This window comes from Gemmatimonas sp. UBA7669, assembly GCF_002483225.1.
Classification (GTDB): Bacteria; Gemmatimonadota; Gemmatimonadetes; order Gemmatimonadales; family Gemmatimonadaceae; genus Gemmatimonas.
This window is the reverse complement of sequence record NZ_DLHL01000027.1, coordinates 56,571-114,241: the sequence shown is the minus strand read 5'-3', so window position 1 is coordinate 114,241 and position 57,671 is coordinate 56,571. Positions and strand designations below refer to the sequence as shown.

At 66.0% G+C, this 57,671-nt stretch carries 48 protein-coding genes and 1 pseudogene (2 of these 49 cut by a window edge); 28 read left to right on the top strand and 21 right to left on the bottom strand.

From position 1 onward, the window contains the following. Positions 1-124 carry the beginning of an FKBP-type peptidyl-prolyl cis-trans isomerase gene (locus tag B2747_RS08000; protein WP_291158890.1) on the bottom strand. 359 nt of this gene lie to the left of the window's left edge, so the window shows 124 of its 483 coding nt (coding positions 1-124); it begins with the start codon at positions 122-124; its stop codon lies beyond the left edge, outside the window. Between the two features lie 55 nt (positions 125-179). On the opposite strand from B2747_RS08000, the gene B2747_RS07995 reads away from it, so the two are divergent. Continuing rightward, positions 180-1,472: a threonine/serine ThrE exporter family protein gene (locus tag B2747_RS07995; RefSeq protein ID WP_291158888.1), complete on the top strand. Its 1,293-nt coding sequence runs from the start codon at positions 180-182 to the stop codon at positions 1,470-1,472. 155 nt (positions 1,473-1,627) lie between these two features. Here the strand turns inward: B2747_RS07995 and B2747_RS07990 are convergent, their stop codons facing one another. Continuing rightward, a complete protein-coding gene (locus B2747_RS07990) occupies positions 1,628-3,061 on the bottom strand; it encodes an MFS transporter (RefSeq protein WP_291158885.1) in 1,434 nt (477 codons plus the stop codon). Positions 3,062-3,119: 58 nt separating this feature from the next. Here B2747_RS07990 and B2747_RS07985 point away from each other — a divergent pair, with 58 nt between their 5' ends. After that, positions 3,120-3,884 (top strand): 4'-phosphopantetheinyl transferase family protein, encoded by a 765-nt coding sequence (locus B2747_RS07985; protein WP_291158882.1) that lies wholly within the window; start codon positions 3,120-3,122, stop codon positions 3,882-3,884. A gap of 5 nt (positions 3,885-3,889) precedes the next feature. After that, positions 3,890-4,420 carry a TlpA family protein disulfide reductase gene (locus B2747_RS07980; RefSeq protein ID WP_291158880.1) on the top strand — a complete coding sequence of 177 codons (531 nt, stop codon included), beginning with the start codon at positions 3,890-3,892 and terminating at the stop codon, positions 4,418-4,420. On the opposite strand, the gene B2747_RS07975 is transcribed toward B2747_RS07980, so the two are convergent. Then, positions 4,392-4,838, bottom strand: a complete 447-nt coding sequence (locus tag B2747_RS07975) for a vitamin K epoxide reductase family protein (protein ID WP_291158877.1) — start codon at positions 4,836-4,838, stop codon at positions 4,392-4,394. The genes B2747_RS07980 and B2747_RS07975 overlap by 29 nt on opposite strands. A 177-nt stretch (positions 4,839-5,015) precedes the next feature. On the opposite strand from B2747_RS07975, the gene B2747_RS07970 reads away from it, so the two are divergent. From B2747_RS07970 to B2747_RS07960, 3 genes are all read left to right on the top strand, one after another. Next, on the top strand, positions 5,016-5,378 hold the full coding sequence (locus B2747_RS07970; RefSeq protein WP_343125883.1) for a DUF485 domain-containing protein: 363 nt from the start codon (positions 5,016-5,018) through the stop codon (positions 5,376-5,378). Next, complete coding sequence (locus B2747_RS07965) at positions 5,375-6,931, top strand: solute symporter family protein (protein ID WP_291158874.1); 1,557 nt, start codon at positions 5,375-5,377, stop codon at positions 6,929-6,931. The genes B2747_RS07970 and B2747_RS07965 overlap by 4 nt, the downstream gene beginning before the upstream one ends. A 348-nt stretch (positions 6,932-7,279) precedes the next feature. Beyond that, positions 7,280-8,653 (top strand): GGDEF domain-containing protein, encoded by a 1,374-nt coding sequence (locus B2747_RS07960; RefSeq protein ID WP_291158871.1) that lies wholly within the window; start codon positions 7,280-7,282, stop codon positions 8,651-8,653. A 59-nt stretch (positions 8,654-8,712) separates the two neighbouring features. Here B2747_RS07960 and B2747_RS07955 read toward each other — a convergent pair whose 3' ends face one another. After that, the gene (locus tag B2747_RS07955) at positions 8,713-10,494 is read right to left on the bottom strand and encodes a protein kinase domain-containing protein (RefSeq protein WP_291158847.1); all 1,782 of its coding nucleotides are present in this window, start codon (positions 10,492-10,494) and stop codon (positions 8,713-8,715) included. A 9-nt stretch (positions 10,495-10,503) separates the two neighbouring features. After that, complete coding sequence (locus B2747_RS07950) at positions 10,504-14,667, bottom strand: ATP-binding protein (protein WP_291158843.1); 4,164 nt, start codon at positions 14,665-14,667, stop codon at positions 10,504-10,506. A 91-nt stretch (positions 14,668-14,758) separates the two neighbouring features. Here B2747_RS07950 and B2747_RS07945 point away from each other — a divergent pair, with 91 nt between their 5' ends. From B2747_RS07945 to B2747_RS07895, 11 genes are all read left to right on the top strand, one after another. Further along, the gene (locus B2747_RS07945) at positions 14,759-15,550 is read left to right on the top strand and encodes a hypothetical protein (RefSeq protein WP_291158840.1); all 792 of its coding nucleotides are present in this window, start codon (positions 14,759-14,761) and stop codon (positions 15,548-15,550) included. 127 nt (positions 15,551-15,677) lie between these two features. Continuing rightward, positions 15,678-17,168: a TolC family protein gene (locus tag B2747_RS07940; protein WP_291158837.1), complete on the top strand. Its 1,491-nt coding sequence runs from the start codon at positions 15,678-15,680 to the stop codon at positions 17,166-17,168. 12 nt (positions 17,169-17,180) lie between these two features. Beyond that, positions 17,181-18,476, top strand: a complete 1,296-nt coding sequence (locus B2747_RS07935; protein WP_291158835.1) for an efflux RND transporter periplasmic adaptor subunit — start codon at positions 17,181-17,183, stop codon at positions 18,474-18,476. Positions 18,477-18,496: 20 nt separating this feature from the next. After that, positions 18,497-19,279: an ABC transporter ATP-binding protein gene (locus B2747_RS07930; RefSeq protein ID WP_414652190.1), complete on the top strand. Its 783-nt coding sequence runs from the start codon at positions 18,497-18,499 to the stop codon at positions 19,277-19,279. A gap of 14 nt (positions 19,280-19,293) precedes the next feature. Further along, positions 19,294-20,541, top strand: a complete 1,248-nt coding sequence (locus B2747_RS07925; protein ID WP_291158828.1) for an ABC transporter permease — start codon at positions 19,294-19,296, stop codon at positions 20,539-20,541. A 3-nt stretch (positions 20,542-20,544) separates the two neighbouring features. Then, the gene (locus B2747_RS07920) at positions 20,545-21,798 is read left to right on the top strand and encodes an ABC transporter permease (protein WP_291158825.1); all 1,254 of its coding nucleotides are present in this window, start codon (positions 20,545-20,547) and stop codon (positions 21,796-21,798) included. Between the two features lie 20 nt (positions 21,799-21,818). Next, positions 21,819-23,060, top strand: a complete 1,242-nt coding sequence (locus B2747_RS07915) for an ABC transporter permease (RefSeq protein WP_291158822.1) — start codon at positions 21,819-21,821, stop codon at positions 23,058-23,060. A gap of 4 nt (positions 23,061-23,064) precedes the next feature. Continuing rightward, on the top strand, positions 23,065-24,321 hold the full coding sequence (locus B2747_RS07910) for an ABC transporter permease (RefSeq protein WP_291158819.1): 1,257 nt from the start codon (positions 23,065-23,067) through the stop codon (positions 24,319-24,321). A gap of 21 nt (positions 24,322-24,342) precedes the next feature. Continuing rightward, positions 24,343-25,584, top strand: a complete 1,242-nt coding sequence (locus tag B2747_RS07905) for an ABC transporter permease (RefSeq protein ID WP_291158815.1) — start codon at positions 24,343-24,345, stop codon at positions 25,582-25,584. A 5-nt stretch (positions 25,585-25,589) separates the two neighbouring features. Further along, positions 25,590-26,837, top strand: a complete 1,248-nt coding sequence (locus B2747_RS07900) for an ABC transporter permease (protein WP_291158812.1) — start codon at positions 25,590-25,592, stop codon at positions 26,835-26,837. 202 nt (positions 26,838-27,039) lie between these two features. After that, the gene (locus B2747_RS07895; protein WP_291158809.1) at positions 27,040-28,596 is read left to right on the top strand and encodes a methyl-accepting chemotaxis protein; all 1,557 of its coding nucleotides are present in this window, start codon (positions 27,040-27,042) and stop codon (positions 28,594-28,596) included. Positions 28,597-28,945: 349 nt separating this feature from the next. Here the strand turns inward: B2747_RS07895 and B2747_RS07890 are convergent, their stop codons facing one another. The 3 genes from B2747_RS07890 to bchI are packed head-to-tail and all read right to left on the bottom strand — an operon-like array spanning position 28,946 to position 32,857. Next, positions 28,946-29,878: a DUF3623 family protein gene (locus B2747_RS07890; RefSeq protein ID WP_291158806.1), complete on the bottom strand. Its 933-nt coding sequence runs from the start codon at positions 29,876-29,878 to the stop codon at positions 28,946-28,948. Beyond that, the gene (locus B2747_RS07885) at positions 29,875-31,764 is read right to left on the bottom strand and encodes a magnesium chelatase subunit D (protein WP_291158803.1); all 1,890 of its coding nucleotides are present in this window, start codon (positions 31,762-31,764) and stop codon (positions 29,875-29,877) included. Before B2747_RS07885 ends, B2747_RS07890 begins: the two co-directional genes overlap by 4 nt. A gap of 49 nt (positions 31,765-31,813) precedes the next feature. Next, positions 31,814-32,857, bottom strand: a complete 1,044-nt coding sequence (gene bchI, locus B2747_RS07880) for a magnesium chelatase ATPase subunit I (protein WP_291158800.1) — start codon at positions 32,855-32,857, stop codon at positions 31,814-31,816. A gap of 191 nt (positions 32,858-33,048) precedes the next feature. Here bchI and B2747_RS07875 point away from each other — a divergent pair, with 191 nt between their 5' ends. From B2747_RS07875 to bchZ, 5 genes are all read left to right on the top strand, one after another. Next, positions 33,049-34,263, top strand: coding sequence for a methyltransferase (locus tag B2747_RS07875; protein WP_291158797.1), 1,215 nt, complete (start codon positions 33,049-33,051; stop codon positions 34,261-34,263). After that, entirely contained in the window at positions 34,263-35,252 is a 990-nt protein-coding gene (bchC, locus tag B2747_RS07870) for a chlorophyll synthesis pathway protein BchC (RefSeq protein ID WP_291158794.1), read from the top strand. The genes B2747_RS07875 and bchC overlap by 1 nt, the downstream gene beginning before the upstream one ends. Next, entirely contained in the window at positions 35,249-36,253 is a 1,005-nt protein-coding gene (locus B2747_RS07865) for a chlorophyllide a reductase iron protein subunit X (RefSeq protein WP_291158791.1), read from the top strand. Before bchC ends, B2747_RS07865 begins: the two co-directional genes overlap by 4 nt. A 65-nt stretch (positions 36,254-36,318) precedes the next feature. Continuing rightward, the gene (gene bchY / locus B2747_RS07860) at positions 36,319-37,818 is read left to right on the top strand and encodes a chlorophyllide a reductase subunit Y (RefSeq protein ID WP_343125882.1); all 1,500 of its coding nucleotides are present in this window, start codon (positions 36,319-36,321) and stop codon (positions 37,816-37,818) included. A gap of 12 nt (positions 37,819-37,830) precedes the next feature. Continuing rightward, the gene (gene bchZ, locus B2747_RS07855) at positions 37,831-39,288 is read left to right on the top strand and encodes a chlorophyllide a reductase subunit Z (protein ID WP_291158785.1); all 1,458 of its coding nucleotides are present in this window, start codon (positions 37,831-37,833) and stop codon (positions 39,286-39,288) included. Between the two features lie 373 nt (positions 39,289-39,661). Here the strand turns inward: bchZ and B2747_RS07850 are convergent, their stop codons facing one another. Further along, the gene (locus B2747_RS07850; protein ID WP_291158782.1) at positions 39,662-40,732 is read right to left on the bottom strand and encodes an alpha/beta fold hydrolase; all 1,071 of its coding nucleotides are present in this window, start codon (positions 40,730-40,732) and stop codon (positions 39,662-39,664) included. A gap of 190 nt (positions 40,733-40,922) precedes the next feature. Here B2747_RS07850 and pufB point away from each other — a divergent pair, with 190 nt between their 5' ends. The 6 genes and pseudogenes from pufB (at position 40,923) to pufC (ending at position 44,763) form a co-directional block, all read left to right on the top strand. Next, positions 40,923-41,057, top strand: coding sequence for a light-harvesting antenna LH1, beta subunit (pufB, locus tag B2747_RS07845; RefSeq protein WP_291158779.1), 135 nt, complete (start codon positions 40,923-40,925; stop codon positions 41,055-41,057). 27 nt (positions 41,058-41,084) lie between these two features. After that, entirely contained in the window at positions 41,085-41,255 is a 171-nt protein-coding gene (locus B2747_RS07840) for a light-harvesting protein (protein WP_291158776.1), read from the top strand. Positions 41,256-41,341: 86 nt separating this feature from the next. Then, on the top strand, positions 41,342-41,557 hold the full coding sequence (pufA, locus tag B2747_RS07835) for a light-harvesting antenna LH1, alpha subunit (RefSeq protein ID WP_291158773.1): 216 nt from the start codon (positions 41,342-41,344) through the stop codon (positions 41,555-41,557). Between the two features lie 147 nt (positions 41,558-41,704). Next, complete coding sequence (pufL, locus tag B2747_RS07830; protein ID WP_291158770.1) at positions 41,705-42,529, top strand: photosynthetic reaction center subunit L; 825 nt, start codon at positions 41,705-41,707, stop codon at positions 42,527-42,529. A 12-nt stretch (positions 42,530-42,541) separates the two neighbouring features. Further along, positions 42,542-43,462 (top strand): annotated as a pseudogene (gene pufM, locus B2747_RS07825) (photosynthetic reaction center subunit M); the annotation flags it as partial. 224 nt (positions 43,463-43,686) lie between these two features. Further along, the gene (gene pufC, locus B2747_RS07820) at positions 43,687-44,763 is read left to right on the top strand and encodes a photosynthetic reaction center cytochrome PufC (protein WP_291158764.1); all 1,077 of its coding nucleotides are present in this window, start codon (positions 43,687-43,689) and stop codon (positions 44,761-44,763) included. Between the two features lie 184 nt (positions 44,764-44,947). Here pufC and puhC read toward each other — a convergent pair whose 3' ends face one another. The 12 genes from puhC to B2747_RS07760 all read right to left on the bottom strand — a co-directional run. Further along, positions 44,948-45,505: a photosynthetic complex assembly protein PuhC gene (gene puhC / locus B2747_RS07815; protein WP_291158761.1), complete on the bottom strand. Its 558-nt coding sequence runs from the start codon at positions 45,503-45,505 to the stop codon at positions 44,948-44,950. Between the two features lie 2 nt (positions 45,506-45,507). Next, entirely contained in the window at positions 45,508-46,203 is a 696-nt protein-coding gene (puhB, locus tag B2747_RS07810; protein WP_291158758.1) for a photosynthetic complex putative assembly protein PuhB, read from the bottom strand. Continuing rightward, positions 46,200-46,745 carry a photosynthetic reaction center subunit H gene (gene puhA, locus B2747_RS07805; protein WP_291158755.1) on the bottom strand — a complete coding sequence of 182 codons (546 nt, stop codon included), beginning with the start codon at positions 46,743-46,745 and terminating at the stop codon, positions 46,200-46,202. The genes puhB and puhA overlap by 4 nt, the downstream gene beginning before the upstream one ends. Then, positions 46,745-46,948 carry a hypothetical protein gene (locus B2747_RS07800; protein WP_291158752.1) on the bottom strand — a complete coding sequence of 68 codons (204 nt, stop codon included), beginning with the start codon at positions 46,946-46,948 and terminating at the stop codon, positions 46,745-46,747. Before B2747_RS07800 ends, puhA begins: the two co-directional genes overlap by 1 nt. Before the next feature lie 28 nt (positions 46,949-46,976). Continuing rightward, on the bottom strand, positions 46,977-48,437 hold the full coding sequence (locus tag B2747_RS07795) for a BCD family MFS transporter (protein ID WP_291158749.1): 1,461 nt from the start codon (positions 48,435-48,437) through the stop codon (positions 46,977-46,979). 18 nt (positions 48,438-48,455) lie between these two features. Continuing rightward, positions 48,456-49,541, bottom strand: a complete 1,086-nt coding sequence (gene acsF, locus B2747_RS07790) for a magnesium-protoporphyrin IX monomethyl ester (oxidative) cyclase (protein ID WP_291158746.1) — start codon at positions 49,539-49,541, stop codon at positions 48,456-48,458. 5 nt (positions 49,542-49,546) lie between these two features. After that, a complete protein-coding gene (locus B2747_RS07785) occupies positions 49,547-49,816 on the bottom strand; it encodes a hypothetical protein (RefSeq protein WP_291158741.1) in 270 nt (89 codons plus the stop codon). A 91-nt stretch (positions 49,817-49,907) separates the two neighbouring features. Next, positions 49,908-50,714, bottom strand: coding sequence for a magnesium protoporphyrin IX methyltransferase (bchM, locus tag B2747_RS07780; RefSeq protein ID WP_291158737.1), 807 nt, complete (start codon positions 50,712-50,714; stop codon positions 49,908-49,910). Continuing rightward, positions 50,714-51,610 carry a ferredoxin:protochlorophyllide reductase (ATP-dependent) iron-sulfur ATP-binding protein gene (bchL, locus tag B2747_RS07775; RefSeq protein WP_291158734.1) on the bottom strand — a complete coding sequence of 299 codons (897 nt, stop codon included), beginning with the start codon at positions 51,608-51,610 and terminating at the stop codon, positions 50,714-50,716. Before bchL ends, bchM begins: the two co-directional genes overlap by 1 nt. Further along, positions 51,607-55,449 (bottom strand): magnesium chelatase subunit H, encoded by a 3,843-nt coding sequence (gene bchH / locus B2747_RS07770; protein WP_291158730.1) that lies wholly within the window; start codon positions 55,447-55,449, stop codon positions 51,607-51,609. Before bchH ends, bchL begins: the two co-directional genes overlap by 4 nt. After that, positions 55,439-57,172, bottom strand: coding sequence for a ferredoxin:protochlorophyllide reductase (ATP-dependent) subunit B (gene bchB, locus B2747_RS07765; protein ID WP_291158727.1), 1,734 nt, complete (start codon positions 57,170-57,172; stop codon positions 55,439-55,441). The genes bchH and bchB overlap by 11 nt, the downstream gene beginning before the upstream one ends. 3 nt (positions 57,173-57,175) lie before the next feature. Beyond that, positions 57,176-57,671, bottom strand: partial view of a ferredoxin:protochlorophyllide reductase (ATP-dependent) subunit N gene (locus B2747_RS07760; RefSeq protein ID WP_291158725.1) — the 3' portion only. The gene runs 758 nt beyond the window's last position; the window shows 496 of its 1,254 coding nt (coding positions 759-1,254); the start codon falls outside the window, past its right edge — the gene reads right to left on this strand; the stop codon is at positions 57,176-57,178.

Here is a 57,671-nt window from a genome sequence, read left to right as displayed (position 1 = left end):
TCTCGACCGCCGGGTTGGACGGCACGTCGGTGGGGCCACTGTCGCCACCACAGGCGGCAAGACCAGCGGCAACGACACACGCCGGCACGACGCGGCGGGCGATGCGAAAAAACGTCGGGATCATGGAAACACGAGCAGGGGGGCTGGGCGTCCGACCCATCCGGCCGCCCGATTCCTGAATGATACCCATTTCCCCGTTGCGCGGTGCCCTTGCCGGCCGTACGCTGCCAGATATGGCCGATTCGCTCGCCGCCCGGCGGTTCATCCTGCAGCTCGCCCGCGCCCTGCACCAGCACGGCACGCCGGCCAATCGACTCGAGGCCGCACTCACCGCCGCGGCCCGTCAGCTCGGCCTCAAGGCCGAGTTCTTCTCCACACCCACCAGCATCATGGTGGGTATCGGCGACGTGGAACAGCAGCATGTCCACCTGCTGCGCGTGGAACCCGGTGAGCCCAACCTCGGCCAGCTGGCCCGTCTCGGGGAAGTCACGCGACGCGTGGTGGAAGGCGAGATCGCGCCAACCGAAGGATTGGCACTGATCGACGCCATGGACCGTGAGCCACCGGTGTATAAGCCTTGGCTCGTGGTACTGGCCTTCGTGCTCGCATCGGCCGCCGTGGCCTGCTTCCTCCGCGTACGGGCCGGCGACGTGGTGATCGCGTCGTTTCTCGGACTCATCACGGCCGCCGTGTCGCTCAGCACCAGCCGCTTCGAAAGCACTCGGCACATCACCGAGCCGCTGGCTGCCTTTGTGGTCACCACCATGGCCTTCGCGTTCGACGGCGTGATGCGTTCGGGCAACGGCTTTCTGACGTCACTGGCCGGTCTCGTGATTCTCATGCCGGGTCTCACGTTCACCGTGGCACTGTCGGAGCTTTCCACGCGCCATCTCGCGTCGGGCACGGCACGCATGTCCGGTGCTCTTGTGACCTTTCTTGGCTTGGGTTTTGGTTTGGCGCTCGGTGCCAAGACCGGCGTGGTGCTGGAACACATTCTGCGCGAGCAGGTCCCGGGCGCTGCACAGTTCAGCTGGACGACGCCGCTTCCCGCATGGACCGAGTGGGCGGCGCTGCTGGTTGCGCCGCTGGCCTTCACCGTGCTGCTCAACGGTCCACCGCGCGATGCGCCGCTGATCGTGCTGGCCTGCGCGGCGGCCTATCTGACCTCCAAGTTCGCCGGCGCCACGTATGGCGAAGAACTCGGTGCGTTCCTCGGCGCACTGGTGGTCAGCGCGGGCAGCAACGTGTTTGCGCGCGTCAAACGCCGCGTGGCCATGGTGACGCAGGTGCCGGGCCTGCTCATTCTCGTTCCGGGCAGCGTGGGGTTCCGCAGCGTGCAATCGCTGCTGGGTCAGGAAATCGAGACGGGCATCCAGACGGGGTTTCGTGTGGCCATCATCGGCATTTCACTCGCCGCCGGCATGCTGGCGGGCAATGTGGTGACGAGGGCGACGAATCGGATCAGGGTATGAGCCCGTTTGAACTGCGGCTGGCCACCCACAGTTGTGGGATGTGAGCCGTGGGCTGTGAGTGTGGGTGGTGCATGTGGCCGGATCGCGGCGGTCCGCGGGGGCGCTGGTGCGGAACCGCTCAAACCCACAGCGCGGAGCGCACAACCCAGGGCTGCTTAGGCATGCTCGGCACGTACTGCAGTCACGGTCGCTACGTACGCCGCCCTCGCATATAGCATCAGCGCGGAGGCGAGCATCATGCCGCCAATGCTGGCAATGACGAGACTCCAGCGCAGCATGCTTTCGTCACCGAACACACGATCAGTCAGCAGCGCCACCGCCGTGGGTCCCAGCACACCGGACACCAGGTTCACGACCAGCTGATAGATCGCGCTGCCTTGGCCGCGCAGACGCGCCGGCATGGCTTCGGCGATGGCCGCGTTGGCCGCGCCCCAGGGCATGGCCGCAAACAGGTTTACCGGCACCAGCAGCACGGCGGCCACCATGGCCGACGGCACCGCCGGGTACAGTCCGGCAAACACCGCCATGCCAAGGGCGCCAAGCAAGCCCACACGCAGCGGCGCATCCACATGGCCGCGTCGCGCCAGCCAGTCGTTCAGGCGTCCACCGGCCATCACGCCAATGGGGCCGATGGTGAAGGTCAGCACGCCCTGCAGCGTACCGGCCTGCTCAATGCTCCATGCGTGCGTACGCACGAAGAACGCCGCCATCCACGCACCCACGCCGTAGTTCACGCTGGCCGAAAACGCGAAGCCCAGCGACAGCGCACCGATGGTGCGCAGATTGCTGCGCACATACTGCCAGACATCAGCAAAACCCACGGCCGACGCGGACGATGATGCCGACGTTCCGCTCGACAGGCGCGCAGCGGCCGCGGCGGCGGCGGCGGCCTCACGCCGCGGCTCACGAATGGACAGCGCCAGCAACGCGATCAGCAGTCCCGGCGCGCCAATCCAGAAGAAGACCGTCTGCCACGGGAAGATCTCGCCCACCAGCGGCAGCGTAATCATGCCCGGCTGATCCACGCGTCCCACGATGTAGGCACCGAGCGCGTACGCCACGCCCGAACCGGCAAAGGTGCCGACCATGTAGGTGCTCATGGCCGTGCCCAACTTCTCGCGCGGAAATTGATCGGCAATGATGGACACCGCCGCCGGCCCCAGTGTGGCCTCACCCACGCCAACGCCAACACGCGCGAGAAACAACTGTCCGTAGCCGCGTGTGATGCCGGTCAGCAGCGTCATCACGCTCCACAGCGCGGCGCCCAGCGCGACAATGCGCGGCCGCATGCCGCGGTCCACCCAGCGACCGATTGGCAGACCCAGCACCGAGTAGAACACGGCAAAGCCCAAACCGATGAGCAGACTCACTTGCGTGTCGCTGAGCTGCAGGTCGCGCTTGAGCGGGACCGTCAGCAGCGACAGGATCTGGCGATCCACAAAGCCCGACACATTGGCGAGCGTGAGCACCAGCACCGCATACCACGCGTGCGTGGAGGACACAACAGGCGCCGTGCCGATAGGCGGTGCGCCGATAGGCGCCGTGCCGGCAGAAAGCGGGGCGTCGGGGGATGACGAGGGTCTGGTCACGCCTCAAAGCTGGCAGACGACTCACACATTTGCACTGGTTCCTCGTAGTTTTCAGGGTATGGCGTCGTCTCTTGCCTCTCCGTTCGTCACGGCCACGGCGCAGGCCGCGGTTCCGGTCGTGCCCGATGAGGACGCGTGGAATGCGGTCCTCAACCAGCTGGTAGCCGACGGCACGCTGCACCCCATCGAAGCGGCCATGGCGCGCGGCCTGCCCGCGCCGCGGCGCGCCACCTTCGTGGCGGGTCGTCAGGCCATGCGTGACGCGCTGCGTGCCCTGCCCGACGTGGCGCCCCTGGCCGGCGAGGCCATTCGGCGCACCCCGCGCGGCGCCCCCGCCTTGCCCGAGCACGTGACCGGGTCCATTACCCACAAGCGGACGCGGGCGATGGCCGCCGTGGCGCCGCGTGTGCCGGGCCTGCATCACCTGGGACTGGATCTCGAACGCCGCCCCCAGCCGGCCGATCTCGACCGGCCGTCCATCGCGCGCAAGATCCTCACGGCGCGGGAGTACGCGGCCATCGAGTCCCTGAGCCACGATCCGCTACATCAGCGCGAACAGGTCCTGGTGCACTTCGCACTCAAGGAAGCGGTGTACAAGGCCATCGATCCCTTTGTCGAGCGCTACGTGCGCTTCACCGAAGTGGAGCTTGAGGTCACGCACCCCGGCGACACGCAGGTTACGCTGTTGCTGCCTGAAATGGCCAACGGCCCCACATCGGTACGGGCCACCTGGCAGCTCGACGAGGACTGGATCGTGGCCACGGCCTACAGCGTGGATCGCAACGTCGATCGCGGCCTCGATCGCGCCAACGCCGGCGCCTAGGCATCATGTCGCGGCGCGTCTCACGCAGCACCTTGGCCCTTGTGGCCGTCGCACTGGCCTGCACCGGCCTCGTGGCACAACGTGCGCTGTCTGAACCACGCGCGCCACAGGTGAAGGATCAACTGGGGGTGACTCAGGTGCGCGATCTCAGAGGGCGCGTGGTCCCGCTGCTTGCCGACAAGACGCCCACCATCATCATGATCAACTCGCGCACCTGCCCCTGGTGCAAGAAGTCGCTGCGCGATATTGGTCAGATTGCCGCCGGTCAGCCCCTGCCCAGGCTCACCGTGCTCACGCTGGAAGGCGCACCATTCGGCAAGCCGATGCTCGAGAGCGAAGGCATTGCCGGCGCGCGTCTCGTTGGGCCGGTGGGCTCCGCTGCGGACCTCAAGGCCTCACTGCGTCAGGTTGGCACGCCGGTGTTCATTGCCGTGGACGACACGGGGCGCGTCCTGGCCACCGTGCCGGGCTATCTCATTTACGACGAAATGAAACGCTGGGTGGCCGTCATGTCAGGTGCGGCGAATTCGCCCTGAGCACCCGCCGCGCATCGAGCGTGACCAGCACCGCAAACACCGTAATGCTGACCGCAGAAATGGCGCACCACGAGCAGAAGCTCTTGAGCACAATGAACTCACCGTACTTGAGGCGCAGCGTGAAGAGCACCGCAGCCCAAATGAGTCCCTGCATGACGCGGGTCACCCACGGCGTGTCTTCGAACCTTGGCAGCGACCCGACAATGGCCACGACGAACAGCACGCTGTAGCCCACCGCGCCAATGAGCGCGACATCCACGCCGAGAAACCAACTCCATGGACTGCCCTGCACATAGGCGCAGCCGCCGCCGCTGCTGCAGGCGAGACTGCCCATGAGGCCGAGCTTCCAGAGATGCAGGTACAGCGCCACGAGGGCGTTGACCAGACTGCCGAGGGCGATGAACTGGCGAATGGACACCGGCACAGGGGCGAAAGGACGACAGGACCAACCGATCAGAGCGGAGCGCCGCCACATGGGACAACGGCGCCCTCTATCGTGGAAGCTAGCCGCGCTCTACTTTCGCGCGCCATGTCATCCGATCGTCATTCCGCTCATCGTCACTCCGACCGCAACAGCCAGACGGGCCCACGGGACATCCCGCGGGACATCCCGAGGGACATCCCACCGGATGTCCCAGCCGTCGTACCACCGGCCGTACTGAGCAGCGCCCGCGCCCTCTCCGCTAGGCGGTGGCGCGTGGCCGCCAGCCTCACGCTGGCCATGGTGACCGTGTACTTCGGCTTCATTCTGCTGGTGGCTTTCCAACCCGCCACCCTCGCCACCGCCCTCGGTGATGGTCTGTCGCTGGGCATCGTGTTGGGAGCACTGGTCATCGTGGCGGCCTGGCTGCTCACGTTGGTCTATGTGCGCTGGGCCAACACGCAGTACGACCCGGCGCTGGCCGCCCTGCGCGCCCAGGTGGCTGCCCATCATGACAGCGCGCGGACGGAATCATGAGCGACACGCCGCGTTTCGGCACACCGGATCCGGTGGCCATCGCGTTTTTCGGCGTGTTCATCGCCATCACGCTCGGCATCACCTGGTGGGCCGCACGACGCACGCGAACGGCTGAACACTTTTATGCGGCCGGCCGCTCGGTGACTGCCGGCCAGAACGGCTTTGCGCTCGCCGGCGACTACATGAGCGCGGCATCGTTTCTGGGCATTGCGGGTCTCGTCTCCACCAGTGGCTTCGACGGCCTCATATACTCCACGGGCTGGCTCGTGGGATGGCCGGTGGTGGTGTTTCTCATTGCCGAGCCGCTGCGCAATCTTGGGCGCTACACCTTTGCCGATGTGGTGGCCGCTCGACTCGACCCCACACCGGTGCGCGTGAGTGCGGCTCTTGGCACGCTCGCCACCATTGCGTTCTATCTCATCGCACAAATGGTGGGCGCCGGCAGTCTCATTCGCCTGCTCTTTGGTATTCCGTACGAGAGTGCGGTGATCATTGTAGGCCTGGCCATGATGGCCTACGTGCTCTTTGGTGGCATGCTCGCCACCACCTGGGTGCAGATCGTGAAGGCCGTGCTGCTGCTGGGTGGGGCGGCGCTGCTGGCCGCATTGGTACTCTCTCGCTTCGGCTTCGACCCGCGCGCGCTTTTCGCGGCGGCCGCCGCCAAACACGGCGCCGGTGTGCTGGCCCCCGGCAAGCTGGTGAGCAATCCCTGGGACGCCGTGTCACTGGGGCTCGCGCTGATGTTCGGCACGGCGGGCCTGCCACACATTCTCATGCGCTTCTACACGGTGCCCGATGCACGGGCGGCGCGGCAATCGGTGTTCATTGCCACCGGGCTCATTGGTCTGTTCTACCTCATGACCTTTGTGCTCGGCTTCGGGGCCATGGTATTGGTGGGCCCCGACACCATTCGCAGCATCGACGCCGGTGGCAATATGGCCGCGCCGATGCTGGCGGAACTGCTCGGTGGTCGCGCCTTCCTCGGTTTCATCGCCGCAGTGGCCTTCGCCACCATTCTTGCCGTTGTCGCGGGACTCGCGCTGTCGGGCGCGGCCGCCATCTCGCACGACCTCTGGGCCAGTGTGATTCGGCGAGGACATCCCAGGCCGGGTGAAGAAATCCGCGTGGCGCGCCTCGCGACGGTGGGCCTGGCCCTCGTGGCCATTGTGCTCGGCGTGGCCTTCAAGGGGCAGAACGTGGCGTTCATGGTGGGCCTCGCCTTTGCCATCGCAGCCAGCGCCAACTTCCCCGCTCTGGTGCTGAGTGTGTTCTGGCGACGCACCAGCACGGCTGGCGCCGCCGCCAGCATGATCGTGGGCACCCTGTCCACGCTGAGCTTCATTGCGCTCTCGCCAGCGGTGCAGGTGGACCTGCTCGGGAAGCCGGACGCCTGGTTTCCGCTCAAGAATCCGGCGCTCGTGACCATTCCCCTGTCCTTCCTTACCGGCATCGTGGTTTCGCTGCTGCGCCCGACAGTGGCAGGCACGCCGGAACAGGCCCAACGCCAGCAGCAGCGCGATCACGAACTGGAAACCAAGGTCCTGCTCGGCTGACCCCGCTCGCGTCGTCGCAAATCCGGACACGAATCCGGACATTTCTGCCGAGTGGTGAAACGGAAGAGACCGGCATGAACGTCCGGTCCCAGCACGCCGTTCCGTGGGCCTTGGGCTCCGTCTTCGGCCCGAACTCAAATCAGGTCAGACACGTCCGAATTGGTACGTAAACCATTCCCCGACAACAACGTGCGGGGTTTGTCCACATGCACTTTCTCAAGTTGGGGAACAAAGCTCAGCCGTGGCACGACGGTTGCACCGTCTACCTCCACACGGCCAGGCAGCCGGGCGTTCTATTGTTCCAGCCGACGACGGTATGGAACCGCCATCTGCCCTGCACCCTCCTTCATGCTCGACCGCATCGCCCTGCGCAGCACATTCTGGGGAGCGCTGACGCTCTCGATCCTCTTCGTCTTCGCCCTGTCACAGGGCGTGGTGCAGCTTCCGGCGTTGTCCCTGTTGGTTCCCCTGCTGTCGGCGGCCGCCCTGTGCTGCGCCATCATCGGCTGGCGCCTGCTGCATCACGAGCTGCTGCGTCGCATGCAGGACGACACCGAGTTGCGCCGGCGCATGCAGCGTCTCGAGGACGCCATGCAGCACAGCGTGGACGGGGTGATGTTGCTGCGGGCAGTGCGAAACCGCGACGGCAGCGTCCACGATCTCGAAATCACCGAGGTCAACGCCACCGCCGCCACACTGTTTCGTTCTGCCACCACTGAGCTGACCGGACGCCGGTTGCGCCGCGACCTGCCGTCTCCGCTCGGCGAAACGCTGTTCGCACGCTACGCCGCGGTACTCACACTGGGCTCGCCCATCGTGGAAGAGGTGCGTGCGGACCGCCGCCAGTTCGCTGCCGGCTGGCTCATGCATCAGGTCACGCCCACGTCGGAAGGCGTGGCGGTGACCGTACGCGACATCACGCGCCGCAAGCGCGAGGAAGTGCGTCTGCGCCGCGCCTCGCTCACCGACGATCTCACGCGGCTCTACAATCGCCGCGGATTTCTCGCGCTGGCCGAGCAGCAATTGCGGGTGGCGCGTCGTCAGGGCAAGGACGCGGTCGTGATGTACGCCGACATGGACGGCTTCAAGCAACTCAACGACACCTACGGCCACGCGGTCGGTGATCGTGCGCTGCAGGCGGTGTCGCGCCTCCTGCAGTCCACCGTGCGTGATTGTGATGTGGTCGCGCGCCTGGGCGGCGACGAGTTCACCATTCTGGCGCTCGCCGCCGACGGCGTTGGGGCACGCATTATCCAGAAGCGCATCGAAGAGCGACTGGCCTTGCTGAATGCCAGCGGCGCGTTTCCCGCGACCATCGCACTCACCATTGGGCACACCCGTGTCCGTCCCGGTGACACGGCCAGCGTTCCTGAGCTGCTCGCGCGCGCGGATCAGTTGCTGTATGCCCGCAAGCGCCGCCGTCAACTCACCGCCATGTCCGCGGCGATTGCAAACGCGAACGCAAACACGAACACGAACACGAACACGAGCGCGGATTCACAGGCTGGCCGCAGCGGCGGCGCGCGCAAGCGTATGCGCACAGCACTACCGACCGCAGTGCCCGCCGAGGTGGCGGCGGTGGCCAACGCCATGGCCACGGCCCGTGGGCTGATACCTGCCGGCACTGCCGCGGCCGCACCCACCACCAGCGGCGTACCGTCCTCGCTCACGGCGCCGTCAAAGTCCGTCAGCCTACCACTACCGCCAACTCACGCGGCGTAGCAAACGCGCACCACGCGCTACGCACAACGCACAACGCAGAAAACACCACGGCGCCCGACCTACCAGTCGGGCGCCGTTTCTGCTGGCGTTTCGTCCTGCAGCCCCTCGAACAGACGTCGCCACCACGGGCGGGCGTCCTCACCGCGACGGGTCTGCCGCACCACTTCGCGCCAGGCGACGCGCATCTCCTGCGCGTCGTCGAAGCGATCTTCCACGCGCTGCGCGAGACCGCGCGCCAGCCATGCCCCCACCACGTCATCAAATCCGTCGGCCTGCAACTGCTCACCGATGCCATCCGACAACTGCCGTGCCAGAATCTGCTCGGCCGGCCCGTCACCAAACGGCGGACGTCCCGTGAGCACGTAGTACACGATGCTTGCCAGCGCGTAGCAGTCCGTCGCCGGTCCCTGCGCCTCGCCCAGCAACTGTTCGGGCGCAGCAAACGACGGGGTGCCCGAGGTGCCGGCGTTTTCGTCGCCGAGCGCGTAGGCAATACCGAAGTCACCGATGCGCCAGCGCCGATACCGATCGATGAGGATGTTCTCGGGCTTGAGATCGCGGTGGATGATGCCACTGGTGTGTGCGGCGTGCAGCGCCTCCAGCACTTCGTCCACCTGCGGCGCGATCTCATCGAACGGCCGCTTGCCGGAGCGCGCCACCAGATTGGCCACCGAGCCACCTTCGGCCAGCTCCATGGTGTACCACACCACCCCACCGCGACTGTCGCTGTCGTAAATGGGGACGATGGCGGCGTGCGCCAGCTGCGCGGCCAGACGCGCCTCGCGCTGAAAACGCGCCACGGCCACGTCGTCACGCGCGATGTGCGGATGCAGCACCTTGATGGCCACTTCGCGCGACAATGACAGATCGCGTGCGCGCCACACCGAGCCGAACATGCCCTGACCCAGTGGCGCGAGAATCTCGTAATCGTCGGCCGTCGCCCAGCGCAGTCGCGACTCCGCCGAATCGAGTGCCGGCGGCAACTCATCGCCTTCGGGCGCGATGAGCACCGGCCGCACCGACACATGCCGATCGAGCTCACGCAGCATGGTTGCGATACTGGGATAGCGATCGGCCGGATCAAACGCCAGCGCGCGTTCGAGCACGTTCCAGAGAATCTGCGGACAGTCCGACCGCAGCAACGACAGCGGCGGCACGTCACGCTCAGGCGGCGTTTCGCCGGTGAGCATGAGGAAGAGCATGGCCGCCAATTGCCACTGGTCCGACAGCGGCGTCGGCTTCCACTGCCCCTCGCCCCACTCCGGCGCCCAGGGCGTGAAGTTGGGATCCGGCAGCACACCTGCCGGTCGCTGATCGGCGGGCAACACCCACTCCCACCCCAGCAGCCACAAGCGGCCACCGGGCGTCAGCCACACCGTGCTGGCCGACACGGCACCATGCGCCGCCGCCGTGTCGTGCAGGTAGGCCAGTGTGCTGCCGGCTTCGCGCAGCACCTGAAACGCAAACTGAATGGAGTCGGGCCCGAGCCGCGCCACGCGCGAATGCACGGTTTCCCCACTGATCCAGCGGCGCAGGTAGCCGGGGCCACGGCGACTCTGTTCGTAGGACGCCCAGTAGTGGTACGTGGTGGGTATGGACGGATGATTGCGATGCGCGAGCGCACGCGCCTCGTTGTGCAACCACTCGCCGTGCTCCGCATTGGGCACACTCACCAGCGACAGGGAGCGCCCCAAGGCGTCCATCACTTCCTGGTAGTGACGATGCTCCCGCTGGATGGCGTCCGTGCCCCAAGCCCACCCCGGCGGCAAGGTCCACGCCTCAAGGTGCGGCGGTGGGGATGCCGTGACACGCTGATCGCTGGGCGGGAGGGCGGAGGACATGCGGATAGTTTAATCGCCGCCAGTCACTTCCGCGCTGGCTTGCTGTGCCACGGCCCGTTGAGCCGGGGCGTCGGCCTGACGCAGACGGATCTGCACCGTCGTGCCCTGCCCCGGCGTGCTGGAGAGCCCGATGGCCCCGCCCCACCCTTCAATGAGGCGCCGACTGATGGCCAGCCCAAGCCCGCTGCCACTGGTGCGCGTGGAGAAGTGCGGCTCAAAGACATGCGGCAGCACATCGGCCGGAATGCCACTGCCGTCGTCCACCACATCGAGCCGCACCTGCCCCGGTTCTGTTGCGAGTCGCACCCGCACGGTGCGCGCGCTGGCCAGACGCGCATTCTCCAGCAGGTTGAACAGCACTTCGCGCATTTCGTCCCGCTGCCCGACGGCCCACACGGGTGACGGCGCCTCGTCGCCATGGACCGGATGTGTTTCGCCGCCCGGTCCCTCGAACACCCACTGTACCGGGCCCTGTTCATCCGCGTCACCCAGACGCTCGAGCGCGAGCACATCCCAGGTCACCGCCGCCACGTCGATGGCCACGCCGGGCTCGCGCTCCGAGGGCGCGGTGCCATAGCGACTGAAGGCGCGCGCAATCTCGTCGAGATGATCGATCTCCTCCAGCACGCGCGACACATTGCGATCGAGAATCTCGCCAAAGTCACCACGCCCGTCGCGCCAGGCACGCCGCAAGTGCTGCACCCCCAACCGAATGGGAGTCAGCGGATTCTTGATTTCGTGCGCCACCTGACGCGCCATCTCGCCCCAGGCCAATACGCGCTGCGCCGACGCGAGCTGCGTGATGTCATCAATGGTGAGCACGGCACCCGATGGCAGACGCGTCAAACGCGCCTGCAGTTGCCGTCCCTGTACCGTGAGATCAAAGGCTTCGTCTTCGCGGCTGTCACGCAGAAAATCGCGACACCGCGCCACGAGGTCGTGCAGTGAGGGCGGCAAGGTATCGAGCGTGGCACCCGCCCACAGCACATCACCGCCAAGCAGCGCCCCCGCGCGCGGATTGGCCAGCATGATGTCACCGGCGTAGCGGAACGCCACGACGCCCGAGGCCACATGCTGCAGCACGGCCGCCGTGCGGCGCTGCGCGGCTTCAAGCGCCGCGCGGCTCGTGGCCAGATCGGCCGACATGCGTCCGAAGGCGCGATACACGGGCGCAAACTCCGTGGCCGGTGCCTTGCCAAGCGACGGGGCCTCGCGGCCGGCCGCGATGGCCAGCGCCGCCTCACGCAGCGCACCCACCGGGCGGGCCAGCGAGCGCGCGGCAACTCCGCTCATCCACAGCGCCGACATCGCCCCCAGCATGGTGGCAAAGAGCAGCAGCACGCCCAGGTCTTCACGCCTTGCATCGAGCGCGAACTCATCGCCGCGCGCCGGGGTGGCCAACACGCCACTCAGCGACACATCGCCCGCCACCGCCGCGAGATGTCGAAAGCCCACGAGCGTGGTGGCCCGGGCAATGGGCACGCGCTGCGTCGCGAACACCGATTCGCCGGCATCGGCATCCACGGACACGTTACCGGGCAACAGACGCCCCAAGGGCGCCAGCGCATCGAGCAGCGGGTCGCTGGCAATGGTCAGCATGCCGCGTCGATAGAAGAACAGCGGTGCACCCGTACTGGAGGGCGAGGTACCCAACAGGCGCTGATCCTGCTCGGCCGCGGCAACACGCAGCGTTTCACGCACCAGCAGCTCACGCGCGGCGCGATCGTCGTCCTGCAGACGGTACCATGCCCAGGCACCGAACATCGCGGCGGGCACCGTGAAGAACGCCAGCAGCGCGCCACTCAATCGCACACGATACGAACGTGACCAGCGCGTCCGGCGCACCCGCACCAGACGGCCCAGCGACCCGTCAGCCAGAGCCGTGGCCGACCACAGCCCCAACACCACCAACACGTCCAGCATGACCAGCAGCGCGCCGCGTGGCACCAGACGATCCAGACCGCCCAGATCGATTTCCGCCCGCACACGCTGCGCCACATCGCGCTCCTGCCGAATGCCGTCAGCCACCAGCAAATCTCCACGTCGACGCCAACTCAGCGCCGTCGCGGTGGCATTGGCATCGTCCACCGCGCTCATGGTGAGACGATACGGCGCGGCCTGTCCGCGCGATCCGGTCACACCGGTGAACGTGGCAAACGGATCGGCCGGCAGGAGCCGCGTGCGCGGCGGCACCGCGATGGTGGTCACGATGCCATCGGGTGCGGGAATGGCCGCAAGCAGCAGCGTCGTGACACCGTCGTCCACCGTGCGCAACTCCACCTGCCCGCTGTTGCGCGCCAGCAATGCGAGATAGGCCTGCGCGCCAATGGAGTCGACTATCGGCACGAGTTCGAGCACCGACACCGCGCTGTCGAGATTGGTCGGTGACCAGCGTGCGAGCCGCGCCGGATAGCCGGCCTGCGCCAGTTCACTGGCCGCGTAACGCCGAAGCAAGGCATCACTGCGTGGTGCCGGTCGCACTTCCTCGCGCATCGTCGCTGCAAGACGATCGAGCAAGCGCAGCGCGTTGTCATCCACGACCGCCGTGCGCTGGAGGTCGTACTCCACGAGCGCCATGCGGGCGCGTGCGGTGGCGCCCCAGGTCAGTGTGGCCGCGCCGGCGCCGGCCACCACCGCCGCCGCCACCACCTGCGGCAGCCCGCGTCGTGTAAGGGCCAGTGAACCAATGGCCACCACCCAAAGGGCCGGATACCACACGGGCCAGGCGCCGGGGGCCTGCCAGAGTGGCCCGGCCATGAGCGCGGCCGCTCCGGCCACAAGCGGCGCCACCAGCGGTGGCAGGCCGCGGCTCGGACCAAGCGCCGTTTGCCCGGCAGCAGCGCCAGCCAGCAGAACGGCCGCGCCAATGAGGGCCAGTGCCAATTGCCACGCCACCCAGAGTTCAAAGCCCGCACCCGCCACCGGCAGCGAAATGCCGCGCGCGAGATCGCGCAGCAGGAACGGCCCGCCGGCCGCAAGCAACAGCACCACCGTTGTGGCAATGAGACGGGACCGCGGGTGCAGTGGCTGCGCCGGCGCCGTGCGCAGCGCAAACAGCAACACCGCCAGCGCCAGCATCGCCGTCACCAGCAGGGCGGCAATCGTGGACGTGAGCGGCCCACCCATGGGCGCGAAATAGCTGGTCGGGTCGAACAGCGTGGACACGTTCGACAAACCCGAAAGCGGCGCCAGGGCCACCACGGCCAGCGCGCCCGCCGCACCCAGCGCGCGCTCCATGGTGCGGGCCGGCCGGTGCCAGGCTACCACCAGAAAGCAGGCCACGGCCAGGGCCAGCGCCACTGACGTGCGCGAACGCGCCCGCTGCTCGAGCTTGAGCAGCATTTCGCCTTCAGTGAACGTGGTGGCCCGCACACGCGCCAGCCGATTGGCGCCGTACGGCACGAGCATCACCGTAGACCCGGGATCGACCAGTGCACTGTCCGGCGACTCGATGCGCGTATGTGCCACATCGATGTTGCCGGGCAGCGACTGCAGCAGCGGCCGAGCGAAGCGATCGGCCGGCGGCGCCGACGACACCAGTGCCGTGGCCACCACTTCCACCCGCCCGTCTGCCGACCGCTCCCGTGCCACGAGCGAGGTGTGAAAGGCCCCTTCTTCGAGACGCACTCCCGGGCTGCCCAGCGGGCCAATGCGCGTGTGCAACTGACCGGCGTGGGCCACCAGGGTATCGCGGCGGTACACCAGCAGGGCCGACTCCACCGTGCGCGGCAGGGGCGGCACCAGCGTCGGCGCGGTTCCACCCAACACCTGGGCGACAAACTGTGTGTCCGCAGCGCGACTGGTGACGGCCACGCGCAATACCTCCGTCACATCACTCAGGCTTTCGGCCACCCGCTGCGCCCGCGCTTCCCGCTCGGCCTTGGACCACGCCTCCCAGTTGCGACGCAGCGAGGTAAGGGTCGCCGTATCCAGGACCGCGAGCAGCAGACCGGCCGAGAGCGCCACCACCGTGGCGACGGCAAAACCACCCGCGCGCCGCACCGTAGCCAGCAGCCAGGCCGCCGCGGCCGTCGCGCCCATGGCCAGCACCAGGCGCGGCCAATTGGGCGCCTGCTGCCACCAGGCCAGCGCCATCATGGCCGCCACCACGCTGGCAATCCAGCTGAGGGGCCAGCGGTCATACGCCTTGAGATAGCGGAAGCGCGATGTCATCGCCCCACAATACCCCACGGAGTTCCATGAAGCGACGGGGCCGGGCTTCAACGCCCCGAGTTGGACCGCGTGAATTGATTATCTTTTGAGGATGGCCTTTTCCGCATACAGGCAGCGCCGACGCGGTCCGCTGGGGCCGCTGCTTGTGGTCGCCGGCCTGCTCGTTTGTGCCACATCACTCGCGGCGGCCGGGCGCACACCCCAGAGCCCGTCCCTGCGCGCCTTCCGGCACGCGACGGCAAAGCAACCTGCGCGCCTCGACGCCGGCAGCTTCACGGTGTTGCTCAATGGGCAGCGAGTAGGCCGGGAGCAGTTCTCGGTGCAACGCCTGGCGCCGGTAGACGGCGCCACGCTCGAGGTGCGCTCTGAATCGGCCGTCGGTGACAAGCGCACCGCCATGCGTCTGGAGGCCGACTCTGCCGGCACCCCCGTGCGTTACTCTGTCGAGGAGCGACAGGGCACCGAGGTCACGCTGCGTCTGGGCGGTCAACGGGTGCGCGGACGCTTCGCCACGTTGGCGCGCTCGGTGACGGGCGAATCCGCGCGTGAGTACCTCCTGCGTCCGCTCGCCGTTGTGGTGGAAGACGAAGGCTTTGTGCAGCACGCCCTGCTGCTCTGGGGTCGGCGACTGGCGCCGGGCGATGGTGTGACTCTGCCATCCCTCACACCAGTCGCCAATGCGCAGGGGGCGGTCCGCATCGTGCTCGAAGCCGAGGCCGACCCGGTGGTCATTGCGGGGGCACGCCGCGTCGCACGGCGCTGGCGCGTGGTCACCGCCAGCGGCGAGCTCCGTCTGGTGTGGACCGAGCCCGAAGGGCCCCTGCTTCGCGTGCAGATCCCCTCGCGTGGCCTCGAGGCGGTTCGGGACGACGTCCCCCGCTGAGGCCACCACAGGTCCCAAGACAGGTGGTCCGAACTGATGGAACTCCGCTGAAACCATACATCGGACCGTCCCGTACGCCCTCCTGTCCTCGTCCTATCCCACTTGTAACACCGCCATGAGACTACCCGTGCGATTCCACGTGTATGCGCTTGCCCTCGTCGCTGCGGCGACGGCCGCTCTGCCGGAGCGTGTCGCTGCCCAGGGCGGCGCGCCGGCCCCGGGGAGTGTGCTTTCGCTCGACGACGCGCTGGCCCTGGCGCGTCGCAACAACCCGACGCTGCAAAACGCCACAAACGCGCGGCGCACTGCCGCCGCCGCCGTGCGAAGCGCCACGGGCGCGTTCCTGCCCAATGTGAACACCAGCTTCGGCGGTGGCTACCGCGAAGGCCGTCAGACGTTCTTTCAGGGTCAGGCCTTCGGTTCCACCAATGACCAGTTGTCCACCGACGTGGGCGGCAGCGCCAGCATGAATCTCTCGCTGGCCACGCTCAATGACCGCCGCGGCGCCAAGGCGGAGCAGGACGCCACCGAGGCCGACATCACGGCCGCCGAGCAGAACCTGCGCAACACGATCATCACGCAGTATCTCACGGCACTCCAGGCGCAGGCGCGCGCCGCACTGCAGGACACGCTGCAGGCCACGACTACTGCGCAGCTTGAACTGGCGCGGGCCCGCCTGCAGGTGGGCTCCGGTACGCAGCTTGATGTGCAGCGCGCCGAAGTGGCCGACGGTCAGCAGCGCGTGGCCTCACTCAACGCGCGCAATCAGGCCGCCATTGAAGTGGTGCGGCTGTTCCAGCAGATCGGCATTGCGCCGGTGCAGAACGTGGCGCTCAACCCGGCCCTGCCGGCCACGCCGCAGCTGGATCTGCAGACCGTGATGGATAACGCCCGGCGCTCCAACCCCGCGTTGGCCGCGCTGCAGGCCCGTGAGGAGTCGGCCAAGCGCGGCGTGGCGTCGGCCCGCGCGGCCTACTATCCCTCGCTCAGCCTGAACGCCAACGTTTCGGCCTTCACCAATCGCTTCACCAACACCGACCTGCTCATCCAGCAGGGGCAGGCCTCGGCCGTTGGTCAGCGCAACTCCTGCATTCGCTCGGAAGAAGTGCGCGCGCGTCTTGGCTTGTCCAACCAGCTGGCCGCCTGCTCCGCCATCAGCTTCACGCCTGAAGCCGAGCAATCCATTCGTGATCAGCAGGGCAAGTACCCCTTCGATTTCACGCGCAACCCCTACAGCCTCAGCGCCTCATTCTCGCTGCCCATCTTCAACGGCTTCCGCCGTGAGCAGCAGGTGGAGCAGGCACAGGTGCAGCGTCGCAACGCGGAAAACAACACGCGGGCTCAGGCCATCCGCATTGAAGCCGATGTCACGGCGGCCTTCCTGTCGCTCAACACCGCACAGCAGACCGTGACTCTGCAGGAACAGAACGTGCGCACGGCGCGCACGGCCCTCTCGCTGGCGCAGGAACGCTATCGCGTCGGCGCCATCAGCATCGTGGACCTCGTGCAGGCGCGAGGCGACTACGAACGCGCGGAGACTGATCGCATCTCCGCGGTATACGATGTGCAACGGGCGTTCGCGGCGTTGGAGAACGCCGTCGGTCGTCCCCTCCGTTAACAGAGATCCGTCATGACGAAGACTGCGAAGTTCGGGATTGCCGGCGTGGTGGTGGTGGGTGTCGCCGCCCTCGCGGTGGTAGCCGCCAAGAAGAATTCCACCAAGCCGGTCGAGGTGCGGGTGGAGGCGGTGGAAGCCCGGGACCTGGTGGCCTCGGTGACGGCCAGTGGCCAGATCCAGCCACGTACCAAGGTGGATGTCTCCGCCGACGTCACAGGCAAGATCGTGCGCCTGTCGGTGAAGGAAGGCGACATCGTCAAGAAGGGACAGTTCCTGCTCCAGATCGACCCCGAGCAGCCCACGGCCGCCCTGCAGCGCGCCGAAGCCGCACTGGCGTCGGCTCGCGCGCAGGCCGCCCAGTCGCGTGCCAACCTCATTCAGGCGCAGCGCAATTTCGAGCGCTCCGAGCAGATCAAGAAGACCCAGCCGGCGCTGGTGTCGGAAGAGCAGCTCGAGCAGTTGCGCACGCAGATGGACGTGAACAAGGCGCTCAACGAAGCCGCCAACTACTCGGTCGAGCAGGCCGTGGCCTCGGTGCGCGATGCACGCCAGGCCCTCAACCGCACCACCATCATCGCGCCCATGAGCGGCAAGGTCACGCGCCTCAACGTTGAAGAGGGCGAAACGGCCATCATGGGTACGCTCAACAAGGACGCGGCCACGCTGCTGACGATCTCCGACATGAGCGTGCTGGAGACCAAGGTCAAGGTGGACGAAACCGACGTGGCCCGCATCAACGTGGGTGACTCGGCCGTCGTGCAGATTGACGCCTTCCCCGACACGACGTTCATCGGTCAGGTGGTGGAGATTTCCAACAGCTCGGTGGTGCGTGCCGGTGCCACGGCCACGGGCGACCAGGCCATCGACTACGAAGTGCGCGTCGAGCTCAAGAACCCGCCGGTGGATACACGCCCCGACTTCTCGGCCACGGCCAAGATCGTCACGGCGACCCGCAAGCAGGTGTTGAGCATCCCGATCATCGCGCTGACCGTGCGTGAGAACGAGTCCCTGCCCAGCGGCGACTCGGCGGTGACCGTGGGTCGTACGCCGGCCAAGGAAGTGGGCAAGCGCGATGTGGAAGGCGTGTTCATCGTGGGCACCGACAACAAGGTCACCTTCCGTCCGGTCAAGGTCGGCATTGCCGGCGAGCGGCACTTCGAAGTGCTGACGGGCCTGCAGTCGGGCGAGAAGATCGTGTCGGGTACGTATCAGGCCATCCGTGAACTCAAGGACGGCGCGCTGGTGAAGGTGGCGACGCCGACACCGGCGGCCGGTGCCGCCAAGCCCGCGACCGAGAAGAAGTCATGAGCACCAGCTACGAAGTGGGCATGAGCACCACGGCGGAGCGGCAGGCGGTCACGTCGGCTGCCGGCGCGGCGCCTGGCAAGGAATGGGTCATCGTCAGCCGCGGCCTCAAGCGCGAGTATGACATGGGTGGCGAAATCGTGCGTGCGCTGCGTGGCGTGGACCTCGCCATCCGCCGCAACGAGTACGTGGCCATCATGGGCCCGTCCGGCTCCGGCAAGTCCACGCTCATGAACCTCATCGGCTGCCTCGACACGCCGAACGCCGGCGAGTACTGGCTCAACGGCACGCTGGTGAGTGAGATGAGCGACGACCAGCTGGCGCGCGTGCGCAACAAGGAAATCGGCTTCGTCTTCCAGACCTTCAACCTGCTGCCGCGCGCATCGGCGCTGCAGAACGTGGAGCTGCCGCTCGTTTATGCCGGCATGTCGGCCGACGAGCGCAAGCGCCGCGCCATGGAGGCACTGGACAAGGTGCAGTTGGCCCAGCGCGTGCATCACCGACCCAACGAGTTGTCCGGTGGTCAGCGTCAGCGCGTGGCCATCGCACGCGCACTCGTGAACTCGCCGTCCATTCTTCTGGCCGACGAACCCACGGGTAACCTCGACTCGCAGACCTCCGAAGAGATCATGCGCGTGTTTGAAGATCTGGCCCGCCATGGCCAGACCGTCGTCATGGTGACTCACGAACCCGACATTGCCGCCCACGCACGACGTGTCGTCGTGCTGCGTGACGGTGTCATTGCCAGCGACGAAACGCGCGAGCAGTTCATCGAGCGGGTCGGCCTGACGCACAGCAGTCACTGAGCCTCATCCAGTCCATGCCCTTCTTCGACGCCATCCGACTCGCGCTGCGCACCATCCGCACACAGAAGCTCAAGAGTGCGTTCACGCTCCTGGGTGTCTGCATCGGCGTGATGTTCCTCATCTCGGTGGTGTCCATCGTGGAGGGCATGGGCAAGTACATGGAAGAGGATCTCATCGGGAAGCTGATCTCGGTGAACACCTTCGAGCTGCGCCATCGCCCCAACATCAACATCGGGGATGTGGATGCAGCCACGTGGGAGGAATACCGGCGGCGCCCGCGTCTGGAGATCGTTGATGTCGGACCCGCCACCCGCGACCTGCCGGATGACACCAAGTGGTACGTGTACGCCGACAATCAGGTCGATGTCTCGTCATCCGTGAGCGCCAAGCCGCGCCGGGTGCAGGTGGTGGCGGTGGACGGCGACTACTTCGACGTCAAGAAGCTTGGCGTCACCGATGGTCGCATCCTCTCCGAGCAGGAGCTGGCGCGCGGCGAGAAGGTGGTCGTCATTGGCCCGGATGCGGCGGAGCGACTGTTCCCGGGCCTCGACCCGATCGGCCGCGAGGTCAAGATCGGCGGCGTGCCCTATCGCGTCGTGGGCCTCGCGGAATCGCAGGGCAAGGCCTTCGGCATGTCGTTCGACAACTTCCTGGTCACGTCGTATCGCTCACCGGCGCGCCGCTTCCTCAATGCGCGCGCCACCATGATCGATGCCGTGGTCATTCAGTCGCCGAACGTGCAGGCCATGACGGAGAACATGGAAATCGTGCGCTCCGCCATGCGCGGTCAGCGCAAGCTTCGTCCGTCGCAGAAGGACAACTTCTCGCTGCAAACCGCGGACTCGGCCCTCGAGTTCTGGAACAAGATCAAGAAGTACCTCGTGCTGGCAGGCATCGCCCTGCCCGCCATCGGTCTTGTCGTCGGCTCCATCGTCATCATGAACATCATGCTGGTGGCGGTGGCCGAGCGCACGCGCGAAATCGGCATCCGCAAGGCGCTCGGCGCCAAGCGGCGTGACATTCTGCTGCAGTTCCTCATCGAGGCCTCCACACTGGGTACCCTGGGCTCGGCGGTGGGTGTGGCGCTGGGTATTGGTCTCGCGCAGTTCATCGCGGCTGTCTCGCCGCTGCCCGCAAGCGTGGCCCCCTGGTCCATTGTGGTAGGCGTGGCACTCGGCGCCGGTGTCGGCATCATCTCCGGTGTGTATCCGGCCAGCCGCGCCTCGCGTCTTGATCCCATTCTTGCCCTGCGGCAGGAGTAGTTCATGTCGGCATTCACGACTCGACTGTCCGCAGTCTCCGAAGGGGTGCGCATCGCCATTGACGCGGTGCGCGCCAACAAGGTCCGTGCCGGGCTCACCATTCTTGGCATCGCCGTTGGTGTGTTCGTGGTGGTGGCCATCTCGGCCGCCGTGCACGGCATCAACCAGTCGGTAGCCAAGGACTTCGCGAGCACGGGTCCGACCACGTTTTTTGTCTCGCGCTACCCCATTTCGTTCGAAGCCTGCGACGGCAGCGACAACACCTGCGCCTGGCTGCGCAATCCGCCCATCCGTCGCAACGAGGTGGACGCGCTGCGCCGCCTGAGCAACATCGAAGCGGTGGGCGAGCGCATCGACTGGAGCGCCAAGGTGCGCTACCGCAACGTGGAGCTGCCTTCGGCCGGCATCGAGGGCTACTCCGCGGAGTGGACCACCATCAGTGCCCCCGAAGTGTACCCGGGCCGTGCCTTCACGGCCGCCGAGGCGCGGACTGGCGCCCGTGTGGCGGTCATCACCACGACCATGGTGGAGCGTGTCTTCGGCGACTCCGACCCCATCGGCAAGACGCTCACGCTCAATGGCGTGCCGTTCGAGGTCATTGGCGTCTACAAGGACAACAGCAGCTTCCTGTCTGGTGGCGATCGGCCCAAGGCCGTCGTGCCCATCGATGCGCTGGTGCGCTACATCGGTGCCCGCGCCAGCAATACCGGACTGGCGGTCAAGCCGCGTGCCGACGTGCCGCGGGATGTGGCCATCGATGACGTCACGGCCGCTCTGCGCGGACTGCGGGGCTCCCGGCCCGCCGATGAGTCGAGCTTTGCGATCATCACGCAGGACAAGCTGATGGACACCTACAACAGCATCTTCGGCATGTTCTTCCTCGTGATGATTGCCCTCTCGGGCGTCGGCCTCATTGTGGGCGGCGTGGGCGTGGTGGCCATCATGATGATCTCGGTTACCGAGCGCACCCGCGAGATCGGTGTGCGCAAGGCCCTGGGAGCCACAAAGGCTACCATCCTGTGGCAATTTTTGGTGGAAGCGGCCACGCTCACGGGCATCGGCGGCGCCATCGGGCTGTTCGTAGGCTGGCTCGGGGCTCTGCTTATTCGGAACTTCACCCCCATTGAGGCCAGCATTCCGCCGCTGGCCGTCGTGGCCGCCCTGGGAGCCAGTGCCGTCACGGGCATCCTCTTTGGCATGCTGCCCGCCAGCCGGGCCGCTCGACTCGATCCGGTTGAGGCGCTGCGCTACGAGTAAGGACGCGATATGCTTCATGGGTGAGAACCCGTGACGCTGTCCTGCTGGCTCTGACCCAGATCCGGGTCCAGAAGCTCAAGAGTGCCTTCACCCTGCTTGGGGTGACCATTGGGGTGATGTTCCTCATCGCCGTCGTGTCCATCGTGGAAGGGATGGGCAAGTACGTCGAAGAGGACTTCGCCTCCCGCCTCATCGGCACCAACACCTTCACGCTGCGCCGATTCGACAATGTGGGCCCCGGTGGCAACCGGGGCTTTTCTGCGCGCGAGTTGCAGCGCAGGCCGCTGCTTCGCATGACCGACGTGGACGTCGTGCGCGGTGCCCTGCCCGCCACCATGCGCAGCACGGTGGCCAGCGAAACGTTCAAGTATGCCAGCGCCATTGGCGCGCGGCCGCGACAGGTCCAGGCGGTAGCCACCGACGCCGAGTACTTCGCCATCAAGAAGTTTGCGGTTACGGCTGGCCGCGCCTTCACCGATCAGGAAGTGCGTGCCGGCTCGCCGGTGGTGGTCATCGGTGTGGAGGTGGCGGAGCACTTCTTTCCGGGTCTCGACCCCGAGGGCCGACAGCTCCGCGTGGCCGGTATCCCCTTCACCGTCATTGGCGTGATCGAGAAGCAGGGGTCGGTGTTCGGTTTCTCGCTCGATCGCCTCGCCATTGCGCCCTACACCTCGCCCATGGGGCGCATCATTCGCCCGCAGCGCGATGTGTCGTCGCTCATCGTGCAGGCGCCCAATCAGGCCGATCTGGCCGAAGGCATTGAAATCGCGCGCGGTGCGCTGCGCGCCTTCCGTGGTTTGCGCGCGGCGGAGCCTGACAACTTTGGTCTCGTCACCCAGGACGCGGCCTTCGGCTTCATCAAGCAGCTCAAGGGGCGCCTGGTCCTCTTCGGAACGGCGCTGCCCGCCATCAGCCTCGTGGTGGGCGCGATGGTCATCATGAACATCATGCTCGTGGCGGTGGCCGAGCGCACGCGGGAGATCGGCGTGCGCAAAGCCCTGGGTGCCAAGCGGCGCGACATCATGAGTCAGTTCCTCGTGGAAGCCGCCACCCTCAGCACCCTGGGGGCAGCCATCGGCATCGGACTCGGCATCGGATTGGCCGAAATCATTGCCGCCCTCACCCCACTGCCGGCCGCTGTGGCGCCGTGGTCCATTGTGGCGGCGCTCGTGACCGGCGCTGGCGTGGGGATTGGCGCGGGACTGTATCCGGCGAGTCGCGCCTCGCAGCTCGATCCCATCGCCGCCCTGCGCTCGGAGTAAGCCCATGCGATCGATCTTTCTGGCCTTTGAAGGCGTGGGCATGGCGCTCGACGCCATTCGCTCCAACAAGGTGCGCGCGGCGCTCACCATTGCCGGTGTGGCCATCGGGGTGTTCGTCGTGGTGGCCATGGGTGCTGTCGTCACCGGCATTCGTCGCTCCTTCGAGCAGGATCTCGAACAGATCGGCGCCACCACCTTCATCGTGCAGCGCCGCGGCACGGGCATTCAGGCCTGCGATGGCACGGACGAAAATTGTCCCGACCGGCGCAATCCGCCCATCTCGTTCAACGAGTGGGACATGATTCGCCGACTGTCCACCGTGCAGGATGCCATCGGCGTGCTGGGCGGCTCGGGCAACTTCGGTTATCGCGACGCGCGCGTGGACGGCGTGGGCTACGACGCCTACAGCCTGGAGTGGCCGCTGGTGAATGCGTCGGATATCTCGCCAGGCCGCAACTTCACGCGCGCCGAATACGAGGCCGGCCAGCCCGTGGTGCTCGTGAACGACACGCTCAAGGCGCAACTCTTCGGTGACTCCGAGCCCATTGGCAAGCAGATCACCATCAACGGCCGGCAGTTCACGGTCATTGGCGTGTTCAATCCCAAGGCGGGCTTTCTGCGCTCACTGGAAGGGCGAGGGCCGGAAACACCCCGCGCCATCATCCCGCTGCAGGCGGCGGTGCGTGTGCTCGATGTATGGCGCAACAGTCTCACGCTGCTCGTCAGGCCGCGCGCCGGCGTGGGTCAGGATGTGGTGATGGACGACGTGATGGCCGCCATGCGTGCTCGGCGTGGTCTGCGTCCCGGTGATCGCAATACGTTCTATCTCATTGAGCAGGACCGCATCATGGACACTTTCAACCAGCTCTTCGGCGCCATCTTCGCCGTGGGTCTGGCCCTGTCTGCGGTGGCCCTGCTCGTGGGCGGCGTGGGCGTGGTGGCCATCATGATGATCTCCGTGACCGAGCGCACCCGCGAGATCGGTGTGCGCAAGGCTCTGGGCGCCACGGCCGGCACGATTCGCTGGCAGTTTCTGGTGGAAGCCGCCACGCTCACCAGCATCGGGGCGTTCATCGGTCTCGCGGTGGGCGCGTTACTGGCGTGGATCATTCGCAGCAACACCAGCATCCCGGCATCGCTGCCCACGAGCATTGTGGTCACGGCGCTGGTGGCCAGTGCGGTAACGGGGGTGGCATTCGGCATGTTGCCGGCCATCAAGGCCTCGCGACTCGATCCGGTGGAGGCGCTGCGGTACGAGTAGGGCCCGGACCAGCTGCCACTCATGCTATTCATCGACAGTCTTCGATTGGCCTTCGGGCAATTGCGCGTGAACCCGCTGCGAACGGCGTTCACGCTGCTTGGCATCGTGGTGTCGGTGGGGTTTCTGGTGGCGGTGGTGGCCATCATCCAGGGCATGAATGCCTATGTGAAGGAAAACATCGCCGACGCCATGATCGGCATGAACACCTTCCAGGTGCGACGTGTCCCCATCAGCCTGGGCATGTTCACCGACGATGAGTTCCGCACCATGCAGCGGCGGCCGCGCATCAATGAGCGTGACGCCGAGGCGGTGCAGGCGGCGCTGCCTGATGCCGAGGCCATCAGCCTGCAAAGTGGATGGCCCACACCGCGTGCGGATGTGGTGTGGCGCAATCGCACCCTGGGCAGTGTGCTGATCTTCGGCGTCACGCCGGGCTATCAGGTGGTGCAGGATTACCGCTTCACCAGCGGCCGACCCATGAACGACATCGACATCCGCGAGCGGCGACGCGTCGTGGTCATCGGCGCCGATGTGGCCAAGGATCTCTTCGACGGCGGGCAGGCGGTGGATCAGGAGGTGCGCATCATGGGCACACGATTCACCGTCATTGGTGTGGTGGCGCCCAAGGGGCGTGTGCTGGGTCAATCCTTCGACGCCTTTGCCCTCGTACCGCTCAATGCCTTCGAGGCCATGTTCGGCAGGCGGCAAACCACCGTGGTTTCGGTGAAGATGCGTGAGGCCGAGGAAGTGGGGCCGGCCATGGCGCGTGCGCAGGAAGCCATGCGTGTGGCGCGTCAGCTCCGCCCCTCCGAGGTCGACAACTTCGACATTGGCACCGGCGAAGCCTTTGTGGCCTTCTGGAAGCAGCTCACGCGCGTGTTGTTTGCCGTGGTCCCCGCCGTGGTGGCCATTGGCGTGGTGGTGGGCGGCATCGTGATCATGAACATCATGCTCATGGCCGTCACCGAGCGCACGCACGAAATCGGTCTGCGCAAGGCGGTGGGCGCCAGTGCGGCTGATGTCCGGCGGCAGTTTCTCGTGGAAGCCGTGGCCCTGGCCATGCTGGGCGGTGTGCTGGGTGTGCTCGGCGGTTGGGGGCTCGCGTTGCTTATCAGCACGCTCACGCCGCTTCCCGCGCGGGTATCGCCGTGGAGTGTGGGAGTGGCGCTGACGCTCGGCGCGGGCATTGGTGTGCTGTTCGGCGTCTACCCGGCGGCGCGCGCCGCCCGACTCGATCCCATCACCGCCATGCGCGCGGAATAGCCGTCATGAGCGCCCGCATCGACGCCCTCGGCGAGAATGTACGCATGGCCATCGAGGCCCTGCGCGTGAGCAAGATGCGATCGGCACTCACCATTCTCGGTGTGGTCATTGGCGTGGCCACCGTCATGGCCATGGCAGCCATCGTTCAGGGTATTCGCGACCAGATCGTGAACACCATCGAGGTGGCGGGCCCCAGCACGTTCTACGTGCTCAAGAAGTTTTCGCAGACGCCGCTCAATCCCGACGACCTGCCCAAGGATGTGCGCATCCGGCCCGATCTCGTCGAGCGCGAAGCGGAGCGCATCAAGGCGTTGCCGGAGATTGCCTATGCGTCGCTGTGGGCGCAGACGCTGGCGCGCATCGAGTCGCCTGGTGTGCGCTCGCAGGGCATGGCCATTTTTGGCGCGGATGATGGCTTCACCCAGATTCAGGGTGGCGAGTTGGTGGAGGGGCGCTGGTTCACCAAGGCCGAGATCACGGCGGGAGCGCCGGTGGTGGTGCTGCAGGAGGAAACCGCGCGTCGTCTCTACGGTCAGGAGCGCCTCATTGGACGTTCGGTGCAGATCGGCGGACGTCCGTTGGAGGTTATCGGCCTCTGGGCCGAACCGGGCAATATCTTTGCGCCGCCGGGCCAGGCCGTCGGCGCCATCGTGCCCTATCGCTTCATGGACCGCGCCTATCCCATCGATCGCACGAATGCCCTGTTCATTCCCGTGAAACCGCGCGCCGGGGTGCGCGTGAGCGATGCGCAGAGTGCGGTGGAGATGACCCTGCGCGAATCACGCCGACTCAGGCCCGGTGACGGCAACACCTTTGACCTCGTGTCACAGGACCAGATTCTCGACACCTTCAACAGCATCACGGGTGTGTTCTTTCTGGTCATGATCGTGCTGTCGGGCGTGGCGCTGCTGGTGGGCGGCATTGGCGTGATGGCCATCATGACCGTGTCGGTCACCAGTCGCACACGCGAGATCGGTGTGCGCAAGGCTTTGGGCGCCACCAAACGCGACATTCTGGTGCAGTTTCTCGTAGAAGCCTCCACGCTTACCGGAATTGGTGGGGCCATTGGCATTCTGGTCGGGCTGGCGCTTGGGCGGGTGGTCTCGCTGGCCATGGACATCGACGCGCCAGTGCCCGTCACGCTTACGCTCATTGCGGTGGTCGTTTCGGTCAGCATTGGCATTGTCTTCGGCATGATCCCCGCACGCCGGGCCGCCCGCCTCGACCCCATTGAGGCGCTGCGGTACGAGTAGGAGCCGGTCTCGGCCGATCGGACTTCAGACAGTCTCGACCGTACGCTGAGCCTTGTAGCGCGCCTCGGGTGCCGGTTTGCACCGTGTTTCGTACAGGAACTGCACAGTGCCGACAGCGAAACTGCGCGACAGCCGGTGTAACGGTCGACACCTGAAAACGTGCACCTTATGCACCAGTTGACCTCCCCCGACCGGCCCCCTCATGTCCTTCTTCACGCGCAAACCGACCAACACCGAGCGGCAGTATCCCCAAGGTGAAATCGCCATCACGGACGGTGACGTGCGGCGACGCCTCGACTTCCTGCAGGTGACGCCAAACGACCTCGGAGTCATCCGGGTATGGGAAGACGCGTGCAAGGCGGCCTGCGACCCAATGATCGATGAGTTCTACAAGCACATTGCCGGCACGCGGGAAACCCAGGCCATCATCGACAAGCACACCTCGGTGGATCGGCAGCGCCCGCTCATCACGCGCTATGTGCTGGCCATGTTCTCCGGCAGACTGGATGACAAGTACGTGGAGTATCGCCGGCACGTGGGGCAGGTGCACGAGCGCATCGACCTGGATTCCAACTGGTACGTGGCCATGTACGAGGTGATCCGCGAGCACATGCTCATCGCCGTGGAGAAGGGCGGTGCCACGCCGGCTGAGTATCGCCGCTTCCAGCGGGCCTTCGATCGACTGCTGCAGGCCGACATCGCCATCGTCATCACCGCGCTGACCAACGCGCGGCAGGAGCGTGTGGAAACGTTGCTCAAGGGTGAAGCCATGCGCTTCCTCGGCGAGATCAGCGACGCCCTCGGTCGCCTGGCCCGCGGTGATCTCACGGTACGCATCACCGGTCAGTACAACGACCGCAATGCCGAGGTGGCTGCCAGCTTCAATGCGGCCATGGAGGAGCTCGGGCAGACCATGCGGCTCGTGACGCAATCGTCAGAAGAGATGCTGGAGACTTCGGTGGCGTTGCGCGAAAGCAGCGAGACGCTGTCAGATGGTGCATCGAGTCAGGCCGCGTCTCTGGAAGAAGTCGCCGCCAGCCTCCAGGAACTCACCAGCATGACGCAGACCAGTGCCTCGCATGCTCGCGATGCACGGCGTTCGGCCGAAGAAGCACGCGCCACGGCGGCCGATGGTGTGAACGGCATGCGCCAACTGAGCGAGGCCATTGGTCAGATCAAGGCCGGCGCCGACGCCACGGCGCGTATCGTGAAGACCATCGACGAGATTGCCTTCCAGACCAACCTGCTGGCACTCAACGCCGCGGTGGAAGCGGCGCGAGCCGGTGATGCGGGTCGTGGCTTCGCCGTGGTGGCCGAAGAAGTGCGCAGTCTCGCGCTGCGCAGCGCCGACGCCGCCAAGAACACCGCGCAGCTCATCGAGACCAGTGTGAGCAGCGCGGACGCCGGCGTGCGACTCAACCAGACGGTGCTGGACCGTCTGTCGCTGATTGCCCGTCAGGCCGATCAGGTCAGCGAGTCAATTGGCGAAGTGGCCGCGGCCACCACGCAGCAGGAGCAGGGCGTGGCGCAAATTGCCGTGGCCATCGAGCACATCAACACGGTCACGCAGGCGGTGGCGGCCAACGCCGAAGAAAGCAGCGCAGCCAGTGTCGAACTGCGGGAAAAGGCCGAAGGGCTCACGCAGGCCGTCTCCACCTTTGTCACCGACGAGCAAACGAGCGGTGGCACGCGGGGCCAGAGCAACACCAGACCGGCGGGCCGGTCAGCCCCCGTGCGGCATCTGCGCCGCGCAAGCTGAAGCACTTTCTGCACTCGTTTCTTCTGCGTGCGCTGACATCGTGAACAGCCCACGCAGAGGAAAAGAGGGCGCAAAGGCCGCAGAGGGGCAATGGAGTCCCTCGACCTTCTTGTTGACTGCTGTCGAATCCGTGTTGTTTCCGCCACATCCGCGAAATCCGCGTCAAGGCTGTTCAGCCATGACCGCGGTTCTCTGCGGGCTCTGCGCTCTCCGTCCCTTTGCGTGAGCGGTTGACGATTTCACCGTCGCCGCGAGGGCCGGTGTGTCGGCACATTCGTAAAGGCTTCTCGCGGATATCACGGATGCAGCGGAATCCACTACAAACCCCGAAAAGGCCGATCCGTAACGATCAGTAGCCGCGCACCGCGAGGAAGGCTTCCCAGAGCGGCATGTTGATGGGCGCCCCCAGCACCGCCAACTCCAGCACCGACAGGGCGCCAATGACCGTGAGCAGCATCATGCTCTGGCGCAGCGCTGGGGTGCGCCCGCGCAGGGCATGGAGCGCCACGCCAAGCGTGAAGCACAATACGGCGGCCAGCGACAGCAGCAGGAACAGGCTGTTGCGCTGCGGTCCGAAGTAGCTCTCGAGAAACACCAGCGCCTCGGGGAAGAAGCCGCGCCCCGGATTCTCCACGCCGACGAAGATGTTGATGCTCGCGAGCTGATGGACCACCCAGAACAGCATCAGCGTCCATGCCCCCACACGATTCACGCGACCTCGCACCAGCATGGCGCCCACAGCCAGAACGGCCAGCATGGCCAACTGATACCAGAACATGGCGCCGATGGCCTGCAGGGCAAAGCCGAAAGACGGGGCCTGCGCGGGCACGGCCGCGCGCAGCGCTTCGGGGCCGATAAGCCACCCGCCGTAAAACAAGACCTGCACCCAGGTCCAGAGAAAGGCACCACCCAGAAAACTGCGACGTGCCGCGGACGGCGTTTCGCGGTCGCGTTCGAGCAGCATGAGCGATACGCCCCAGAGGGCCAGCACCGTCGCCAGCGCCAGCCCCAGAGACCGCGTGGCGAGGGTGCGCTCGAGCGCAAAGATCGCACCGGTCGCGCTCCACCAGAACGCCACCACCACGAAGAACGAGCGCAGCGCCACACGCAGCGTCGTCTCGCGGGTGGCAATGTCCGTGGTATCGAGCGTGGCCGTTTGGCGCGCACGCAGCAACGCATGCCAGCGCGCACGCCGCGGCGAACGCCAGTTCACGGCACTGGCTGACGGAGCGGAGGCCGTGTTGGTATCGAGTGCGACGCGGAGCTCGTGCGGCGGGCTCACGACGTCCGCGCTCCACTGCCGGCCGCCGACAACTGTTTGGTCTGCTTCACCAGCATGCCCAGCGCCTCACTGTTGCTCACCGGCAGCGGGACATAGCGCGCGCGCATGGCCTCCGCGAGGCGACGCGCCATGGGCTCGCCGCGCGGCGAGGTATCGACGAACAGCACCGGCAGACGCTGCGCCGCCAACTGCGCCGCAGCCGCCAGCGCATCCTGCTCGGCACGCGCCCGACCGGCCATGCCGTCGCGCGCGATGTTGGCCCGACCATCTGTGAGAAAGACAATGAGCGGACTGCTCCCACTGCGACGAATCTGCAGGCCCTGCCCTATCACGGCGTCGATGGCTGTCGCCATGGGCGTTCCGCCCCCGCCGGGCAGTGCTGCCAGCACGCGACGCGCCCGCGCCAGTGCGCGCGTGGGCGGAAGCAGCACTTCGGTTCCGGTGCCACGAAACGCCAGCAAGCTCACGCGATCACGCCGCGCATAGCTCTCGGCCAGCAACAATTCCACGGCGCCCTTGGCTTCCGCCAGACGATGCACCGCCGACGAACCGGACGCGTCCACGGCAAACAGCACCGTCGTTCCGGTGCGCTCGAGGAACTGACGGACACGGAAGTCTTCCCGGCGAATCTTGAGACGCGGCGTGCGTGCGGAGGCCTGCCCCGACGACGTGCGCGCGAGCGAACGCTCCTTGAGCCGCGCACGCTGCCAGGGCGCAGCGGCTCGCAGCGTCTCCAGCAGATGCAATCGCGCCCCGCCGCGCGGCAGGCCGCCACGCGCACCGCGCGGAATGCCGCGCAGCAGATTGGCGGTCGTCTCACCGACACGACCACTCACGGTGCCCGCGTGGTTCTGCTGTCCGAGCAAGGCCTGCAGCATCCCGGGGGGCAGAGCCGCTTCCACGGCAGCCCGCAGCAAATCGGCCGGCAGCGCCTCGGGCGCAGGTTCCTGCTGGGCGCCCTGCTCTTCATCGTGTGACGCCGTCTGGTCCGCACGCGGCGGTTCCGGCGGCGGCGCGTCAGACGGCGAGGCATCGGGTGGTGACGCGTCGCGCTCAGGCGGTGCGGTGGTCTCGTCGGCTTCAGGCGGCGGTGCCGTGGGCACCCGTGTGGCACGAGGTGCCAGCACCAGTGCCGCCGCAACCTGGGCATCTTCGGCGGTCACCATCAGTCGCCCATGCAGCGCCGCATGGGCGCGGGCACAGCGCACGGCGAAGAGACTGGCTCGCACCGAGTCCACGCCGCAGGCGGCAGCGGTGGTGCAGAGCTCCGCAGCCCAGGCATCGTCCATGGAAATGCGCGCCAGACGGTCGCGTGCATCGCGGAGCCGCGTGCGCAGCGTTGCCATCGACGCGGGAGCGGTGAGTTGCGTGAGCAGTGCATGCGCGTCGCCGTCCATGGCCACACAGAACGCCAGGCGATCAGAAAGCGCCGCATGCACCTGCTCGTCCTCGTGCGACTCATCGAGCAGCACCACGCAGACGCGCGACGCGTGACGGGTGTTCACCCCATCGCGCGCCACCAGCACTTCACCGTGGTCGAGTACTTCACAGAGCGCGGTCCGCGCCGGCACACCCAGGCGCTCCGCCATGGGCACCACGAGCAAACCGCCATCAGCAGCAGCCAGCACACCGCGATCACTCACCAGTCGACCGGTGGTGAGCGTGGCCGCGAGATCCACACCGCCGTACAGGCGATCCGCCGAGATGCCCGCGGGCAGGCGACGCAGTGGTGTGGGGCCGGGACCGTATTGCGGCATCCACGCGCGCAGCGCGTCCGTCAGCAGCCGTGCCGACTCATGCACGGGATGATCGAGCAGCAGGCCGCCCAGTCCGCGCGCGTCCACTGCCAACAACAACGCCGCGAGCGGCGCCGGGTGCGTGGGCAACACTAGCTGCTGGTCAGCCTGCAATTCAGGCCGCAATTCAGGCCGCAATTCAGGCCGCGGCAACGGCATCCTGCCACAGCTCGGCCACCGCGCGTTCCACACGCGTCGTGGACCCGGTGTCATCGAGCACGTTGCGACGCAGGCGGTGCCGCAGAGCCATGGGCGCAATCGCGCGCAGGTGCGCCATTGTTACCGCAGCGGCGCCTTCGTAGGCGGCCAGTGCGCGCGTGGCGCGCAGCAGCGTGAGCTCACCACGCAATCCGTCGGTGCCCAGCGCACTGCAGAGCGTGGCCGCGCGCTCGAGGATGCGGTCATCAACCTCGAGCTCGTCGAGACGCGCGCGGGCCTTTTCGAGACTGCGACGCACCTTGGCGTCGGCCCGCGACCACTGTGTCATGAAGGCATCGGGATCACGATCGAAGGCATCGCGTCGCTTGATCACTTCAATCCGACTCGCGATGGCCGTCGGGGTGCGCACATCCACCGCAAGGCCGAAGCGATCGAGCAACTGCGGACGCAGCTCGCCTTCTTCGGGATTGCCGCTGCCCACCAGCACAAAACGCGACGGGTGCCGCACGCTCACGCCTTCACGCTCCACCACATTCTCACCCGTGGCGGCGGCGTCGAGCAGCAGATCGACGAGATGATCCTCGAGCAGGTTGACCTCGTCCACATACAGGAAGCCCCGGTGCGCGCGGGCCAGAAGACCGGGCTCGAACGCCTTTTCGCCGGTGGTGAGGGCCTTCTCGAGATCCAACGCCCCCACTACGCGGTCTTCGGTGGCACCGAGCGGCAAGTCCACCATGGGCACCGGCACGAGATGGCTGCGCAGCGCCGGCCCCTGGGCCGATCGGTCGCGACACTCCTCGCAGCGGGACCCGTTGGCATTCGGATCGCAGCCATACTTGCAGCCCTGCACCGCCTTCATGGGTGGCAGAAGCCCGGCCAGCGCACGAACCGCGGTACTCTTGCCCGTGCCGCGGTCGCCGAACACCATCACCCCACCGATCGAGGGGTCCGTGGCGACGAGGAGCAGGGCGAGCTTCATCTCGTCCTGGCCGACGATGGCGCTGAACGGATAGACTGGTCGCATCAGGGAGTCCCGAGCATTCCCCGTAGGTGGTCCGGGGACATATATGGAGGAAGGGCGGGACGCCCTGAACCGGGCGGCCCCTCCTTCTATGTTACGGTTCGGCGCAAAGTGTCGCAATATGTTGACACTATGAATTGCGAAAAGTGTACACGTTTCTTGACACTTTCCGGTCCCGAGCCTATCGTCTGAATGTGTCCCCACCCGACCAGGCGATTCCGGCAACGGCGGCTCCGCCCGCCTCCCGTCCCATGCCCCTGCCCGCCACGGGTTTCGTCGACCACGCGCTGCCGCCGGCTCCATGGTGGGAGCGGGTCCGTGATCGATGGAACCGGCTGGTAGCCACTAACGCCTTTCAGCGCTGGAGCGCGAGGTTTCCGCTCACCGCGCCGGTCACGCGATACCGAAGTCGAAAACTCTTCGACGTGGTGTCCGGGTTCGTCTATACGCAGACGCTGCTGGCTTGCGTGGAACTGGGCCTCTTCGAGTTCCTTGCGGACGGTGCGCGCACCCGCGCTGAAATTGCCCAGTTCACGGGTCTCTCGCCATCGAGCACGGAACGTCTGCTCAATGCGGCCGTATCGCTCCGCCTGCTGGCGAACCGACGCCATGGACGGGTTGCATTGGGGCCGCTCGGCGCACCGGTCGTGCACAACACGGGCCTGCTGGCGCTCATTCGCCATCATCGTCTGGCCTATGACGACCTCGCCGATCCGGTGTCGCTGCTGAAGCAAGGCTCCAACTTCAGCACCGAGCTCTCGCGCTACTGGTCCTACGCCGACGCGCCGAGCCCACAGGCCATCAGCGACACACGCGTCGAAGCCTACTCCGAGATCATGGCGGCAACACTGCCGCCAGTGGCGCACGACGTGCTCGATGCCTACGACCTCTCCAGGCACGAATGTCTGCTCGACGTTGGCGGTGGAGAGGGGGTCTTTCTTTCGCATGCGGGAGAGCGGCACCAGCATCTGCAACTGCAGCTCTTCGACTTGCCGGCAGTCGCCGCGCGGGCACGCACGCGATTGGCGAATGCCGGCTTCGGCGATCGCAGCGTCTGTCACGGCGGTAACTTCCACACCGATCCGCTGCCCACCGGCGCCGACGTGTGCTCGCTGGTGCGGGTCTTGCTCGACCACGACGATGCCTCAGTCATGCGACTGCTGCAGCGCGTGCGCGCCACCCTGCCCCGCGGTGGCACCTTGATCATTGCCGAAGCGCTGGCCGGTGCGCGTGGCGCCGAGACCGTGGGTGATGCCTACTTCTCGTTCTACCTGCTGGCCATGGGCAAGGGCCGCGCGCGACGCGCCAGCGAATTGCAACTCATGCTGCAGCAGGCCGGCTTCCGCAAGAGTCGCGAAGTGCGCACGCGCTTTCCCATCCAGACCGGTCTCATCGTGGCGGAGGCCTGATGTACGCACCCAATGCGTCGCCCAACGCATCATCGACGCGTCAGACCATGGCCGTGGTGTTCGAGTCGCCCACGCATCTCGCGTTGCGTGAACTCACCCTCGTCGACCCCACCGCCACTGATGTTGTGGTGACCATGCAGTACTCGGGCATCAGCACGGGCACCGAGAAACTGCTCTTCACCGGACGCATGCCACCCTTCCCCGGCCTGGGCTATCCGCTCGTTCCCGGCTACGAAGGCGTGGGCATTGTGCAGGAGGCCGGTGCGGACTCTGGCCGTGCAGTGGGTGATGTCGTGTATGTGCCGGGCTCCAAGGGCTTCACCGAAGCCCGCGGACTGTTTGGTGGACAGGCGGCCCATGTGGTGGTGCCTGGCGCGCGCACGATTGGTCTGGCAGACCACCTCGGCGAGCGTGGTGCCCTGTTCGCATTGGCTGCCACGGCGCATCACTGTCTCGAGCCCGACCCGGCCCGGCACCTCTATCGTCTGCCACAACTCATCGTCGGACACGGTGCGCTGGGCCGACTGATCGCGCGGCTCTGCGTGCTGTATGGTGCGCCCCCGCCAACGGTGTGGGAAACCAATCCCGTCCGCATGAGCGGTGCACGCGGCTATCAGGTGCTGCATCCCGACGACGACCCCACCACCAGCTATCGCGTCATCTGCGATGTGAGTGGCGCCGACGGTATTCTCGATCAACTCATTGCCCGGCTCGTGCCCGGCGGAGAGATCGTGCTCGGCGGGTTCTACAGCGAACCCGTGTCGTTTGCGTTTCCGCCGGCCTTTCTGCGGGAAGCCCGCATACGGGTCGCCGCGCAGTGGAAGGAGGCGGACCTGCGCGCCATCACCGAATTCGCCAATTCCGGGCGACTCGATCTCGACGGCCTCATTACGCATCGCGAGCCGGCCAGCCGCGCCGCTGATGCGTATGCCACCGCGTTCGGCGACCCCACCTGCGTCAAGATGATTCTCGACTGGAGAGCGGCATGATCGACAACGGCCTGCATCAACTGCATCGCAACGTCCGCGAGGAAGCGGCCACCCCATCCGACGACACGGCCGCCGTGCACACCGGCCCCGTGACCAAGGAAACGCAGATCATCGCCATCTACGGCAAGGGCGGCATCGGCAAGAGCTTCACGCTCGCCAATCTCTCCTACATGATGGCGCAGCAGGGCAAGAAGGTGTTGCTCATCGGCTGCGATCCCAAGTCGGACACCACCTCGCTGCTCTTCGGTGGCAAGGCCTGCCCCACCATCATCGAGACCAGCAGCCGCAAGAAGCTGGCGGGTGAGGCGGTGTCCATCAGTGACGTCTGCTTCAAGCGCGACGGGGTGTACGCCATGGAACTTGGCGGTCCCGAAGTGGGTCGCGGCTGCGGCGGACGCGGCATCATTCACGGCTTTGAAACACTCGAGAAGCTCGGCTTCCACGAATGGGGCTTCGACTTCGTGCTGCTCGACTTCCTGGGCGACGTGGTCTGCGGCGGCTTTGGCCTGCCCATCGCGCGTGACATGTGCCAGAAGGTCATCGTCGTCGGCTCCAATGACCTGCAGTCACTCTACGTGGCCAACAACGTCTGCAGCGCGGTGGAATACTTCCGCAAGCTCGGCGGCAACGTCGGCGTGGCGGGCATGGTCATCAACAAGGATGACGGCACGGGCGAAGCGCAGGCCTTTGCCAACAACGCCGGCATTCCGGTGTTGGCCAGCATTCCCGCGCACGACGACATCCGCCGCAAGAGTGCCAGCTACGAAATCATCGGCAAGCCCGATGGCGAGTGGGGCTCGCTGTTTGCCGAGCTCGCACAGAACGTGGCGGATGCGCCGCCGGTGCGTCCTCGCCCGCAGTCGCAGGATCAGCTGCTCAGCCTGTTCTCGGCGGAGGTCACGGGTCGTGACTTCGTCATGGAACCGGCCACGCTGTTCGACATGGTGGGCCGCGAAGACTTGTCCAAGCCCTCGCTCGAAGTCGTCTACGACAGCGTCTGATGGCGCCGGAGCCGTTGATGTCCAGCCTCAACGAAGTGCAGTACGACACGGCCGTGGCCACGCCCATGCAGAACGACGGCGATCAGGCCGGCGGCTTGGGATGCCACGCCGGTGCCGATCAGATGCGCGCCGCCGCGCAGGCGGCGGGCAAGAGTGAAGTGCTCGAGCGCTACGCGAAGGACTATCCCAAAGGTCCGCACGATCAGCCGCAGAGCATGTGCCCCGCGTTCGGCTCGCTGCGCGTGGGTCTGCGCATGCGGCGCACAGCCACCATTCTCAGTGGCTCCGCGTGTTGCGTGTACGGCCTGACGTTCACCAGCCACTTCTACGGCGCGCGTCGCACCGTCGGCTATGTGCCGTTCAACTCCGAGTCGCTGGTGACCGGCAAGCTGTTCGAAGACATTCGCGACGCCGTGTATCAGATGGCCGATCCGGCACTCTACGACGCGATCGTCATCACGAACCTCTGTGTGCCCACCGCGTCGGGCGTGCCGCTGCAGATCCTGCCCAAGGAAATCAACGGCGTACGCATCATCGGCATTGACGTGCCCGGCTTTGGTGTGCCCACGCATGCGGAAGCCAAGGACGTGCTGGCCGGTGCCATGCTGCGCTATGCGCGACTGGAGGCCGAGCAGGGCCCGGTGCAGGCGCCACGCAGTGGCCGCTCGCAGAAGCCCACGGTGTCACTCATCGGCGAGATGTTTCCCGCCGACCCGGTGGGCATCGGCATGATGCTCGATGGGCTCGGGCTCGCGGCTGGTCCGGTGGTCCCCACGCGGGAATGGCGCGAGCTGTATGCTGCGCTCGACTGCGTGGTGGCTGCGGCCATTCATCCGTTCTACGTGGCCAGCTATCGCGAGTTTGAAGCCGCAGGGCGCCCCATCGTGGGCAGCGCTCCCGTGGGCTACGAAGGCACCGCGGCCTGGCTCGAGGCCATTGGCGCGGCGGCCAATGTGCCCACCGCACTCGTGGAGGCCACCAAGCAGCGCGTGCTGCCGGCCATTCGCGGCGCACTGGGCGCGATGCCCATCAAGGGACGCATCACGCTCAGCGGCTACGAGGGCTCGGAGTTGCTCGTGGCGCGGCTGCTGGTGGAGTCCGGTGCCGATGTGCGCTACGTGGGCACGGCCTGCCCGCGCACCCCGTACAGCGAAGCGGACCGCGATTGGCTGGCGCAGCGCGGTGTGCATGTGCAGTATCGGGCGTCGCTCGAGCAGGACCTGGCCGCCATGGAGGAGTACCAGCCCGACCTCGCCATCGGAACCACGCCGGTGGTGCAGAAGGCCAAGGAGCGCACCATCCCGTCGCTCTACTTCACCAACCTCATCTCGGCGCGTCCACTCATGGGCCCGGCCGGTGCCGGATCACTGGCGCAGGTGGTCAACGCGGCCATCGGCAACAAGGCACGCTTTGACGAGATGCGCGAGTTCTTCGGCGACACCGGTCAGGGCTTCAAGGCCGGCGTCTGGAGCGAAGTGCCCGAGGACCGTCCGGAGTTCCGCGAGCACTACAAGCGACACCTCGTCAAGCTGGCGCGTCAGCGCAAAGCCGAAGAGATGGTCTGAGGACGTGAACATATGACGCTCATTCTCGATCTCGATCGTGCCGGTGGCTATTGGGGCGCTGTGTACGTGTTCACGGCCATCAAGGGCCTGCAGGTCGTCATCGACGGTCCGGTGGGCTGCGAGAACCTGCCGGTCACCTCGGTGCTGCACTACACCGATGGCCTGCCTCCGCACGAGTTGCCCATTGTCGTCACCGGGCTGGGTGAAGAAGAGCTGGGACAGCACGGCACGGAAGGCGCGATGAAACGCGCGCACAGCACACTCGACCCTGAGCTGCCCTCTGTGGTGGTCACGGGCTCGATCGCCGAAATGATCGGTGGCGGTGTAACGCCCGAAGGCACCGGCATTCAGCGCTTCTTGCCCCGCACCATCGACGAGGATCAGTGGCAGGCCGCCAATCGCGCCATGTACTGGCTGTGGACGGAATACGGTCTCAAGAAGGGCGTGCGACCCAAACGCCGCGAGAAGCAGCCGGGCGACAAGCCCCGGGTCAACATCATCGGCCCCATCTACGGTTACTTCAACACCGCCAGCGATCTGCACGAGATCCGTCGTCTGGTTGAAGGCATCGGCGCCGAGATCAACATGGTCTTCCCGCTGGGTAGCCACATGCAGGACGTTCCGCGACTGGTCGATGCGGACGTCAACATCTGCATGTATCGCGAGTTTGGCCGCATGCTGTGCGAAGACCTCGACGTGCCGTATCTGCAGGCGCCCATTGGCCTGCACAGCACGACCCGCTTTCTGCGTTCGCTGGGCGAACTCCTGGGGCTCGACCCCGAGCCATTCATTGAGCGCGAGAAGCACACGACCATCAAGCCGGTGTGGGATCTCTGGCGCTCGGTCACACAGGACTTCTTCGGCACGGCCAGCTTCGCCATCGTGGCCAACGAGACGTATGCGCGCGGTGTGCGGCATTTTCTCGAGACGGAGATGGGGCTGCCCTGCACCTTCTCGTTTGCGCGCCGCCCCGGCGTCAAACCGGACAATGCCGCGGTGCGTGAGGCGATTCGCACCACGCCGCCCCTCGTGCTGTTCGGCAGCTACAACGAGCGCATGTATGCGGCCGAGTGCGGCGCACGCACCATGTACGTCCCGGCCTCGTTCCCGGGGGCGATTATCCGCCGCCATGTGGGCACGCCGTTCATGGGCTACAGCGGCGCCACGTATCTGATCCAGGAAGTGTGCAACCAGCTCTTCGATGCGCTGTTTCACATTCTCCCGCTGGGCACGGAGATGGACAAGATCGACGCCACGCCCTCGCGCCTGCATCAGGAGCTGCCGTGGGACGATGACGCCAAGGCGTTGTTTGACGAGATCTGTGAGAGTTTCCCCATCCTCATCCGCATTTCGGCGGCCAAGCGGCTGCGTGATGCAGCCGAAGCCGACGCGCGCGAGCTGGGCGACACGCTCGTCACGCGTGACCACGTGCTGGCCAGTCGCCGCGCGTTGCAGGGTGTGGCGCGCTGACTTGGCCCGTCGCCGCGAACGCGGTGAACTGATTACCACGGACGACACGGATTTGAACGGAAACGACAGGATGTCGTGGCTGTTCATCCGTGTCGTTTCCGTTCAATCCGTGCCATCCGCGACAAGGTTGTTGACTGGATTGGCCGCTGGTACGGCGCGTGGGGCCTTGCCTCAATGCAGCCGCCGGTTGGCCAACAGCTTACGCAGAGAACATCCGGAGAACCGCTGAGTTCGCAGAGATTGGCGGTCGGGGTTGAACTGCCTTGTCGCGGATGACGCGGATTGAGCGGAAACGGCACGGATCTACAACAAGAAGTGACAATTCTCAGGTGCTGCCTCCGCGCACTCTGCGTCCTCCTTTCTGCGTGATCTGTTATCGATTGGTACGAAAGCACTGCTCGGCAATCACGCGCGCTACGAGCTCTGCGCTGGTCTCCGGCAGCAGATGCCCGCCGGTCGTCTCACGGCACGTCCATGCGGGATGCTGGCGATGCAGGGCCTCGAGTGCGCGCACGGGAATCCACGGGTCGTCGCGCGCAACAAGCAGTGTGACCGGACAGCGCAGGTCGGCGAGCCTCGGCATGAGTGCCGGCAGGCCCCAATGCGCCATCATCTGCATGGCCGACCAGACATGGCGCGGTTCGGCGAAGAGTCGGCGGTAGGCCTGGCGCGATGTTTCAGACAGGGAAGACCCGGTGGAGTCGAGAATGGCGTGGAGAGCCATGTGCCCCAGCGCCTCCTGCATGCTGCCAAGTCCCGGCACGCCCGAGAGTCCGCGCTGCGCAGCATGCAGGATATCGCGCGTCACCGGCGACGACATGAGCGGCGCGAGCCATGGCAGGATGCCGTGCACCATCGCAGCCGGTGGTGGCACCAGCGCCGGATTGACGCCCAATACGCCCGCAATGTGGCATGAGGGTGTTGGCGCGTCCTGATCGAACGCAGCGGCCTCTCCCTGCGCCGCAGCCGGTGTGGTCGATGCAGTCGGCAACGGCATCTGCAACGCTAACTGCAGCGCCACGGCGGCGCCGGCCGAATGCCCTGCCACATGGAGCAGCGGTGGAGCGTGAGGCGGCACGGAAGCCTCGGCCCCCCGCGTCAGCTGCCCAAGCAGCTCGCACAACGCATTCGTCATGCCGACGAGCGAATAGGGTGAGCCCTGCGACACCATGGCCTCATCGGAGTGCCGCGGTGTCGTGAAGCCATGTCCCGGCAGATCGCAGAGCAGCACGTGGGCATGTGGGGCGAGCGCACGCGCGACATCGGCCCACTCGTGTGTGCTGCCTCCGGTGCCATGCAGCAGGAGCAGCCATGGCGCCGTTCGGGGGTCGGCGCCCAGGCGCTGGACGTGCCAGCGCCAACGCTCGGTGAGCACGAACTGCGAGGCGTCCCGGAGCGGCCAATCGGCTGGTGGAGCGATTTCGGGGGGAAGGGGACCGGTCACAAGGCCTCAAAGGTGGGCAAAACACGGCTCAGCGAAAGAAAGTTGCGCGAAAAGCGTAAATCGTGCTTGACGCCCGGAACCGTAAGGAACACTTTACACTTCATCCTACCAAGTCGCTGCCCGATAGCGGGCCGGCATCCCAGCCGCGCGGGACGTGCGCGGCGCACCGAAACATTCCCCGGAGGCAGAGATGTCCGATAAGGACGGAATGACGGAAGACGAAGCGCGGCGCTTTCATGGCTACTTCGTCACCGGCACCATGGGCTACATCGTGGTGGCAGCAGCGGCACACTTCCTGGCGTGGATGTGGCGCCCGTGGTTCTAACCCTCTGATTCTCAGGCTGGAGAACACATGCACAGAATCTGGGTTGGTAACGATCCACAGGTGATCATGGGTGCCCTCGGGGCATTCCTCGCGTGTCTGGCGCTCATCATTCACGTATGGGCGTACAGCATCACCGGTTGGCCGAAGTACAAGAAGATGGAGTACGCGGCAAAGGCACCTCCGGCGTCGGTACGCTGACCCACACGTCAGCCTACCCACGTCGCGTGCCCGGACTCTCCGGGTACGGTGGAAGGGCTTCAACTCTTCTTTGAGGACAACGTCGTATGCACCGCATTTGGTTGATGTTTGACCCGCGGCGCGTCATGGTGGCCATGGTTGGCTTTCTGGCGGTGCTGGCGCTGGTCATTCACTTCATCCTGCTCAGCTCGCAACGGTATTCGTGGATCGAGAACGGTACCCTGCCTGCTGACCAGGCGCCCGTCGGGGCATCGGCTCCGGCAAGCGCGGCAGAAATGTCGCCTCTGCCGCCCGGCCGATAACACGTTGCGCGTCGTTGCCGGGCTGGCGCCTCGCACGTGTCAGTGCGACGCCAGCCCCGGCAGACTCGCCGCAGGACCCTGCCTTTCGCGTTGGTGCTGGAACTTCCCCCCCGCAGCCTCCTCTCTGCGCGTCCGGAGATATCGCCCATGGCGATGCTGAGCTTCGAAAAGAAGTACCGTGTCCGTGGTGGCACGCTGATCGGCGGAGATCTGTTTGATTTCTGGTTCGGTCCGTTCTACGTCGGCTTTTTTGGCGTCACGACGATCTTTTTCGCCACCCTCGGCACGCTGCTCTGCGTGTGGGGCGCGGCCATGGGCCCCACGTGGAACCTGTGGCAGATCAACATTGCGCCGCCCGACCTCAAGTACGGCTTGGGGCTCGCCCCGCTCCGTGAAGGGGGATTGTGGCAAATCATCACCATGTGTGCCGTCGGTGCATTCGGGTCCTGGGCGCTGCGACAGGCTGAGATCTCCCGCAAGCTCGGCATGGGCATGCACATTCCCTGGGCGTACGGCGGCGCAGTCCTGGCCTATGTGACGCTTGTTGTGGTTCGTCCGCTGTTGCTGGGAGCCTGGGGGCACGGCTTCCCCTACGGCATCTTCTCGCACCTCGATTGGGTGTCGAACGTGGGGTACCAGTACCTCCACTTCCACTACAATCCGGCGCACATGATCGCCGTGACGTTCTTCTTCACCAACTGCCTCGCACTCGCGATGCATGGGTCACTCATTCTCTCGGTGACCAACCCGCCCAAGGGCACTCCCGTGGGCACGAGTGAACAGGAGAACGTCTTCTTCCGCGACCTGGTCGGCTACTCGATCGGTGCCATCGGCATTCACCGTCTCGGCCTGTTCCTCGCGGTCGGCGCGGCGGTGTGGAGTGCCATCTGCATCGTCATCTCTGGCCCGTTTTGGGCAAAGGGCTGGCCCGAGTGGTGGAACTGGTGGCTCAACCTTCCCATCTGGAAGTGAGGCGCCGACACCGTGCTTGAATATCAGAACCTCTTCACTCGCGTCCAGATTCGTACGGTGCCCGATCCGGGCATCCCGATCGACGAATCCACGGGCCAGCGATATGGGACCGGTTTCTTCAACTCGCTCGCCGGCAAGTTCGGCGATGCGCAGATCGGTCCGATCTATCTTGGCTGGGCCGGCATTCTCTCGCTGATCTTCGGCTTCATTGCGTTCGAGATCATCGGGCTCAACATGTGGCGGTCGGTGGGCTGGGATCCGGTGGAGTTTGTCCGCCAGCTCCCGTGGTTGGCGCTCGAGCCCCCGCCACCGCAGTACGGGCTGCGCCTGCCGCCGCTTGATCAGGGTGGCTGGTATCTCATGGCCGGCTTCTTCCTGACGCTCAGCATCTTCCTCTGGTGGATCCGCGTCTATCGCCGGGCTCGCGCCCTGCAGATGGGCACGCACCTGCCCTGGGCCTTTGCCAGCGCCATCTTCCTGTACCTGACCTTCTTCATCCAGCCGTTGCTCGTCGGCAGCTGGAGCGAGATGGTGCCGTTCGGTCTCTTCCCGCACCTCGATTGGACATCAGCATTCTCCATTCGCTACGGGAACCTCTACTACAATCCGTTCCACGCCCTCTCCATTGCGTTCCTGTACGGCTCGGCCGTGCTGTTCGCGATGCACGGCGCCACCATCCTGGCCGTGGCTCGCATGGGTGGTCAGAACGAGATTGAGCAGATCACCGATCGTGGTACCGCGGCCGAGCGCTCGATGCTCTTCTGGCGCTGGTGCATGGGATTCAACGCCACGATGGAGTCCATCCATCGCTGGGCCTGGTGGTTTGCCGTACTCACCACGTTCACGGGTGGCATCGGCATCCTGCTCACCGGCACCGTCGTGGACAACTGGTACCTCTGGGGCGTGAAGCACGGCCTCGTGGCGCCATATCCCGACCAGAACGTGATTGCGCCCGACCAGAAGGAGTTCCTGCGCGGCCAGTATCAGGGCACGACGCCGGACAGCTTCCCCACCTACGTGGTGCCGCAGCCGGCCATGATGCCCGACTCGGCCGCCATGCTGACGGACTCGCTGTCGGCCGACTCTCTGCGCACGGATTCCACGGCGGCGGCCACGCCCGCAGCCGCCACGACGACGCCTCCTGGAGGCAACACTCCGTGATCAAGATTCGCGCTATGGCGATGCGGCGCGTCGCTCCACTCGCCCTCGTGGTCGTCGGGGCATGCGGTGACGGAAAGACGGACAGCGTGCAGGTCGGGTACCGCGGCACCGCCATGGAGCAAGGCTATGACCGCGGTGACCTCAAGGCCAAGTTCGCGACCGTCAACATTCCGGCGCCGCCGCCTCCGGCCGGTGAGTCTCCGCCGGGCCCGTTGCCCTGGAAGAACGTGCAGGTGCTCAACGACATCAGTGTGGCGGAGTTCAACCGCACGATGATTGCGATGAGCACCTGGGTGGCCGGCACCGGCAACTGCGCCTACTGCCACAACCTGGCCAACATGGCCAGCGACACCCTGCCCAACGGGGCGCCGCTCTACACGAAGCTCGTGGCGCGCCGCATGCTGCAGATGACGCGGCAGATCAACGGGCAGTACCAGCAGCACGTGGCCAACACCGGCGTCACCTGCTACACCTGCCACATGGGCAAGCCGTTGCCCAATGGTCTGTGGTTCTACAGCAAGCAGACGGACTACCTGCGCCACTATCTCGATCGCAACGGCGCGCGGGTCATCACGCAGAACGTCGCGCCCACGCCCGAGAACCGCAGCTCGGTGAAGCAGACGGAGTGGACCTACGCGCTCATGATCTCGCAGTCGAAGTCGCTGGGCGTGAACTGCACCTACTGCCACAACTCACGGCAGTTCGCGAGCTGGAACCAGGCTCCGCCGGCACGCGTGAAGGCCTACCACGGCATCATGATGCTGCGTGACGTGAATCAGAACTACCTCGCTCCCCTGCAGCCCGTGTATCCCGCGGTCCGTTTGGGCGCCATGGGTGACGCACCGAAGGCGCAGTGCATCACCTGCCACAACGGGGCGTACAAGCCGCTCTACGGTGCGCAGATGACGAAGGACTTCCCCGCCCTCTGGGGTCGTGCGGACTGGAACGGCAAACCCTTCCCGGGGCTTGGGCTGCCGGCGGATAGCGCAGCCGCTGCGGCAACCGATAGCACAGCGACGCCTGCACCATCGGCCATGCCACGTGCTTCGTCGGGGAGTGCGGGGTCCAACTGATCGGCATCGCGCGGCAGCAGGATGCGTTGGAACAGAAGGTGTGAGGATCAGAGGATTTGAGGGACAAGAGAGCGGGCCCGGGCGACACCGTACAGCATGGTGTCGCCCGGGCCCGCCTCATTTCCTTCGATCCTCCGATCCTCACACCTTCTGTTCCCTCACATCCCCGGCCCAGCTCAGATCCTCACCGCCGCCCAACGCCAATCGGAATGTACGGCGCAACCGGTGCTGGCCCCTGCCCCGGCTTCTCCTTGAGCAGATTGTCGAAGCTTTCCACCTGCGTCGGACCAAAGCCCGTCACGGTCACGTGTTGCCCCGTGGCGTCGTCATGCAGCACCAGACGACCATCGACATACCGCACCAGGCGAAATGGTTCGCTGGCTCCGATGCCGGCCGCCTTGCGAGCTCGCGTCAGGGCGCGCAGCGAACCACGCAGGAAGCCGTTGCTGCCCGGCTCGAGGACCACCGCCGTCTTGCCGCTGGCCGCATCGATGACCCCAATGCCTTGATTGGGCGCATCTTCAAATCGGAGACTGCGCTGCTGCAGCACTTCCGTCGGACGTTCGCGGAACGCCCCCACTTCGAAGTGCCGCGCCGACACCGCCAGACCGATCACCAGCGCGACCAGCGCGCCGGCCATGATCAGTGCGGGCTTGGGTACCACCAACGTCGGTGGTGCACCCGGACGTTCTCCTGGTTCCGGCTCGAAAATCACACCGGGCGCCTGACGTCGCATATCCATGCTCATGCTCCCGCCGGCGCGGTGCGCGTCTGCCGAATCGCGGAGCGACCGGGCGCGCCACGTTCGATGCGCGTCGTGGAATCGGCCATGCCACTCGCGGCATCAGCTTCGGCCGCGTCAGCCACCGCCGTGGCCAGCACCCGCGCCACCGCTTCCGGCTGCTCGAGGCCACGCAACACCGGCGTCGGATGATTGATGTTCCACACCAGGCAGTGCGGCCACAGCGCGATGTACGCAAGACGCTGTCCCGGCACCAGGCCCAGGGACACCTGACCGCTGCCATCGCGAAACACGCCCAGACCCGCCGTATGCAGCAGGGTGAACGGGATGTTGATGGACATCGGGAACGCCATGCCCACACGCATCACCACGCGACGCGACGTGATGGCATACCACGAGGTGCTGGCCACCGCTTTCGAGAGTCCGAGCACGCAGAGCATCACGAAGACGCCAAGCGCCAGGCGCAGCGTGGCCTGCGACCACCAGACCTCCGTCCCACGTGGCGTCTCGGTGGTCAGGGCCCATAGCGTGAGCATGCCCACGAAGTAGGCCAACACCAGACGCCAGTGAAACACATGCGTGGCCACGCCGCGCATCGAGGGGGCCCCTTCCCACAGCAGATGCTCGCCGTCGGGAAGCGCATGCGGAACGCCGCGAATGTAGCGCGGCGCATCGGAGGCCTGTGGTGCGGGGTTCATATGAGCGGCTGGGCGCGGGATGACGTGGCATACAGATGACCGCCGGCGTAGTACGCCGAAATGCGATCTTCTTCGAGCAGTGTGATGCGATCCTCGCGTGCGGTGCCCGGCACGTTGACGAACTGCGCCGACGTGATGGCCTTCACGAGCAGACGATCGTTGCCCCACAGCCCGAAGTTGGGCCACTGCACGTAGCCCGACGGCAGCAACACCCGACGCTCGCTGCCACTGAGCTGCACTTCGTAAAAGGACACCTGCGGCTCCGAGCGATTGACCCACACGTCGACGACCTTGCCGGCCACCACCTTGTCGGCTGCCACCACGGGCAGACCGCGCGGATCGGGATCACCCTTCGCGATGCTGAACCCGGCGTCCATCCGCATGGGCACGAGCTTCGGACGCCCATCATACGTCACGTCCGGCTCATCACGCCGCGATTCGTTCCACGCGGCCGGTCCAACCCCATCGATCATGGGGTTGCCTGTCGGCACCACCGGCGAGCCGTTGTAGCCGTCGGCCGGTACATACTTGACGCTGGACATCAGTGTGCGCCCTCGTCGCCGTGGTGGCGGTGAATGTAGGACTTCGGCGTGGCCGGCTTCGGCCAACCCTCACGCGGACCCTGCGGCGACTCGAGCGGATACCCTTCGCGCTTGTCTTCCTTGCGGAGGTAGATGATCAACCCGAAGAAAAACAACCAGAACGCGTACAACGCGATCTGGGCACCATCGAGATAGTCCATCATGTAAAGACTCCGGTGGAATGGTGAACGGTCACGCCGGGATGTCCGCGAGACCGAAGGGGCGTGCAACTCCAACTGACACCTGGTTCGCCGCGCGGCGACCCACCGTGCCCAGAACAACCAACGTGATCAGCAACACCACGATCTCCGTGCCATACACTGCCGTATAGGGCGCAGCGGGCTGCGCCAGCCAACTCCCGACCGGCTGCGTGGCACCGAGGTGCGACAATGCATCCTTCATGAGGCCACTCAACGCGAACGACAGACCTTCTGCAGTGGCGAACACCGCGCCCCATGCGCCAAGCGCAATGCCGTGCTGCGTGGCATCACGCATACCCATCGCAAACGACAGCGTCCCCACACCGAACAGTCCCTCGCCAAATCCGATCAGCATCACGCCGAAGCGAAAGAAGAACGGCGCCCAGATGGGATTGCTGCTCATCATGCTGCCGGCCGTGATCATGGCAAAACCCAGCAGACCCACCACCACGCCCTGCGACGCCAGACGCAGCGGCGCCTTCACCGTGCGGTCCTGTGTGGCACTCCACACAAAGGCCAGCACCGCGCCAAAGGCCATGATGCCCGTCAGCGCTGTGGTACCGGCCACGGTGAAATGCAGGACTTCGCCACCGTACGGCTCGAGCAGCACATCCTGGAGATTGAAGGCGAAGAATCCGAGGCCCGTCGCCACCAGCAGCCCCACCGCCTGACCACCGGCCGCAAAAGTCCGCCATGCTTCGCGGAACTGGGGGCGACGCTCGCCCTTCTTGTATTCCACCACACCACGCTGCCGGGCTTCCTGCTTCCAGAGCGCGAAGGCGTTGACCACGATCGTGAACAGCGCCGCACCCTGAATGACCTGAATGAGCCGCAGCGACGAGAACGGCTGCAGCAGCTGTTCAAGAATGAGCGCACTCACCAGCGTACCCACCAGCATCATGAGGTACATCAGCGCAATCACACGCGGCCGCTTGTCCTCGTTCACCAGGTCGGTGGCCAGCGCCAACCCCGCCGTCTGGGTGGTGTGGGCGCCGGCGCCAGCCAGCAAAAAGGCCACCGCACTCGCCACGTAGGCAATCCACACCGGTCCGCCGCTGCCCTTCTCCGACAGCAGCAGCAGAGCGAACGGCATGATGGCCAAGCCGCCGAACTGCAGCTGGGTGCCAATCCACAGATAGGGCACCCGCCGCCAGCCGAGGATGCTGCGATGCGTATCCGACTTGAAGCCCACCAGCGCCCGGAACGGCGCCGCCAGCAGTGGAATGGCCAGCATGATGGCCACCAGTGACGCCGGCACACGCAGCTCGAGGATCATCACGCGATTGAGCGTGCCCACGAACAACGTCTGCACCATGCCGACGGCCAGCTGGAACAGCGATAGGCGGAAGAGCCGCGAAAGCGGTACGTCCTCGCTGCCCACATCGGCAAACGGCATCCATCGGGTGCCAATCGAGCGCCAGAGGCGCACCGGAAGCTCAGCGGGTTTGGACATGACGAACGCCCTGTGTACTCACCACACCGGCTGCATGCGTACATCCGCCGGCAGGGCCTGCCGGTGCGGGCGACGCAGGAACAGCCGAAGGAATGTGAATGCGTTGGCCGCCTTGAGGCCCGCCACCTTGACACCGGCAAACAGTCCGCCCTTCTGCTCTGCCTTGCGCATGGCCTCGGTGTTCTTCCACATGGTATCGAGCAGCTCCCAGAATCCTTCCGATTCCGTATCGATGGTTTCCGGGAATACCTGGCGGCTGATCGTGTTGGTCAGCGTGATGACACGGCGATCGTAGTCATCCACGTCGAGGCCCATGAAGTCGAAGAACTCCTTTCTCGCGTGGTCGCGCACATACATCGTGCAGAACACGGCCAGCAGGAAGAAGCGAATCCACAGCTTGTTCACGCCCTGCAGCAAATGCGGATTGGAGCGCATCAGCACGGCAAACGCTTCGCCGTGCCGGAACTCGTCCAGGCACCAGTTCTCGAAGAACTTGAAGATCGGATGGAAGCGCTTGTCCGGCTGCTTCTCGAAGTTGCGGTAGATGGTGATGTACCGCGCGTAGCCGATCTTTTCCGAGAGGTACGTGGCGTAGTAGATGAACTTGGGCTGGAAGTACGTGTACTTCTTGGCCCGCGTCAGGAAGCTCAGGTCCACCGCCACATTGAAGTCGCGCAGCGTGTGGTTGATGAACCCGGCGTGCCGGCCCTCGTCGCGGCTCATGAAGCCGAACAGATCGCGCACATCCGGATTTTTGATGCGCTTCTTGATCTCGGCGTACAGAATGCATCCCGAGAACTCGGCCGTCACCGACGAGGTGAGGAACTCGATGAACTGCTCGCGCAGGGCCGGGTCCATTGACGAGAAGTCGTCATCGAACTCCGGCGAGCGCTTGAAGTGATCCTTGTTGGGATCACGCCGGAACTCGGCCAGCATGTCATCCCACATGCGGCGGTTCTCGGGCGTGATGTGCAGGGCATCGATTTCCGCGAAGTTCGTGGTGTAGAAGCGCGGATTGAGCATCGCATCCTGCTGCGCCGCCTGGGTGGTGGCGTTGGGCGCCACGATCGGGCGCACCGGAAGTTCGGTCGTCGTTGAGTACATGGAGGTCAGCCTTCGAATCCGACTTCGTAGAGTTCGTGAATGGCGGTGCCACCGGTGAGCTTCACCACCTGGCGCTTGAGCCAGCTGGCCCGTCGTACTTCGGCGCTGGAGTCGAACGTGGTCTGTGTCCCGAAGGCGATGCGGTTGGGCGTATTGCGCACCAGCACCTCGTCGCCGGGATCGACGTACACCCCCTTGAGGTCCACGTGTGCGTGGAAGTGGTCATGCGTCATCTCGAGGTCGACCGTGCAGGCCACCTCACGTCGACGCTTCATCACGTACCACAGTCCAGCGCCTCCTGCCGCAACCGCCAGCAGTCCCCAGGTCATCGGTTCCATCGCGTGTCTCCTTCGGATTGTCGAACGTTCAGCGCTGAAGCGCGGCATCACCGCGCAACGACGCGTTCTGCAGCTTGATGGCCATCGAGCGATAGAAGCCCGACTCCACGAGACGGGTCCCCACGATGCCCCAGGTTTCCAATGCCGGCACGGCGGTAAAGGCCTTGCGGAACGCGTAGTCGGACACCGGCACGATGGCCGGTGCGCGGTCCGCGCGGGGGAAGAGCCGGCCAACCGCCCGCATCACCGTGAGCATGGGCGTGCGCGGGGCCACCGTGATGAGCATGCGCTCCCGCACACGCGGCGCGAGTGCCGTCAGCACGGCCATCATTTCCGGCAGCTCGTAGTGAATGATGCTGTCCATGGCCAGCACGTAGTCGAACGTGCCCAGCGACGGATCGAGCATGTCACCGGAACGAAAATCGATGGGCGGTGCACCGGCAGCCTCCGCGCGCTCCTGCGCATGCTCCACAAGCGTCGGCGAAAGATCGATGGCCACCACCTCCGCGCCGCGCTCAGCCAGCGCCATGGCCGCCGTGCCCGTGCCGCAGCCGGCGTCGAGCACCCGCATGCCATGCAGGTCGGGCGGCAGATAGCTCAGCAGCGTTTCGCGCATGGTGTCACGACCGGCGCGCACGGAGGCGCGCACGCGCGACACCGGAGCGTCTGACGTGAGAGCCTTCCAGGCATCGGCCGCGGTGCGGTCGAAGTACTCCCCGATCCAGGCCCGCCGCTCGCGGTACGAAACCGATGCGGCGTGCGAACCCCCTGGCGGCGTTCCATCAAACGACGGACCTGGAGTCGGGGAATGAGTCATGGTGGTGGGCGCGGGCATCAGTCGAATCCCAACAGGTCGAAGATTTCGCGGTCCTTGAGCGGCGAAGCCGGAAGTGGCTCCACGTCGTTGAGCATGCGTCTGGCCAGCGCCAGGTACTCCTGCTGCACTTCCAACACTTCCGGCTCATCGCCCATCTCGAAGATGGTGCTCTTCTTGAGCCGGCTGCGCCGAATGGCATCCACATCCTTGAAGTGCGCCATCGTCTTCAAACCGACGGCGGCATTGAAGCGATCGATCTCGTTGGTCTCGCGCGAGCGGTTGGCAATCACCCCGCCCAATCGGACCTTGTAGTTGCGCGACTTGGCCTGGATGGCCGCGATGATGCGGTTCATCGCGAAGATCGAGTCGAAGTCGTTGGCCGTGACGATGAGACAGTAGTGCGCATGCTGCAGCGGCGCCGCAAACCCACCACACACCACGTCACCCAGTACATCGAAGATCACCACGTCGGTGTCTTCGAGCAGGTGATGCTCCTTGAGAAGCTTGACGGTCTGGCCGGTCACGTAGCCGCCACATCCCGTGCCGGCCGGCGGGCCGCCGGCCTCGATGCACTGCACGCCCTTGTAGCCTTCGAACATGAAGTCCTCGGGGCGCAGCTCTTCACCATGGAAGTTCACACCTTCCAGCACGTCGATGACCGTGGGCACCATGCGCTTGGTGAGCGTGAAGGTGCTGTCGTGCTTGGGGTCACAGCCGATCTGCAGCACACGCTTGCCAAGCGTGGCAAAGGCGGCCGAAAGATTCGATGACGTGGTGCTCTTGCCGATGCCACCCTTGCCGTACACGGCAATCACGAGTGCGCCATCGATGCGCTGCGCCTCGTCCTGGTGGACCTGCACGGAGCCTTCCCCGTCGCCGAATTCGTCTACAATGGGGAGTCGAATGGTCGTCATGTATGGATGCCCTCCAGGCGATCCTCGAGTTCGGCAGCGGCTTCACGCAGTGCATCGAGCGTGGCGTCATCGGGTTCCCAGAACCCGCGATCACTCGCTTCGAGCAGGCGCTGCGCCAGTCCAAGCGCCGCATCCGGATTGGCGGCCGCCAGGCGGCGCCGCATGGTTTCGTCCAGCACGAAGGTGCGCGTGGCTTCCGTGTACACCCAACCTGGCACCGCACCACTGCCGCCCGTGGCGGACCAGCCGAGGGTGGTGGTGAGATGACCCGCGATGTTTCGCACGCCTTCGTATCCGTACTGCAGCTGCGCCTCGTACCAGCGCGGATTGAGCACCTTGGTGCGTGACTCGAGTTCCACTTGCTCAGTCAGGGTGCGCACACGACCCGCGCCCTGCCCGTAGTCCCCGAGGTACACGGCCGGAGTCCGGCCGCCATTCTGTTGGGCAATCACGCGCGTCATGCCACCCAGCGACTCCACATACTGATCGATGTCGGTGGCGCCAAGATCCACGGAGTCGAGGCCCTGAAACGACAGCGTGGCCGTGGACAGCGCGCGCTTCATGAGCGCGGGCTGCGCCTGCGCCCGACCGTCGGCGCCATACGCAAAGCCCTTGCGCTGCACAAACAGGTCGGCCAACTCGTTCTCGTCCTGCCAGCGGCCGGTTTCGATGAGCAGGTTGACGTTCGAACCGTACGCGCCGTCGGCATTGGAAAACACACGCAGCGCGGCATCGGCCAGGGAGCAGCCGGTCTCCTGCATCGTGGCCAGCGCGTGCGCACGAATGAAGTTCTGCGACGGGTCTTCGTCCGCCTGGGCGCACAGCAGCGCGGCCTCGGCCAGCAGGCGCACCTGCAGTGGCAGCAGGTCCCGGAAGATGCCGGAGAGCGTGACGACCACATCGATCCGCGGGTGTCCCAGCGCGTCGAGCGGCACCAGGCGCGCACCAGCCAGGCGACCCACACCATCGAAGCGCGGCGCCACACCCATCAGGGCCAGCACCTGCGCGAGCGGCGCGCCTTCGCTCTTCATGTTGTCCGTGCCCCAGAGCACCATGGCCACGGTAGCCGGCATACTGCCGCTGTCGGCCACATGTCGGGCCAGCAACTGATCGGCGCGGCGCCGGCCTTCCAGCATGGCCGCAGCGCTGGGCACGCGATAGGGATCGAAGCCATACAGGTTACGGCCCGTGGGCAGCACCTGCGGGTTGCGCAGCAGATCGCCGCCGGGCGCGGGCTTCACGTAGCGCGCGTCGAGCGCCGTGAGAATGCCGCAGAGTTCGCGGTCCTCGCGCAGGTGTGCCTCAAGCTCGGCCAGCAACACACAGTGACGGCGCAGGGCCGCGGCATCCACGACGCGCAACCCGTGCGCACTTGCCGCCCGCATGGCCGCCTGTTCGGCGCGCTTGGCATCACCCGTTTCCACCAATGTGCTCACGGCCGCACGCATGGCGTCGGCCACAAGCGCCGTGGCGTCCACATCAGATGCAGCCGACTGCACGGCAAAACACGCGCTCAATGCAGCAAGCTCCTCTTCGGGCCGCCCGCTCTCTGCCATGGCCAGCAGCATGTCCACCCGAGCCGGCGCCGCCATGGGCTCGCCCACCACATGAAGGCCCGTGGGAATGAGCGCATACTCGAGTTCGAGCAGGCGATCGCGCAGCCGCGCAACTTCCGCATCCATGGCAATGAACGGCCAGGCCGGTTCGGCCTCTGCCAGTTCAACGGCCACCGCCTGTTGCTGAATCAGTGCGGCCAGCGTTTCGGCATCGGCCGCCCGCGTGCCGCCACTCTGCCGCCAGCGGTCGAGACTGCTCTTGAGCTCCAGCAGCCCACGATAGAGACCGGCGTTGGCAATGGGCGGCGTGAGATAGGACACCAGCGTGGCATTGCCGCGCCGCTTGGCCAGCGTGCCTTCCGACGAGTTGTTGGAGGCATACAGGTAGACGTTCGGCACATCGCCAATGAGGCGATCGGGCCAGCACGTGGCATCGAGTCCGGCCTGCTTGCCCGGCATGAACTCCAGCGCGCCGTGCGTCCCGAAGTGCAGCACGGCATCGGCCGCGAAGTCTTCGCGCAACCAGCGATAGAAGGCGCTGAAGGCATGCGTGGGCGCAAAGCCGCCTTCGAACAGCAGCCGCATGGGATCGCCTTCCCAGCCGAAGGCCGGCTGCACACCGACAAACACGTTGCCGAGCTGCACGCCCATCACGTACAGCGACTGCCCATCGGTGAGCTGACGGCCTGGCGCCGGTCCCCATGTGCGCTCGATCTCCGGCAACCAACGCTCGCGGCGCACATGATCATCCACCGCAATGCGCGTGTGCACGTTGGCTGGGGCACCAAATCGCTCGCGATTGCCCTGCGTGAGACGCTCGCGCAGATCATCAGGGCTCGATGGCAGGTCCACCGTGTAGCCCGCTTCCTTCATGGCCGCCAGCGTGCGCTGCAGGCTCGGGAAGACTGCGAGATAGGCCGCCGAGCCGGTGTTGCCGGCGTTGGGCGGAAAGTTGAACAGCACCACCGCCACCTTGCGATCGGCCGGCGGTGTACGGCGCAGCGACACCAGATGCGCCACGCGTTCCGCCGCACGCTCCACGCGCTCCACAATGGGCTCAGAGGCCGTGGGACGGCCATCAATCGGCTCGCCCTTGCCACCGAACACGGTGGGGGCAATGGCACCATCGAGCTCGGGAATGGCCACCTGCAGCGTCGCCTGCAGCGGATTGAGCCCACGCGCATCCCGCTGCCACTCGGCAATGGTCTGGAACTCCAGCGTCTGCAGCGTCAGATAGGGCACGTCCAGCTCAGCCAGCACGGCCTGCGCCGCCGCCGCATCGTTGTACGCCGGCCCACCCACGAGCGAAAAGCCCGTGAGGTTGACTAGGGCATCAATGCTGCCGCGTCCCTTGGCGTCCTGGAAGTACTTGGCAATGGCCGGACGGGCGTCGAGCGCGCTGGCGAACGCCGGCACCACTCGCAGCCCACGTGCCTCGAGCGCGCGTACGAGTGCCGCGTAGTGCGCGGTGTTGTCGGCCAGCAGGTATGAGCGCCCCACCAGCACGCCCACCGTACCCGACACCAACGTACCTGTGGCGCTGCGCTTGTCCTTGCCTCGCGTTGACGATGGAGCCGGCGGCAACTCACGCAGCTCCTCCACAATGCCGCGACCCTTGAGATCCGGATGCCAGAGGCCCACCTCGGGATAGCTCACCGGGGCTTCGGCCGGTAGTGCACCACGCAGCGCCTTGCGCGGACCCGCCGCATAGCGCCCCACCACGTAGCGCAGCATCTGCTCGATGTTCTCGGCGCTGCCTGCCAGCCAGTACTGAATGAGCAGCAGGTACGCGCGCAGATCCTGCGCCGTACCGGGCACAAACTTGAGCAGGCCCGCCATGGTGCGCAGGGCCGTCATCTGCCGCTCGCCACTCGACTTGCCGTCCTTGCGCGCACCGCGAAGCTTGCGCAGCAAGTTGAGCGGCGAGAAGGCCGAGCGTGACTCCCCGGCCATCATGTCAAACGCGCCAAGCTTCGTGCACTTGACCAGCTCGGGCGTGCACAGCGCGCACATGACCGCATCCGCCGCGTCGCGCCGCGCCAGCACGGCCGGCAACACGGCGTTCGCGTACTCCTCCTGGAAGAGCTGTGTGCAGACCACGATATGCGCGGTGGCGATATCCTGACGTGCGCGCTCTGCGGCACCCGCATCACTGCCGAAGTCCGCCGCCACGTGCATGATCACCTGCACGCCATGCCGCGCCAGTGCGCTGCGCGCCTGGACGTAGGCATCCGCCAGATGGGAATCCAGCGTGACGATGACGACCCGGCAGTCAGCGGCCATAGTGCGCCTTCGCATCATACAGGGTGTCCACCGAGATCTCGGCAATGCCCTGCGACAGCGCGTACGCCTCGGTGTTGCGACGGGCCTTGCCGCGCACAAAGAACGGAATCTTCTTGAGCTCCGCTTCGGCCGTTGGCATCCAGCGCGTGGAGACCACCGCCGCCACCACCGGCGCGTCGAGTGGCACTTCGCCCTCCTCTTCGGTCAGCCCCACCGCACTGGCGGCCTCGGGTGCTACCGGGTCGGTCGCGTCCACCGACATGGCGGGCGCGATGGCACCGACGGGGGCCGCAGTCACACCAGCTGAGGTCTCTGCCTTCCCGGCGCTGCGGTGCCCGCTGAGGTGCGACGGCACGACGCCATCCGCGAACTCGAAGTCATCGCGGAACATGTGCAGCAGGTGCTCCTCGAGCCCCATCATCAGCGGATGCACCCAGGTATCGAAGATCACGTTGGCGCCTTCGAAGCCCATCTGCGGCGAATGCCGCGCTGGTACATCCTGCACGTGAATGGGGGCCGAAATCACTGCGCAGGGCACGCCGAGTCGCTTGGCGATGTGCCGCTCCATCTGGGTACCCAGCACCAGTTCCGGGGCCAGCTCACTCACCCGCTGCTCCACCGCGAGATAGTCATCGCTGATGAGCGCCTCGACACCGATGCTGGCGGCGTAGTCGCGCACGGCGCGCGCATACTCGCGCGAGTACGTCCCGACACCCACCACGTTGAAGCCCAGCTCGTCGCGCGCGATACGCGCCGCCGCGAGCACGTGCGTGGCGTCGCCGAAGACAAACACCCGCTTGCCCGTGAGGTAGGTACTGTCCACCGAGCGTGAGTACCAGGGCAGTAGCGAGCGACTCGCATCCATCTGCGCATCGCCCACACGCTCCGCTTCCAGCAGCGCGTCTGCGTTCACGCCGGCCATCTCGGCCACGTCGCGAATGAACTGGCGGGTGGCCAGCACGCCAATGGGCACGGTGCGCACAAACGGCATGCGGAAGGACTTCTCCATCCAGCGGGCGGTCGTTTCCGCGACCTCGGGATAGAGACAGATGTTGAAGTCGGCCTCGAGCAACCGCTTGAGGTCGGCCACCGTGGCGTGGAGCGGCGCGCAGACGTGCACGTCCACACCGAGGTCGTGCAGCAGCCGGGTGACTTCACGCACGTCGTCGCGATTGCGAAAACCGAGTGCGGTTGCGCCCAGCAGGTTTGCGCGCGGACGACGGGTTTCCCGCGCCGCGGTCGTGGCTGGCGGCTCGCGGGTGAGTCCCGGCGGTGGCACCATGGGCAGCAGGATGGTGCGCACGAGCTGATAGAAGGTCTCGCTTGCGCCCCAGTTCTCCTTCTTGGAGTAGGCGGGCAGTTCGAGCGGCACCACGGGCACGTCGAGATTCATGCCCTGCGCCAAGCTGCCCGGCTGATCCTGAATGAGCTCGGCCGTGCAGGATTCACCCACCAGCAGCGCATCGGGGCGGAAGCGCTCGTAGGCATCACGCACCGCCGTCTTCACCAACTCCGCCGTATCGCCACCCAGGTCACGCGCCTGGAAGGTGGTGTAGGTCACGGGTGGCCGACGATCACGCCGCTCGATCATGGTGAACAGCAGATCGGCGTAGGTATCGCCCTGCGGCGCGTGCAGCACATAGTGCACACCGCGCATGGAGGTGGCGATACGCATCGCGCCCACATGCGGCGGGCCTTCGTAGGTCCAGAGCGTGAGTTCCATGCGTTACACCGCCAACCGTTGCGCGCGGTCGAGTGGCCGCGCAAAGAGTTCGGCCAGATCACCGGCCTGTTCGTAGCCCTGCACGGGCGAGAAGACCAACTCGATGGACCACTTCGTACGCAGGCCCTCGGCTTCCAGCGGATTGGCGAGACCGAGACCGCACACCGTGAGATCGGGCTGTGCCGCGCGGCAGCGATCGAGCTGCTTGTCCACGTCCTGTCCTTCGCTCACCTGCACACCATCCGGCAGCCGCGAAAGCTCAGCGTCCATGAGCAGGCGATCGAGGTAGGGCGTGCCCACTTCCAAAAGCGTCATGCCGCACTCCTCGTGCAGGAAGCGTGCAATGGGAATCTCGAGCTGCGAATCGGGGAAGAGGAACAGCCGCCGACCCTCAAGCCAGGGGCGATAGCGCGCGAGTGCCGTGTTGGCCCGACGCGCGCTGGGCGCCGTGACGCGCTCGAGCGTTTCCGGCGAAACACCAAACGACGCCGAGGCCGCT

Coding starts and splice junctions, on each gene's coding strand:
- B2747_RS07905 (WP_291158815.1), top strand. CDS start 24,343: ATGCTATTCATCGACAGTCTTCGATTGGCCTTCGGGCAATTGCGCGTG.
- B2747_RS07800 (WP_291158752.1), bottom strand. CDS start 46,948: ATGATGGACTATCTCGATGGTGCCCAGATCGCGTTGTACGCGTTCTGG.
- acsF (WP_291158746.1), bottom strand. CDS start 49,541: ATGTACTCAACGACGACCGAACTTCCGGTGCGCCCGATCGTGGCGCCC.
- pufL (WP_291158770.1), top strand. CDS start 41,705: ATGGCGATGCTGAGCTTCGAAAAGAAGTACCGTGTCCGTGGTGGCACG.
- B2747_RS07900 (WP_291158812.1), top strand. CDS start 25,590: ATGAGCGCCCGCATCGACGCCCTCGGCGAGAATGTACGCATGGCCATC.
- bchY (WP_343125882.1), top strand. CDS start 36,319: ATGCAGAACGACGGCGATCAGGCCGGCGGCTTGGGATGCCACGCCGGT.
- bchI (WP_291158800.1), bottom strand. CDS start 32,857: ATGCGACCAGTCTATCCGTTCAGCGCCATCGTCGGCCAGGACGAGATG.
- pufB (WP_291158779.1), top strand. CDS start 40,923: ATGTCCGATAAGGACGGAATGACGGAAGACGAAGCGCGGCGCTTTCAT.
- B2747_RS07955 (WP_291158847.1), bottom strand. CDS start 10,494: ATGTCCTCCGCCCTCCCGCCCAGCGATCAGCGTGTCACGGCATCCCCA.
- B2747_RS07950 (WP_291158843.1), bottom strand. CDS start 14,667: ATGACATCGCGCTTCCGCTATCTCAAGGCGTATGACCGCTGGCCCCTC.
- B2747_RS07930 (WP_414652190.1), top strand. CDS start 18,497: ATGAGCACCACGGCGGAGCGGCAGGCGGTCACGTCGGCTGCCGGCGCG.
- B2747_RS07965 (WP_291158874.1), top strand. CDS start 5,375: ATGAGCGACACGCCGCGTTTCGGCACACCGGATCCGGTGGCCATCGCG.
- B2747_RS07925 (WP_291158828.1), top strand. CDS start 19,294: ATGCCCTTCTTCGACGCCATCCGACTCGCGCTGCGCACCATCCGCACA.
- B2747_RS07935 (WP_291158835.1), top strand. CDS start 17,181: ATGACGAAGACTGCGAAGTTCGGGATTGCCGGCGTGGTGGTGGTGGGT.
- bchZ (WP_291158785.1), top strand. CDS start 37,831: ATGACGCTCATTCTCGATCTCGATCGTGCCGGTGGCTATTGGGGCGCT.
- B2747_RS07960 (WP_291158871.1), top strand. CDS start 7,280: ATGCTCGACCGCATCGCCCTGCGCAGCACATTCTGGGGAGCGCTGACG.
- B2747_RS07785 (WP_291158741.1), bottom strand. CDS start 49,816: ATGAAGCGTCGACGTGAGGTGGCCTGCACGGTCGACCTCGAGATGACG.
- bchH (WP_291158730.1), bottom strand. CDS start 55,449: ATGGCCGCTGACTGCCGGGTCGTCATCGTCACGCTGGATTCCCATCTG.
- B2747_RS07895 (WP_291158809.1), top strand. CDS start 27,040: ATGTCCTTCTTCACGCGCAAACCGACCAACACCGAGCGGCAGTATCCC.
- B2747_RS07840 (WP_291158776.1), top strand. CDS start 41,085: ATGCACAGAATCTGGGTTGGTAACGATCCACAGGTGATCATGGGTGCC.
- puhB (WP_291158758.1), bottom strand. CDS start 46,203: ATGAACCCCGCACCACAGGCCTCCGATGCGCCGCGCTACATTCGCGGC.
- B2747_RS07985 (WP_291158882.1), top strand. CDS start 3,120: ATGGCGTCGTCTCTTGCCTCTCCGTTCGTCACGGCCACGGCGCAGGCC.
- bchB (WP_291158727.1), bottom strand. CDS start 57,172: ATGGAACTCACGCTCTGGACCTACGAAGGCCCGCCGCATGTGGGCGCG.
- B2747_RS07865 (WP_291158791.1), top strand. CDS start 35,249: ATGATCGACAACGGCCTGCATCAACTGCATCGCAACGTCCGCGAGGAA.
- B2747_RS07995 (WP_291158888.1), top strand. CDS start 180: ATGATACCCATTTCCCCGTTGCGCGGTGCCCTTGCCGGCCGTACGCTG.
- puhA (WP_291158755.1), bottom strand. CDS start 46,745: ATGTCCAGCGTCAAGTATGTACCGGCCGACGGCTACAACGGCTCGCCG.
- B2747_RS07980 (WP_291158880.1), top strand. CDS start 3,890: ATGTCGCGGCGCGTCTCACGCAGCACCTTGGCCCTTGTGGCCGTCGCA.
- pufA (WP_291158773.1), top strand. CDS start 41,342: ATGCACCGCATTTGGTTGATGTTTGACCCGCGGCGCGTCATGGTGGCC.
- B2747_RS07920 (WP_291158825.1), top strand. CDS start 20,545: ATGTCGGCATTCACGACTCGACTGTCCGCAGTCTCCGAAGGGGTGCGC.
- bchL (WP_291158734.1), bottom strand. CDS start 51,610: ATGACGACCATTCGACTCCCCATTGTAGACGAATTCGGCGACGGGGAA.
- B2747_RS07945 (WP_291158840.1), top strand. CDS start 14,759: ATGGCCTTTTCCGCATACAGGCAGCGCCGACGCGGTCCGCTGGGGCCG.
- B2747_RS07910 (WP_291158819.1), top strand. CDS start 23,065: ATGCGATCGATCTTTCTGGCCTTTGAAGGCGTGGGCATGGCGCTCGAC.
- bchC (WP_291158794.1), top strand. CDS start 34,263: ATGTACGCACCCAATGCGTCGCCCAACGCATCATCGACGCGTCAGACC.
- B2747_RS07795 (WP_291158749.1), bottom strand. CDS start 48,437: ATGTCCAAACCCGCTGAGCTTCCGGTGCGCCTCTGGCGCTCGATTGGC.
- puhC (WP_291158761.1), bottom strand. CDS start 45,505: ATGGATATGCGACGTCAGGCGCCCGGTGTGATTTTCGAGCCGGAACCA.
- bchM (WP_291158737.1), bottom strand. CDS start 50,714: ATGCCCGCGCCCACCACCATGACTCATTCCCCGACTCCAGGTCCGTCG.